The organism is Parapedobacter sp. GCM10030251, assembly GCF_042666505.1.
Lineage (GTDB): Bacteria > Bacteroidota > Bacteroidia > Sphingobacteriales > Sphingobacteriaceae > Parapedobacter.
The window spans coordinates 1-57671 of the sequence record NZ_JBHTDN010000010.1; the positions used below are offsets into that span (position 1 = coordinate 1).

A 57671-nucleotide genomic window follows, 5' to 3' on the forward strand; every position below is an offset into this window, starting at 1 on the left:
AATCAATGAAGATCGTATTTTATTCGGCAGGGCCTAAAAACCCTGCCGTGTTTTTGTGCATTCTTGTTGCCAATTTTGGAGCATTCTTATTTCCCAATTCTTGTGCAGTTACAATTGCCGACTACACTATGCGGTTGAAAGGCAGGCCCGGGAGGAAAAACTGGCTGCCGAACAGATCAAGGAACTGCGGCTGACCGAGTCGCTGCCGGTGATCAACGAATTGGGCAGATGGATCTTTGAAGAAATAAAATCCACCCTGCCCAAAAGCCAGATCGGCAAGGCCATGGCTTACGCCTACGCCCGATGGGACGGGCTCTCGGCTTATCTGTATGACGGAAACCTGCAGATTGACAATAACCTTGTCGAGAACGCCATCAGGCCATTGGCGCTGGGACGCAAAAACTACCTCTTCGCCGGCAGCCATGAAGCTGCACAGCGTGCCGCCATGATCTATTCATTCTTCGCCATCTGCAAAAAACACGAAGTCAACCCATTCCACTGGCTGAAATATACACTGGAAAACATCATGGCCATAAACCATAAAAACTTAAAAGACCTCTATCCGCAGAACTATAAGAATATGGTTCAGAAATCAAACATGTAGTTCGTAGGGCGGATACTTCAGAACAACAGCTTAAAAACTATCGTTTGATCGGCAAAGGCGTAGGGGTTCCATTGGCCAGATGTGGACGGAGATCTCAGCTTAAAGGGCTTTTTAAGCGCCGGATTAAAAAACCTGATATACAATCAACATAAGGTAGCATAATACCTAATTTCAACTACACGGTGCTTACTATTGGTTTGGGCAAAAGACGGATTTAACTGAATTCCCACATAAAACAGGGAATATAACTAATATACATACCTCCGGTACAGATAAGCCTTCAATATAATATATGTGGCACCCAGCAGTGCTAATATCGATATCGAAAAGAGGATTTGCACGGAGGTGTCAAGGCGAGCTACCTGGATTACGCCCCATCCGATCACCGCTTGTAATATCCCATAAGTAGCAGAAACCATTAATCGGTTTGCTCTTGCCTCGTTGGCTAGGTATTGATACAAGTGGCTTCGGTGCGCCTCGAAAATATTTTCGCGCTTCATGAGTCGATGGGCAATGGTAAGTACACTATCGACGCCGTATATCGCAAAGAACAGAATGTATATGGGATTACCGCTCGCAAAAATCAAACTTAACGTAGCAAACAGCAAAATAAAACACATACTCACACTTCCAACATCGCCGGCAAAGCACTTGGCCCGCTGCCGGAAATTGAAAAAAGCAAATACACCGTTGGCAATAGCCGTACAGTACAATAGCCGGTCATCGATAAAATCGTCTTCCCGATTTGCCAGCCACAAGGACAGTAAGACTGCAAAGCTATACATCGCCGTAATGCCATTGATGCCATCCATAAAATTATATGCATTGATGGTGCCGATGATAAGGATCAACGCAACGGGAAGCACATACCACGGCAATTCGAAGGCCCCTAACTCGTAAATCATCAGCAATACCGAAACGAGGTGCACGGTAATGCGTACCCTGTTAGACATGGTGAACACATCGTCCAGAAAACTGATGACCGTAATCGCGGTAAGCCCAGCAAAGAACCAAGGATAGGAAGCCCCCGACCAAATAAACCATATCAGCGCGCCCAGATAAAACACGACGCCACCACCCCGGATGGTAATTTTTGTGTGGCTGCTACGTTTGTTAGGTTTGTCGATGATGTTGAAACGATCGGCAATGCGGAAGTAGAGCGGCATCGCCAAAAAAAGCAACGCTATAATAATTAGATAAGACACCAACATTTAGCCCTCGATGATTTGTCCAGCGCAAATTTCGGTAAAAGGCGCCACTTGTGAAAGCCGCACGATCACTGCATTGGGATTGATAATCGTTCCCTTGCCTACCACTGCGCCGGCTCCTACGTATACTCCCGGATAGGTGGTAACAAAGTCCTCTACGATTCCATCGTGATCGATCGTGACATTGGCGTTGATGATTGCATGCTTCCCTACTTTGGCCTTGGATTGAATAACCGCTCCGGCTAGTACCACCGCGCCTTCGCCTATTTGTGCATCTGCCGCGACTGAAGCCTGCGGATGAATAAAAGTCCCGAATTTATGGGTTACTTTTTTCGCGATACGCTCGCGAATGTCAGGTTTCCCGATGCCGATCAGTAGCTTGGCTTCGGGATGTTTGTCGGGCGCATACGGTACCACTGGAATATCGCCAATCGATCTGGGTTCTTCTCCGTCGTTAAAAAATACTTGGATGGCTTGTTCACCAAATTGCTTGCGGAGGCCGTCTAACAATACACGTGCATGGCCGCCGGCACCGTAGATAAGATTGGGTTCGATTTTCATTAAAAACTTCTCAGCGTGGTTAACAACCCCTCTCGCGCGGAGACGGGCATTTTATTGATATCAAGTGCAGCCTTAATCTTCGAATTATCTACCACATAGCTTTCCGTCAATTTCTTGAGGCGCTCGCTGTTCAGTGGCAAACGTAACGTATCTCCAACCTTTGCTATCCCCTCTATGAGGCGGGGAGATACCCTCCACAACGCAGGCTTCTTGTCACGCGCCTCCCCAATCAGCTGAATTAATTCATTGGTGGATAACGAGTCATCATCAGCCAGGTTATATACACCACCCGGAATGCTTGGATCCTGAAGTATTTGTTTGATGACGTATTGTAGATTTGCAATCGAAAGAAATGACCGCCGGTTTTCAAAGGCAGCCAAAGGCCACGGAATACCTTTACTTACCACTTTATACAACAGATTAAGATTACCCTTATTACCGGGGCCGTGAATCATGCAGGGCCGCAAGACAAAAAGCCGTCTTTCGGCTGGTAACTCCGAATTCAACAGATATTCCTCTGCCTGACGTTTAGACTGTCCGTAAGGCGTTTGCGGATTGGGGTCAACATTTTCATCCAACATTCCTTCTACAGTATCGGCGGCCGATTTTACACTGCTGAAATAAATAAAGTCACGGGCGTTACTTTGCAGGAATTGATCAAAAAGCTGCTTCGTAAGTTCTGTGTTTATTTCGAAATACTCCTCGGCCGAGCTTGTATTTTTAGTGTCATGGGCTTTCCCCGCGAGATGAATAATTGCTTCGTACTGGGCCGGTAAGCGTTGTAACCATTCGTCTCGGAGAGATATCGAAAGAATATTATATTCTTTTTCAGAGATAGATGGTATCAGATTTTGTCCAACAAAACCAGAGGTTCCAGTAATACAAATTTTCACATCGAAGTATTTAGAAAAACAGTCTACATTGAAGACAAAGTTTCTTATATTCTGTGCTACAAACACTTTTTCCAAAACTCGTCTTCATAATCAAAAAAGAGATTTTTCAGCCAGCCTTCTATCGATAACTTATCATAGATATCATCATTCAAAGGCAAGTAAGGCGATTGAACAAAAGCTTCAGGAATAGAGGACGCGTTTCTATCTATTATCAAATAGTTGCTGGTATTATAAAATGGGAATTTGGCTATATCACTATTTGTCGTAATCAACTTTCTTTTCGCTCCTATAGCTTCAAACGTGCGAAGCGTTAGTCCTTTTTGATTCGGGTGGTTTATATCCAGTACTACTTTTGTTCTTTTGTAATAATCAATAATTTCACCAAGACTTAAGGAACGAAAGCTTAGCTTGTTGTAATCAAAATATTTAAACGTCTTATCAAAAAATTTTTTAAATAAATAAACCAACCTTCCGTGCATGTAATAATAACACAACATTTTGAGTTGCTTTGCCTTTGCCCATTCATTAATACGATTACTAATTATATAACGGTCAGAGTGCGCCGTTCCCAAAAATAAAATATCTATATCCTGCTTTGATTTGTCCGTACTTATTTCTCTGTATTTATCAAAAAAAAACAACGGTCTGAAATGAATATTGAAACGCTTCGCGTCTTCCGGGTCAAATGTTAACGCCCTATCGTAGTAATGTAAAAGCGAAGAACTGTGTCCCGTGTTCGTAAATGAATCCCAGTTATAAAAAATGCAAACACACTTCGGTTGCCTTTTCCTGAAGGCTTTTAAAAAGAATTCAGGCACGACCTCACCCCTGATGACTAACAAAAAATCGTAGGTCTCGTGTTGAATATTTTTAAGTATCTTTCGGTAATAGCGATTTATCTTTTGTTCGTATAACTCTTTGCGCAGTCTGATTATCCCTTTGGTGAATGTATTATCTTTTAGGCGTTCGTCATAAAAAGTTACATTGGCCCCCAAAGACTCGAGTTTTTTTTTAATTTGTTCTTCTAAGCCAAAAGTTCTAGCTAGAAAGAAGAGTATTTTTTTTCCCTTTAATTGATCGGTATTCATTATTTAAACAAACCTTTGGCTCGCATTTCATCAATGGATTTCTGATATCTGTCTTCTTGTACTTGTTGCGTATCTACCCATTTTGTGAAACGTTTTAACCCTTCCTCAAATGTCACTTCCGGTTCAAACCCCAAGAGACGCCTTATTTTGCTGAGATCAGCGTAATTGTGCCTTATATCCCCTAGTCTATATTGACCGGATATATTAATAGGAACTTTAATGTTATAGTTCTCTACTAATTTGCTTGCAACTGTAAGAACGTCGACGGGCACACCGGCTCCGACATTAAAAATTTCGTTGTTGGCTTCTTCTCTCTCTAGTCCCAAAATAGTGGCATTGACAACATCGTCGATGTAAACGAAGTCTCTACTTTCTTTTCCATCCTCAAATATATTGATACCATTGCCGTTTTTTATTTGTGTGGAAAAAATTGATAATATACCAGTATAAGGATTTTTCAGTGACTGCCCCGGACCATATACATTTTGATATCTAAAGGCTACAGCAGCAATACCAACAGACGGACACACTGTCATAACTAACTGTTCTTGTGTTTGTTTTGTAACTCCGTACACTGATGAAGGATGAATTTTTGAATTTTCGTCTGTCGCCGTTAACACTAAAGCCGAAGAATCCGGATAGGTTACTTCAAAGAGCCCTTTGTCCATGAGTTCAGGGCTGCGATGCCTGGGATATACCGGACCAAGCTCCTGACTGATGTATTTACCTTCTCCGTAAATAGATCGGGAAGATGCGACAATCACTTTCTTTACATCGTGGTTGGTATTGACCAGCAATTCCAACATTTTAGACGTACCACCAATATTAACATCGGTATACCTATCAATTTCATACATGGATTGTCCGGTTCCCGTTTCCGCGGCAAGGTGTACAATAGCATCTTGATCCAATAGCGCCTTTTTCCAATCTTCATAGTTAGTTACACTACCATTGATAAAGCTCGTCTTCTCCTTGATACTAATGAATAGGGGTGACGTTTCTGTTGGATTGTTCCCGTGTATTTGTGGAGAAAGGTTATCCAATATTGTGACCTTATATCCTTTATCGACAAGTCTCAACGCTAAATTTGATCCAATAAAACCGGCACCACCGGTGATAAGAATACGCATAAAATATGTTAATTATTTTTCTTTCTTAAACTCAATTTTGTCAATTGAAATTCCTTCAATATTAGATTTGTCTTTATGAACCGAGAAAAAGACTATATTGCCGTTTTTTAAGGTCACATTTCTCAAAGAATATGTTTGGTACTTTTCATTTGCTAATTCACTCAAATCTATTTCCACTATTGAGATATTCCGCTTTAATATAGGATCGTATAAGCCTATAGTTACTCTTCCTTCTTTGGGCTCTGGAATATTGCCATGACCTTTGATTGATGTCGACACCTCCCATTTTTCATTGGTTTGGCTATCGCTTATATTTTCTAACTTATATTGGATTGCCCAATCCGATTTCGACGCATCAATGTAACCGGCTAACTTGTCGCTCGCAGCACCATCAATTATTTTTTTTGTCCTTACGGCAGGCAAATAGTATGTAAATAAATCCTGTTGCACAACGAAGTAATCCGAATTGCTTTCACGATCCGATGTACGAATCGACTTCAAACTTGGTTTCAAATCGTTAAGTTTGATCATTGGGCCATTTACATCGATTTTCTGCTTAAGACGGTCTGACGACATTGTATTCAAATCATTTAAAGTTGCTAGAAACCGGTCTACTAAAGAATTATATCTAGCATGGAAATCGGAAGATGATCGACTATTATCCAAAGCAGGACTCTTGATATGGCTGAAAATTTTAATAAATTCAAATGAAATTTGTTCTTTTTTTACTCTTCTCAACAGTATTTCATTGTCAGATACTGCACTTATTGCTTGTTCAAACAACTTCGTTCCTTCATTTAATATCTCAGAGTTAATAATGTCCAAGTTTGCATTAAAAACGCTAAGCTTTCCCTTATAGCCATCAAAACTCCTTGTTACTAGATCGAAATACTTCCTAAGAGGTTTCCCTGCAGCTCCATAATATCCGTTAAAAAACACATCAAGTAGGTAATTGTATTCATAGTCTGGGTTCCACAAAAGCTTTCCGATAACCCAAGTATGCAGCTCCTTAAAATACCCCAGTTCTTCAGAGGTATAATATGGTGTGGCGATACTTTGGATAAAAACGCCTTCATATCCTAAATTTTTTAGGAATCGTAAATCATCTCGTAAATTACTAAGACTCGGATGAGGGAGTAACGGATACGAGAAATTAGCGCTATATCCCCAGTAAAAATTGTGCTTGGATATCTTTGACCAATTTTCGATATTCTTACGAGAAAAATTATTGGATGGGTTAAGAAGTGATTTTGCGTGATTTATTAATATAGGGGCAACTCTAACGATTACATTCTCCGCGGGCTTTATTGTTTTAGGAGGCACTTCCGTATAATCGTATGCCAAAGTTTCGAATTTTAAAGATGGGTATTCATCCTTAAAAGCGCTTGCGACCTCGTTCACGAACTGTATTAGTAGCGCGGAAGGGCTCCCCTCTTCCTTTAGTAAATTCGCGCATTCGACAGATGAGCACGAAATTCCTACATCATTTTGGGATATCGATATGATTTCGGGATTTTTTGTCTTTTGAATCAATAACCTGACATTGTTAATAAACTCCTTTCGCATTTCTTGATTCGAAAGGCAAAGCTGGGTTTCGTTTACTCCAGGCACCTTACCCGAATTTTTAAAGGGTTTACTCGTGGCCGGGTCAATGAACCATTCGGGATGTCTTTTGAAATATTTATCTGGTGGAAGAATTTGACTGAACGTATGCGCCCATCCAACTATTTCATGTTTCGCGCCCCAGCTTTCGTTAAGTCTCTGAAAGTCTCCATTCTCCCGAAGTACAGTGGAGTAAAATGCGTCTACGGTTGAGTGGAAGGACAAGTGATTCCTATACGAAAATGGAGGAGAGAAGGTGTAATCAACCGGGTCAATAACCACTTCTGTCTTTTCAGGAATTTCGTTATCAACTGAGGACCACCACCGGCAACCTAAATACTGCTCAAGAAACTCAACCGTTGAATACAACGTCCCTCTATCCCCACTGCCAAAAAGAAATATATTACCCTCGTCAAACTTAATGTTAACGGCATCTTCACTTAACCTAACATTATTCAAACTGAACGTCTTTTTTGCTTTTAGGGTATTTCCAATAGATATAAATGAACGATAGTTGGCAGATTCAGGCTTGTTTTTTTCATAAGTAATTCCGATATCTACTTTGGAAATTCTTGAAACAAAATGCTGCAATAAGCTTGCGGCATTTTGTTCAGCTTTCGTAGAATTTTGTGGTAAGATAATTATATAAGAAGTTTTTCCCGATTTTATAAGGTCGATTTTCTGGGCTTGACAAGCCCCAAAGCTAAAAAAGAAAAACACGAATATTAGGCTCCGAGATTTAATAGTATTTGCCATAAACCGCTAACGTTTCACCGATAAAATAGTCCAGCCATAACTCAACACCGGATATAATGCTAATCCTAAAACAAAAACCACGCCTCTTTCGGTAGTCAAACCATCAAAAATATCATTTACATTCGCTATCCGCTATTTTATTTTAACCCAACTACCGCTCTCTGAATCATAACGCTTAATAATTTTTGCTGGCACACCGGCTATGACACAATTATCTGGAAAATTACCTTTAACAACAGAATTTGCCCCTACGATACATTGGTTTCCCAAAACCGTTCCCGCTTGTATACATGCTCCTATTCCAACAAAACAGTTGCTACCAATTTTCGTAGATTCATATATTAACGGCTGATCTAAAATAGGTTTACCGATTTCGGTATAACAATGCTTAATATCGGTGATATATACATTTGCTAAGATAGTACTTCCCTCACCGATTTCTAGGTCGCCCATGGCTGTAATATGCACGTTTTGTGCAATTCCAACATTATCCTTAATAACTATTTTCCCATGGAAGTGAGTCTCTAGTCGTATATTAGGAAAAATCCGCACTTTCCTACCTATAAAGATATTAGAAGCTCCCTTTATGTAAACTGGCCTACCCAAATAAGAAGGTAATTTTAATTGACCAAAAAAGGGCTTATTAAAAATCGCCCGAATGATCCAAAACACTTTAAATATCATAGTTTCACTTCGTCATTTTCCTAGCCTTATACTTTCGAATTACAAATTTAAACTTAGAAAAGTACTTAAAAAAGTAATACTCCGCCCAAGATATATACTTTAATTTAAACATTTCGTAAATGTTGTACTGGACACCTCTTTCCATCTCAACAATGTTTGCAGACAACCCGGAGAAACCAAAATGAGGCTTTCCCTTACCTGTTACGACCAAGCTTTCTGGAATTAGATACATCCGCTTCTTTTTGCTGATCTTCATCCAAAAATTTGCATCCTCAGAGTATTTCATATTTTCGTTATAATATCCAACATCGGAAAGGATACTTCTCTTAAAGAGAGCCGTCGAAGTCTGCGCGGTAATTTTAAACAGCAGTTTTCTCAACGTAATTTCCACCAGCCCATCTTTAATAATATATGGCAAAGTGATTTTTTCTTCATTTCTTAAACTGCCAATAAAATCGATATCAGGGCGTGCCTCTAAAATGTTGAGCTGTTTCTCAATCTTGGTTTCATGCCACTCGTCATCTGAGTCCAACAAGGCCAAATATTCTCCCTGCGCACTTCTAAGTCCTACATTACGCGCCTTTGACACGCCGCCATTAGGTTGATTGATAATAGTAATCGGAATTCTAGTTTGGGCATTTGCAATCTTCGAAATAACGTCTATGCTTCTATCAGTAGATCCGTCGTTCACTACGATAATTTCTAAAGCTCCCTTATATGTTTGACTCAATACTGAATTCAAACTAGCCTCTATAGTCGATGCTGCATTATAAACAGGTATGATGATCGAAACCATGTCAAATATATTTTCGTCTGCTAACATCTAGCAAACTTCGTTTGCTCTGAAGCAAAGCTAGGTTCGTTCAGCCAAACGATTTCCAAATAAGAATAGTAGTAACATATTTTCTTATTTCCTTCAATTATGCTAGGCATCTAAATATAGTAATTTATGTAAATTGTATTAAATAATAAATAGTTCAAACACAATAAACAATGCCCCCATTACCAACGTATAAACCGTTGATACTTTATACCTACTATTAATATTGAATAATGGTTCTAAGAGATAAGGAATTACTATCCACGATAAAAGACCCCAACGATCAGAGAAGGGCATGTCGAATGCAAAAAAGAAAATTGAGCTGCTCAAGACAAAGTAATTTATCCATTTCCGATAGGTCACCAAATATTCTTTCTGATTAATTAACACCTTCTTATGAACAAAAAGTGCCGTTAAAAGAATAGCCGTATTAAAGATAAAAAAGTCTGGCCGAAAACCAGTGTCATATTTCATTTCCAAAACGAAATAAGCTGCACGTCTGTCCTCCAATACGAGCCCTGTAATGACGCTGGCCAAGGACTTTATCCCATGCCCCGATAAAGAGACCATGGCGGAAAAAAAATAAAGCATGATAGAAGGCCACAGTGATTTCATCCTTCTTGCGGTCAAATAAAAGACTATGGTGATTACCGAGGAAACATGGATCCCAATACTACATAAAAAGAGCAGAACCGTAGAGGTCCAATTTCTCCTCTCTAGGGAATTAAACGCGACAAGCAATAACATAGCTGAAATACCATGCCTTATCGCGTTGAATCCAAAATTTTTAAAAAAGAAAAATGTTGCAAACGTTAGCAAAAGCAATACTTGGTTCCTTCGACTAAATTCATTCTGTCTTATTACAATGCCTAAAATTATAACATATAGCAACGCCATTATCAACAAAAAACCACGAGTGCTTACAATCAAATGAATAATCTCGACTAACCATTTAAAAACAAATTCAACACCAAACTCGTATGTATCAACGTTCTCAAATATATAAATATAAGTTTTCGTATCTGTACCTACGTCATAACGTCTTAAACCAAAAATTAACCCAAAAGCCAATAATATAACCCAACAAATATAGTTTTGGTTCCTCGCAGATAGCCAACGATGAGTCTTATCCTGCTGGTTCGATAACACCAACGCAAAAACAAATAGTATAAAATACGCTATTACGAACTGAAAATCGAACCAAAACATATCAACCCACCTATAATTACTATCATTATTTAGTTATTTTGTAAACTAAATTCATCAGCCGCCTAGGAATAAACATTCTAACAAATTCTTTTGCTAACAATAATATTTTTCTGGTCAAGAATTCGACATTATTTATCGATTTGTGCTCACGTAGAATTGCCAATGATTCTAATGCTCCTTTATAAGAATTACTTGAACTATAGCCTATCGCTTCGATGATTGCGATTTTATCTTCCACTACTAGAAATTTAGCTCCCTTTTTCTGCAATGCCATAAAAAAATTCCTATCTGAGCAAATCTTGTAATTCAGTGAAAATGGAAATTCCTTAGCTCGATCAACTCTAACAAATACCGCTTGATGATTAAACGGCATGGGATTGCGAGCAGACGGGTAACGAGCTTTATAAACTTTAGTGAAGCCGTCAAACTTTGCAACGGCATCTCCGACAATCACATCGACATTCTCGAAATGTTCGTTTTCACAATCAAACAGAGACGAAATCACATACTCGTTATAAAACACATCTCCGGCATTCATAAAATTAATAAAATCCCCAGTAGCTTTAATGACACCCTGATTCATTGCATCATATATGCCGCCATCCTCCTCACTGACGATCATGTGGATGTGATCTTTGTACTCACTTATAATCGACAACGTACGATCAGTACTCTTTCCGTCTATTATAATATACTCAATAAACGAATAATTCTGAGCAATTACCGATTCGATTGTTCCTCTAATATGGTCTTCACAATTGAATGTGACAGTAACTATACTAATCTTAGGCTTCATGCTTTCTATGTCTTGATTAGACAATGCGACTCTTCTTAGCCAACAGCTAATCACCTTCGGCCAAAGACACTCAAAATTACATTTGTAATAGAGTGAACGTGTTGCCGAACAGTGAACTTTTTTGAAAATGACTCCGCATCGATTCTCATTTCCTGATATCTTGATGGATTGTTAATACAATAGATGATTTGATCTTCTAACGTCGTAGTATTATCATTGTACAAAAGACCATTCTTTCCGTTCGTAATAATTTCGGCAGTGCCAGCATTATCAAAACCTATGACAATTGCACCAAAAGTCATTGCCTCAATAGTTACTCGACCAAATGCTTCGTTCATGGAGCACATTAACAATATATCTATGCCGGAATAGATCTTAGATTTATCTTTCTCGAAGTTTTTGAAGAAAACGTATTCTGTTAAATTATATCTTTCGATATAGGTTAGTAATGCCTTGTAATACTCCTTTGAAGCAACTTCCCCCCAAAACTCTATGCTTAAATTGTATCCTCTATCTCTCAATTTCTTTAATGCCTCAAGCCCTCTTTTTTGATTCTTTGTTTCAGAAATAATACCAACCATGCCTAATCTATTGGGCAAGCTAGTCCTTTGATTTATATTGATTATTTTTCTAGACGACAACTCAGTTTCGTCGAATACAGGGTTATAAACTTGGATTGCATTTTTCAGGTTTAAGTATCTCTCAATAGATTTCGATATAGCAATCACCGAATCGCTTAGTTTTAAAAAATATCTCTTCACTTTCTTTCCACCAAGATGAACTAGCTTATAGTCATCGTAACCAAACTCTCGAACATGCCAGATATGTTTTATTCCTGTTATTTTTGCCACGAAAACACCCAATGTTTCTACCGAAGAGTTACTGTAGACCAGGTCAATTTTTTCCTGCTTTATATATTTCGCGATTTTCCGCAGAGAGGAAAGATTCTTCAATAATTTACCTGGGAAAGATATCAATAACTTGAAAGGACTTGTGGAATAAAACAAACTTGAGCAATGAATTCCCGACACTGGAATCTGTTCCTCAATAAGTTCTTTAAACAACCCTTCATCTTCCTTTTGGTTATAAATGTAGACCATCTTTATATCGATCAACTTTCGTATTCCCTTTAACAAAAGTAAAAGCGATTGATTGGCCCCATTCATCGCGTTGTAATGCGTAATAAATACAACCTGTGTCTTCCTATTATTTAGGTTTTCTGCTTTCAAACTATCGTGTTTAGGAATGAGCAAAGTTAACTCTATGGTACAACTCGAGCGTTTTTTCTGCCATTGATACCCATGTATGATCTTTAATCTTCTCAAAATTACCTCTCCCCACAAGCGTAACCTCTTCCGAACTTATATTCATAACCTTATCCATCATTTTCGTCAACTCGGGCACATCTCCAAAAAGAAATTCATGATCTATAAACTCGGGCATTGAACCAACATTCGACGCGAGGCATAATTTGCTATATGACATTCCCAAAAGTAATGCCCCGGAAGTTACGACTCGTTTGTAAGGGTAAATCATAACGTTTGACAAAGAAAAATAGGCTTCGATTTCTCCGTCTTCAATATACCTAGGCAAAAAAATAATATTATCGTTGAATGCTATCTTCTCATTGATTACTTTTAAATCCTTCTCAAACTTAACTCGGCCACATATTATCAATTGCGCTTTTGGCCGTTTCAAACTTATAAAAGCATCGATAATGTCCATGATGCCTTTATAAGGTCTTAGGTCACCAAGAAACATGAAAGAGAATTTGCTTTCATCGAAATTTCTGATATTCCTCCGGAATTCGTAGATGTTCCCCTTGAATTGTGGGTAAGTACCAACATAATTGGCGTGTGGGATAACAGCGATTTTTTCGTTAGGTATCTTATACCTAGTTTCTAGAATTCCCTTGGAAAAGAAGTTGTGAACACTAAACGCATCTTGCATTCTAATGAAACAACGGGTAAAAAAATTATCCAATGTTGAAAAGCCGCTTTCATGACTACCAAAATTATGAACCGTCCACACGTATTTCTTATTACCCTTTATCAGGAATATTCCTATTAAAAAAATAGACCATTTGAGCAAGCGTATCCACGCGTTTTTTGAGAACGTATAGTACTCAAACCAATGGAAATGAATTATATCTACTTGGAAGAGGTGTTTGGTTTTAAAGAATTGTAGGATGCCTGACTTAACAGGCAAAACTTCAACACCAAGCTCCCCTAACGAACCAATCAACTTTTCTTGATAAGGGTTATCCTTACCAACCGGAGCAAAAGCTACTTTCATATGCATTTACCTCTCTAAGGCCTCCGCTAAAAACTTCATAGACTCCTGTCTAAAGTCACTAATCTTTCTATTTATTTCTGCCCAGTCAACTTCATTTCTCAAAATCGAATCGGCATGCTCCTTATTAAATCTTGTCATCTTGTGGTGTTCAAGTCCCAATAATGACAACAGGCTGTCGATTCGTTCATTCATACCTTCCGCCGCCCCCGTGTTAGGTAGAATGATAAATTTTGTATTGTTAATTAAGCAGAATACCATTCCGTGAAATGAAGTGGTTATAACCAATTCCGAAGAACCTATATAGGACACCCACTCAGGAATTGTCGGAAACAAGCTTCCAGAGCTATCATTATTTGCTGTAGCGTGTAATGTGACGAAGCCTTCGAGAGATTTCGCATAGTTTATGAAAAGTTCTTTTTCCACTATTTCACTGTTTCCCAAGGTATAAATAAAGACTGTTTTTGGAGAATTAACATTTCTTACAAAGTCAATTCCTAACAATTCCTCCCATTCCGATTTAGTGAATAAAAATGTAGGATCTAAAACCCATTTTGCATTTCGATAACCTAGGGTGTTACAAATCTCGAGGCCGCTTTTCTCTCTTATACCAACAGCCGAAAACTTGTGTATATACTTTTTGAATAACTTCTCTGTCGTAGTGTCAAGCTTCCGTTTTCCGAAACTGGCGGCAAATGCCACACGCTTAATCCTCGAATCACCAAATCCTAGCAGAAATGCTTCAGCTGAGACCTGAAATGAATTATTCCAAACTTGATCACTTCCGGTAACATAAACATCAGCTATAGGCGGGCGGGCGATAAGATCGGATAAACTGTAGTATTCTTCTTGTCCGAAATTAATGAACTGCTTCTTGAACTGAGAAAACTGGCGTTTCAAATCTTGAACTTCGCCTAACACCTTTATTCTTTCGTATCTCTTCCGTCTATATGATGAAATCGGATTGAGCCTGAATAATCGCGTAAACAAGGACATTTTTACAGGAGGAGGGACTCGATGATAAGGTATCAAAAAAGGCGAATGTCCTATTTTGGTTAAATAACTTTGCATAGCAAACAACTGAAGTATTTGACCATAATTATTAGTCGATTCCCAAAAAGTCATTATACCTATTTTCATTTACTCTATCGAAATTTGTGATACAATAATGTCAATAAAGACAATATTCTTAGATGTAGTTTCATTTGTGCATCAAAGGAATGGGCATTACGAACTTTCCTCCATAAGCCAATGCTCTTTCTTCGAGTGACTGTTCGTTGTAACTGAACCAACGAAAATAATACTGTGGGGAAAGTTTTAACATGTTTTCTAAGATACGGCACCTTCTTGAAACTTATCTTTCTAAGTAATACCCTCAATTTTAAACCATCCCTTCTATGACTAAAACTAGATTTCTGCGATTTAGCTATTAGGCTTTTATCAACCTGCTTCACAGTCAGATCGCCATTTTCTATACCGTTTTTTACTATCAAATCAGCGATTGGAGATCTCGTGACAATAACGCTGTTACCTAATCCATCGCTTCGGTATTCATCTAGCCAAGCGTCTCCCAAAGAAATGTCCGCTAATTCGGTGAGCACGTCGGTACAATAATCACAAGCATTGGCTTTAAAAAGCCCTGTTCCCCACATATCACCAAGTGTCCTCATCTTCACCTGATGAAATACATTATTCTTATCTAACGCACCGAAACTGTAGTCAGAGGCCGTGCTGTTCTCGTCTTTCAACCTGTATTCAGGGTTTCGGTAGCCAGTGGAAATTCCAGCTCTTTGAGCAAGATAATCGGTGAAAAATCGACTTTTTAATCCTCCGCAAACAATACCAACTAAAAAGGGTATTTTTTCCTTCAATTTAGGATGATAATGTTGCTTTAGACGTATCGCTTTTATGAAACAGGCGACACCGGACACAGCTACTCTCCCGTTTATACTTTCAAGTTCGTCAAAGAGTGATGCTAAGGTTACGGGTATGTACCTAGTCTTGGAAATAACTGTAATGTCCTCGATTTTTGACAAAAGCTGATATCGGTAAGTTCCCTCCGCTTCACTGACAACAAATAAGCGGTCAACAATATTTTCTTCTAATAACCTTTTAAAAATGTATGTAGCTAATCCCCCTGACGATGAAGTAATTCTAAATTCATTTGAGAATCCGACGTAGGTACCCAGGAAATGACCAATGCTATCATCGGCTTGGGAAGCGTCGGGAAGAAATATTCTAGCAAGCTCGTCTTCATCTTTTACCGTTTCCTCTGGCATAATGTTAAAAGGACAAACGCGAAATAGATCATTATCATTCTCTATGTCAGCAGTTTGAATTGGCTCCAAAAACCCGTCGTCGTTCCAATTCATTTTAAGTTTGCCTTTGCTCTCCGAGACGCACACTCCACACCCGGTACAAAGACCTTGGTTGACTATGGATTTTATGAATCGGCAGTCCTTCATCTTCTAAATAATCTATTTCTAATTTTCACTAAAAATTCCCTCTCTTCTCTGTCAAGCCCAAAAACAAAAACCAAAAATAGAGTTATTAGTACGATTATAAGACTTTCAATCGTAAATACGAAAAAATTCTTGTCTAAAGAAATGTATTTGGAGGATAGGAAAAGGATGGCAGATACAATCGCTGAGACGCAAATTATCTTTAATACAACTTGTTTATAAAAAGATACAACCGAAAAATCGATACCCATCCTTAAAAAATATAATCTTAAATTTATAGTGACGAGTGAAATTCCTATTGAAAGATAGAAGACATGATTAGGATCACTCGTAATAGACAGCAACAAGTATGATAGTGGCAAATTCATAAAAACCAAAAGCCCAACTATGAGTTGATACGATTTAATTTTTCCTGTCGCTTGAATGCCCATTTTTACCGGACTGGACACTACGTCAATCAGAATGTTAACTAAACACAATCTCACAAATGAAGAAACATACGGAGGGGTTTTATTTAACCATAACTTTAGAATATAATCAATATTATAAATAATAGGGTAAGTTATTAAGAATAGTAGAAAAAAAGAGGCTTTAGAACTTCGGAAGATGAGTTGTATCATCTTACTTTCCTCTCTATTTGCATAGCTTTTGACAATCTGTGGATTGACCGCGATTTGAAAACTGTTGACAAAACTGGTTACAGCATTTTGCACCTGTAGCATCACACCGTAAGCTGCGTTAACTATTGTTCCGAAAAATAAATTAAGAACGATATTAACTCCTTGACCACTGGCTACCACGGCAATATTGCCAAATAGATTCCAGCCAGAATAAGAAATAAGAGTATAGAAATAGCTTTTGTCATAGTAAATTCTAAATTTACTTTCCTCATATTTAACGAGACAATAAATGCGATATAGGCTAGCAATTAAAATCGTGATAAGAAAAATCAAAACTGCGTAAAGCACCAGCTTATCAAAAGCAATAATTACCAACAAATATATTGCGACCAGCTTTAACATCACCTCTACGATACTTATTACAGCATATATATTCATCTGCTCCCGAGCAATAATAAGAGCAGTAAACGGGACCTGTATTACACCTATCAAAAAAGTTAATACTGAAAGTTGGTATACCCAAATTGCAGCGTTCATCCGCTCTGGAGGAATGTCCAGTTTGTCATTTACAAACCATAACCCAATTGTTTCCGCCAATAATAGAATCAGTAATGCAATGCCAATGTGAATCAAGAATGTTGCATTAAATGTATTCCTCAGCTTATCCTTGTCATTCCGCCCTATATCAAATGCCAAAAATCGTTGCGTTGCGGATGACATTGCGGAATTAAAGAAGCCGAATAATAATACAACTCCACCGACAATGCTATATACTCCATAATCCTCTATACCCAGTACATTCAGTACGACCCTAGACGTATATAGCGAAACGCCCATCGTAATAAACATCCTGAAATAGAGGAATATGGAATTCTTTGCAATACGTCTATTCGATGATTCACTCAAAATCGATAAAAATAAAATTTAAGTATTTAAAATGGCTTTATGAGACCTTAACTTAAGTACCAGCTATATAGCTTTTCTATACCGCTATTCAAGTCCATTTTATGTTGCCAACCTAAATAATTTAGTTTTATTGGACTTGTCAACTTTCTCATCGTACCATCTGCCATCGTTTGATTAAAATAAAACGACCCCTTAAAATCGATGATCTCTTTAATTAGAAAAGCCAAATCCCTAATACTAATATCCTCCCCCGTCCCTATATTCAGATGGGTATTCCGTATCTCTTTAGCGTCTCTTGGAATACAATCATCAAAATCCCGATGTTCCATAATGAATACGCAGGCATCCGCCATATCCTCACTCCACAAAAACTCCCGCATGGGCTTACCACTGCCCCAAATTTCGATTTGAACTGTACGGTCCTCCAATCGGGAGACACCGTACTTGGCCAATATGTGTAAAATCTCCGCCTCCGTTGCTTGTCCATCAATTCCTTCAATGGGACGTTTATCGAGATCTTTATGGATAGCTTCCCAATCTTTATTTTCCAAGGCTTTTCCCAAATGAATCTTGCGGACCAGAGCGGGTAATACATGAGACTTCTCTAAATCAAAATTGTCATTCGGACCATATAAATTAGTCGGCATCACCGAAATGAAATTGGTGCCATACTGGATATTGTAGCTTTCGCAAAGTTTAATACCGGCAATCTTGGCGATGGCATAGGGTTCGTTTGTATACTCCAGTGGTCCAGTCAGCAATGAATCCTCAGACATTGGCTGTGGCGCTTCCTTTGGATAAATGCAGGTGCTGCCCAAGAACAGCAACTTTTTGACTCCGTGTTTATAACTCTGATGGATCACATTATTCTGGATCATCAGATTTTCATAAATAAAATCAGCGCGGTAAGTGTTATTGGCTACAATCCCCCCAACTTTGGCAGCTGCCAGAAATACGTATTCAGGTTTCTCGGTAGCGAAAAAATCATCTACGGCAACTGCATTAGTCAAGTCAAGTAGCGAATGGCTCCGGGTTAATAAGTTGGTGTAGCCCCTTTCTTGAAGGTTTTTCAGGATAGCGCTGCCAACCAATCCTCGGTGCCCCGCAACATATAATTTGGAACCTTTATCCATTATTCAAAATAATTCAGTGTCTGATAACCGCCTTCTTTCAGATATTGTTCTTTTTTCATCAGCTTAATATCGCCCTCCATCATATCTTTCACGAGATCTTCTAAAGTAAATTCGGGCTCCCATCCCAATTTGGTCTTTGCTTTGTTTGGGTCACCGATTAGCAAGTCCACTTCCGTAGGTCGGAAATACCGCGGATCTACGGCGACTACTTCTTTACCTATCTCCGCCTGGTAATCAGGATTGCTACCAGATTTAATATAACCCTTTTCTTCAACACCTTCACCCTTGAATTCAAGTTCTATACCGGCTTCAGCAAAAGCCATCGTGACAAAGTCACGGACCCTCGTTGTCTTTCCCGTAGCGATAACCCAGTCTTCGGCTTCTTCCGCTTGCAGGATCATCCACATCATTCGTACGTAGTCTTTTGCATGTCCCCAATCTCGCTGGGCATTGAGATTGCCTAAGTAAAGTTTATCCTGCAAACCTAATGCAATACGAGCTGCCGCACGGGTAATCTTTCGAGTCACGAACGTTTCGCCTCGTATTGGCGATTCATGGTTGAACAGGATTCCATTGCTGGCAAATATATTGTAAGCCTCCCGGTAGTTCACCGTGATCCAGTAGGCGTAGAGTTTAGCAACGGCATATGGGCTGCGTGGATAGAAAGGTGTGGTTTCGGACTGAGGAACTGCTTGCACGAGACCATAAAGCTCGGATGTGGAAGCCTGATATATACGGGTTTTTTTTTCCAGCCCAAGAAAACGGATTGCTTCAAGCAAACGGAGTGTACCGATACCGTCTGCATTGGCCGTATATTCCGGTGTGTCAAAACTGACTTTGACATGGCTCATTGCGGCCAAGTTATAGATTTCGTCGGGCTGGATTTTTTGAATGAGGCGAATGAGGTTGGTACTGTCTGTCATGTCGCCGTAATGCAAGATGAACTTGGGATGCGCAACATGTGGATCTTCATACAGGTGGTCGATACGGTCGGTATTGAACAAAGATGTACGGCGTTTAAGGCCATGTACAGTATATCCTTTCTTCAGAAGAAATTCGCTGAGATATGCGCCGTCCTGACCGGTAACGCCTGTGATGAATGCTGTCTTCATATAGTATTATCTAATTTTTTGTTAACTGAGCAACAAAAGTACTCATTTCTACATAGGTCTGCAAATCTGCAACAAGTATTCGCCATAACCACTTTTTCTTTGCGGCTCGGCTGAAACCGTTAATTGACCTGCGTCAATAAATCCCATACGATATGCAATCTCCTCGATGGCTCCTATTTTGAGCCCTTGCCGTTCCTCTATGACCTGAACGAATTGCCCAGCTTGCATTAAAGAATCGAAAGTGCCGTATCCAACCATGCCGTGCCCCGATTAAATATGCTGACTCTCAGTTTGTCTTGACGCAGGTATTCCTTATTGATATCGGTGATTTCCTACTCGTTGCGCCATGAGGATTGAATGCTTTTGGCAATCGATACCACGCTGTTGTCATAAAAGTAAAGTCCCGGTACCACGTAATTAGACTTTGGTTCCGCTGGCTTTTCCTCAATAGATATAACCTTGTTTTGACCGTCAAACTCAACCACCCCATATCGCTCAGGGTCATGTACCTGATAGGCGAATACCACGTCGCCTTCAACCTCAGTCGTTGCCTGCAGTATTTTGGACATGCCCGAACCATAAAAAATGTTGTCTCCCAAAATAAGCGCCACTTTATCTTCGCCAATGAACTCTTCGCCAATAACAAACGCTTGGGCGAGCCCATTGGATTCCGCCTGAATTGCATAGCTGAACTTGCACCCCAGTTGTGAACCATCATCCAATAGCTTTTCAAACTGTGGAAGATTACGAGGTGTGGAAATAATCAATATTTGATAAATCCCAGCCAACATCAACACCGACAGGGGGTAATAGATCATTGGCTTATCATATACGGGCATAAGTTGCTTGCTTACTGCCAAAGTGAGTGGGTGTAAACGCGTGCCCGAACCGCCTGCTAAAATAATTCCTTTCATCTATTAGCTATAATTTGTTTAGGCATTCCTCCAAACTCTTCCTCCACGTAGGTATATGAAAGCCAAATGTATCTTTAATTTTCTTTTTGTCCAACAGCGAGTACTTCGGCCGTTTTGCAGGCATAGGATACGCCTCGGTAGAAATACCGTTTACTTTGCAGCTAAATCCCGTAATCTCCCGTATCCCAATTGCAAAATCATACCATGAAATTCGTCCTTCATTCGAATAGTGATAGATGCCATTCGTCCACTTACCTGAATGGATAATCGTTAAAATGGCTTTAGCCAAATCTTTGGCATATGTAGGGCTTCCGATTTGATCGTTTACCACAGCGATCTCCTCTCGTTCGTCCATTAGCCGGAGCATGGTTTTTACAAAGTTCTTTCCGTAGGCGGAATACACCCAAGCGGTACGGATAATAATAGCGTCCGCACCGGAACGGATGATGGCTTCCTCGCCTAAGTGCTTGGTTTGCCCATATACGTTAATCGGGCTTTTCGGAGCATCTTCCGGTAAAGGCGTGTCACTTTCGCCGTCAAACACATAGTCGGTAGAGACGTGTAGCAACTTAGCTTGGTTGCTTTCGCACCAATGGGCCATTTGTGCAACGCTAAGGTGATTAACCTTGTCTGCTAATTCCCTTTCTTCTTCGGCGACGTCGACAGCCGTATAGGCAGCCGCATTAATAATAATATCTGGGCGGATATCGTCTAGACGCGTGAAAGTACCAGCCACGGCGTCAAGGGGGAATTCAGTCCTGTCTGTAAAGATGAAGTTGGATTGCGGATAGGAACGGCCTAGATCTTTCAGCTCAGATCCCAATTGTCCGTTTGCGCCTGTTATCAGAATCTTCATGCCATTGGGTTATATACGGCATCAAACAAAGGTAGCTCCGCATCTTTTTCGGAGATAATCAACTCGTCAGGCTGCAAACCCCAGTCTATGCCAAGAGCCGGATCATCGAACCGTACACCAGCTTCAGATTCTTTATTGTAGTAATTGTCACACTTATAAAAAAATACAGCCATTTCAGACAATACCACAAAACCGTGTAGGAATCCTCTTGGAATGTATAGCTGCCGGTTGTTTTCCGAGGATAGCTTGACGGCTACATGTTGGCCGAAGGTGGTTGAGTCCGGCCGGGCATCTATTGCAACGTCGAGCACTTCGCCTTGTAGCACCCTGACCAGTTTGGCTTGAACATGGTTTCCCCGTTGTGCGTGTAATCCGCGCAATACACCCCGGGTCGAAAAGGATTGATTGTCTTGTACAAAGGGCTTGGTAGCACCGGTAGCTTCGCGAAACCTCGCTTCGTTGAAACTTTCAAAGAAATAACCCCTACTGTCTTTGAAGACCGTCGGCTCAATGATGTAACACCCCTTCAGAGCGGTTTCTTTGGCGTCCATTAACAATTATATTGTTTTTCGTAGTACTGTTGATAATCCCCGGAGGTAACATGATCCAGCCATTCTTGATTAGTCAGATACCAATCAATGGTTTTGCTTAAGCCCTGCTCAAAAGAGACGGATGGTTCCCTGCCCAGGTCTTTGTTGATCTTGCTCGCATCAATGGCATAACGCAGGTCATGCCCAGAGCGGTCTTTGACAAAAGTAATCAGCTGCGCAGAGGGGCCATTGGCCCGTCCGAGTCTTTCGTCCATCTGCCGACACAGTTCGACAAATCCACGCACAACATGTGACCCGATAAAACCGGCATTGCCGGTGATTAAAATCGTTTTCATTTCTTCTATTTTTAAAGTCGTCCGTCGACCATAGCCCGATCCAGACAGGCTTTGGTATCAAAGATGACTCCGCTATTGCGCTTTACTTTTCGATAGTCGAGATCCAAAAATTCCTTATGGGCTACAGCTACGACCACGGCGTCATAAGCCGACGCTTCTGCGATGGTGTCGAGAATTTCTAGCCCATACGTTTCCCTAACTTCTTTGGCGTTGGCCCAAGGATCATAGATATCCACATCTAGTCCGAATTGCCGCAACTCGTGGTAAATATCGACTACTCGGGTATTACGCACATCGGGACAGTTTTCTTTGAAGGTGATGCCCAAGATGAGGGCCTTTGCGCCTTTGACAGGAATGTCTTTCTGAAGCATGAGTTTGACGACCTTATTGGCCACGAAAGTACCCATCTGTTCGTTGACCCGGCGACCTGACAAGATTACGTTTGGGGTGTAGCCCAGTTGCTCTGCCTTGTGGGCAAGGTAATACGGGTCCACGCCGATGCAGTGGCCACCTACCAGGCCGGGTTTATAGGGGAGGAAATTCCATTTGGTGCCTGCGGCTTCCAATACATCAATGGTATCTATGCCGACGCGGTCAAAAATGAGGGACAGTTCATTAACGAATGAGATATTGACATCGCGCTGAGCATTTTCAATGGCTTTGGCTGCCTCCGCTACTTTGATGCTGGGAGCCTTATGCGTGCCTGCCTTGATGATGGATGCATACAGGGCGTCAACGCGGTCGGCTGTTTCCGGCGTGGATCCGCTGGTGACTTTTTTAATATGGGTCAATTTACGGATCTTGTCTCCCGGGCTGATCCGTTCCGGGGAATAACCTACAAAAAAATCTTGATTGAATTTCAACCCCGAAATCCTTTCCAATATGGGAATACAATCTTCCTCAGTACAACCAGGATAAACGGTCGACTCATAAATGACGATGTCTCCAACACTTAACACTTGGCCAATCATTTCAGATGCCCTGGTCAGTGATCCCAAATCCGGTGCTTTGAACTGATCTATTGGAGTGGGTACCGTGACAATATAGGTATTGTAGGCACGAAGGTCATCGAAATCGCTCGAGAAAGAAAGGCCAATGTTAACCGAAGTTTCGCACGGGTGGGTAGAGCTGATTTGTCGTTGATTAACCAGTGCCGATGCGTCATCATTGGAAGACACAGCATAGTTCTTTCTCGACATGACGCTTCGCAGTTCTTCCATATTAGCTTCGCGCGTATGATCTTCTCCCCGCGTTAACTCTGTGATCCTCCGTTTATCGATATCAAATCCCAACACCTCATATCGTTTGCCAAATTCGATAGCTAGAGGCAGCCCGACATACCCCAACCCAATTACAGCGACTCGGATATTCGGAACAACTGAGGGCAGCGTATCCATACTCATATATATACCGCTACTTTTTCGGACATGGAATAAATTTACAATCAGATTGCCATTCTCATTCCTCTTTCATGACATCTTGGTAATATTTCGATAATACTAGCATTATTATCGCTAATAAACCGAATATCATTCCACCTATTACCATTCCCATAGCCTTACCGACACGATCTACTTTAAGTGGATACACCGGCTGATCAACCAACTGGATGAGCGGTTGTTCCCGCAATAAACTCATTTTAGTAAGTTCAAGGTTTTGCAAGAGCTGGCCAAGCATCTCTTTGTTGGCTTCAGCCGAAAACTGAGCCTCTTGAGCGGGAGCAATGCGTTTTACCTGCCGCGTAGGGTTGAGATTGGGCGTAGCATCTGACGCTTTCGCTGCTGAATAGATCGCTCCCGCCATTACCGCGCGAACGGAATCAACCTTTGCCTGTAATATGGAAATATTTGCTGCAGACTTCTTGGTTTTCGTTTGGACGTAAAAGTCGTTGACACGACGAACCAAGTTCTCATTAAACGCCTTGGAAAATACCTCATCGGGCGAGGTGACACTTACCTGAATAATGGAAAGCTTATCATTAAGTTTATTTACCTTCAGAATGTTCTCATTGATCACCTTTGCGAACGCCGTAATAATACTATCCCGTACTCGAAGTTGTTGCGAAGTCAACTCGGATGAATCCTGCCTAAAATCAAGTGAAATCAGCTCCGGATCATCCTCCCAACCTGACTTTAGCTTATTATAATCAATATATCGCTCAATGAGCAGTTCACTTGAATCGGAGTGCACATTCGAGAGGAGGGTTTGCGCAAGCATGGTACGCGATTTATACAATTCTAAAATATTATCACCTTGAAAGAGACCATTTCCTCCCCCCAAATCGATACCGACCATAGCAGCCATGCCCGCATATTGCGAAAGGTTGGTTTTGCTATCACCGCCTTCGAGTACGAATGTTGTTATGGCTGTATACGCCGGCTTTTTCCAGAATGCGTATCCCAACCCAAATAATCCACCTAATATACCAGCGATGAAAATAATCCGCCATTTAGATAGTAGATAGCGAACCCAGCCCTGAAAACCTAAGATTAATTCTTTTACTGAGATTTCATCCTCTTTCATGGGATGTACCGGTTGATTTCTCATAACCCTTACCTCAATAAAGTTACAATCACAGCAGCCATGGACGTAACCACACTCCCCATACTCACCCAAGCCTGTACGCCAAGCTTCTCCCGTTCTGGCTTAGTAGGAACAATAATCTCACTGCCTGGAAGTACATCGGGATATCCCATACTACTGCTACCTTCAACCGATCCATTAGCATGCTGCACGAAGGTTTTTTTCTTATGGGCTTTCGCCGTGAAGCCGCCAGCCTGACGGATGTAATACTTTAACGATTTCCCTTCTTGATAGACAATTCGGTTGGGATTGAGCACCTGTCCCCGGACCATTACCGTGCGTAGCTGCCGTGGCACGATGATAACGTCTTCGTTTTCCAAGGGGATGTCATATTTCGTATTGCCATCCAAAATTTTATCCAACTTGATACCCACATAGTTGCTAAAAAAAAGACTCGTATCCGCATCGCCCCTCCGTGTGTTCTCGAGTGCTAACTCGCGAATCTCGGCCTGCTCTTTCTCAAGCTCCGCCAACTCAAGACGGTCTTGATTTATCAATGCACTATGTCCTCGAGCTACCATAGCATCCGAGGCTTTACGTTGCAACGACGCTCCTGGTAGATAAGCAAATTCCGTGACACCACCCGCACGACGGATCAGGTCGGAGATGGTTTCATCTTTCTTCAACAGTGTATATTCCCCAGGAAATTGCACTTCCCCCTCAATACGTACCTGACGCTGTACCTGATATCCCGTACTGGTATGCACACTTACTATGTCAAAAGGTTGTAGTACAAAATCCGATCGCAACGCTTCCTCGCGGTTGTCGAAACGGACATGGACCAATTCGGAAAGCACCGAATCTCGTTCATTGGTGTTCCGCCGTATCCGCCGTGCCACGTCTACCTTTTCAATGTTGGCTGCCTCGGCGAGCCCACCACTCATCTGAATCAGGTTACCCAATGTCATTTGCTCGACATAAGGAAACTGACCGGGACGACGGACCTGCCCGCTGATGGATACGATGTACTCTTCGCGTAAATCGAAAATCGAGGAGATCATTACACGATCCTCGCGCTGAAGTACGTGATTGGCTTGCTCATTACCTCCCATCAATTCGTTTAAATTGACGGTAATCAACTCTTGCGTGTTATCCGGCTTCAGTCGATTGATGTAAGCACGGGCCATAAAGGCATCTTCCTTAAGCCCGTCGGCCCGTTGAATGAGCTGCCTGAGCGTAAGCCCCTCGGTGAGCGCATACTTCCCTGGACGGAATACTGCACCTTCGATTTCCACCCGGTTGGCGTACCGATCAAGTACTTCTTCGATAATATACTGGTCACCATTCTTCGGAACATAGGTGCCGTAATCTTCCGCGTAGATGTCGGCTACGCTGCGCTCACGGTCGGTAATCTGCAGTACCTTGACCTTCGCCTTATACGCTTCCGGCGCAAAATCGCCGGCAAATCGCAGTACGTCTGCTAAGGTTTCACTGGCCAACGGCTCAAAGATACCCGGGTTATTGACCAATCCTTCAACCTCAACTTGGCGTTCAAATACAGGGATATGGATAACGTCGCCGTCCTCTAACCGGACGTTACCGGGCTGAACACCTTTGGTAAGGAAATCGTAGGCATCAATCGTCTGGATGACCTGATTATTGCGGATAAGCTGGATATTACGATACGTACCTTTCTCGGAGGGTCCGCCCGAAGCGTACAGTGCATGGAACACGTTGGCCAGCGACGGCAATGTGTAGGTGCCGGGTCGGGTAACGTAGCCCGTAAGTGTGACCTTGATGCTACGAATATTACCCAACGTGAGCGATAGCCGTGTGCCACCGGAACGTAATTGGGGATACGTGGACTGCATTTGCTGCTTCATTTTGCCAGCAGCCTCTTCAATGGTCAGGCCTGCAACCGAAATCAAACCAATGTAGTTGACATTGACGGTGCCTTCTGGTGACACCGGCAGGCGATAGCTGACTTCATTGTCGCCCGTGAGGTCCAATAACAATTCGTCGCCCGTACCGATTACGTAATTTTTTGGTGTAGGAATATTGAGATTGGGTTCAAACCGGATATCCGTATTGCGGAAGAGCCTGGCCCCAAAAACACGGCTGGCACGGCTGGTGTCTGGCAGGTTGGTCTGCAGCGTATCGGAAAAAAAAGAAGTATCACTGCTCGTCAATTGCCGGCCAGTCTGCATCCGAGAAGTACTGGAATCAATCTTTGAATTACCTTTGGTAGTCCCCTGCTGACGTATGGTGGCCATCCGGCTGCGCAGCTTTTGCTGTTCCGCAGCAGACATGCCACGTTGGCCGAGCGTTTGCAAAAGTTGATCATCCGTCATACCCCGCCTGTCGGCTTCGGCAATCAGCTTGATCACTTGATCATCAGACAATTGCTCTACCTGGATTTTGGAGACATCCGGCATTTGTGCATAGGCCGTAACCAACCAGAAAAAGCCTGTCAACAACAAAAGATATCGCTTCATCGAATTATTCCCTTTTTTTCTCATGTAACGTTCAAACGAGGCAAAAGTACATATAATTTAGCTTTTTGGCTGGAAGCCCAGCGAAAACTGCGCCAAGTTAACAGAGTTTCTAGAATTTATCCGTGTATATCAGCGCTCATATAATGTGAGTCCTTCTTGAATATTCGTTTCACTCAGCGTAAACACCACTTTCCGACCAATTACACCTTCTATTTTGGGCGCCAGCTGTTCCAGATATTCGGCATTGAGCGCGGGGCCTACGATGGTTACTTCTACGGTGCCGCTGTCCCGCCCCTCCGCATAATCGCCTGTAACAACCACCTGCTCCACCTCACCCATACGACTCAGTACAGTTTCAACAATGCGATCCAATCCCAAATATTTGCGCACAATATCTTGCAACGAGCCAAACAACGGATGTTTCACATTGGCACGGTAGGAAACGCGGTTCTGCTGAGCTTCTTTCTCCAGATATCCGGCTTCTGATAGATTGTTAAGTTCCTTACGGATGGAATTGGTGGATTCGTTGAATTCCTCCGCCAGACCACGCATATGGCCACGGTTGCCCGCGTTGATGAAAAATTTCACCAGCAAACGTAAGCGGGTTTTAGAGGTAATCAGTGAATCGAGCATGCCTTCCTAACGAGCAACAAAAGTACTCTTTTTTAGCGAAGGAGCCAAGCGCAATTATTTGGAGCCGAAATAGTTTTTTTCGCGGGATGGTATTTCAAGAAAGACGCCGAATTTCTGGGTGGTATCTGAATTTTGGTTTGTCGGCGGATTTAATTCCGAATATGAGAAAGCTTCTGTCATCCACGTCACAGCCCTTTGCTGGGGAATTTTCCTGTTACTGCACCTTGCTTTCTATTTGCGGGCGCGAGAACAAACAATTCGTGGATTACACAAACACGATTTGTTCGAATAACGATCTAGTGTCTGACGAGAGAACAAAGGCGCAATTCGTAGAAAATCCGTATCTTTGTTTTTCGTACAAATCACCATAACGAGGGATGTTATCCAAAAAGACCAAATACGCCATCAAAGCGCTGATCGTTTTGGGCCGGAATTACGGCAAGGAACCGATGCAGATTCTACGCATTGCTGAGGAGGAACGTATCCCCAAGAAATTCCTCGAACAGATCCTGCTGGAAATGCGCAACGCCGGAATTTTGTATAGCAAAAAGGGCGCTGGCGGGGGCTATAGCCTCAACAAGGCGCCGGAAGACATCCGCCTATCGCAGGTGATGCGCCTCATAGACGGCCCCATTGCGTTGCTGCCTTGCGTAAGCCTGAACTTCTACCGGGGCTGTGACGAATGCAAATCGGAAGAGATCTGCGGGATCCGGGATACGTTTGTCGATGTGCGCAATGCCATGCTTCAAATCCTCAACGATACCAGCATAGCCGACATCATCAACAAAGAAAAACGGTTGGAGCTGGAACTCTAACCGCAAGGCGCGTTTCCAAACATTTTGAGCCGATCCGGCGTTTCTCCCTTAATGAGACCCGTTTGGAAATGGGCGATCGGTGTGGCCGTAAGCCTACTCGTCATCCTTTTTTTGGCTAACTGGTACGTGAACTACCGGTTGAAACCTCGGCTGGAAGCCCAGCTAAAAGAGCGCATCCACGATGGAACGGATGGCCGCTACCGCTTAACGTACGAAGAATTGAACCTATCGTTATTCCGGGGAAGCGCCACAGCGACCGGCCTACGGCTTGTCCCGGATACAACCGCTAAATCCCGGCGACCCGCGGCGGGGACGACCTACCAGGCGCGCGTGGGCCGACTCCGGATTAGCGGTTTCGGGGTGCTCCGGTGGCTCCTATTCAAAAAATTGTATATCGGCACGATTGCCCTTGACACGCCATCGGTAACGTTGCTGCGCCATCCGCAAAGCGATACTATGGCGGTGGATACCGCTGCCGCATCGCCGTTAGCGAAGCTGACCGAAGTGGTATCCCACATACGTGTGAACCGCATCCGCCTCCGGGAAGGACAACTGCAAGTGGAAGAGCAGGGCAATGCGGCTCGCTTGCAGGTGCAGGGCATCCAGACAACCCTCCGCGATCTCCGCATTGATTCGGCTTCATTGCGCGATACCACCCGCCTATACGGTGCAGAATCGATCGAGTTGCAGGCACGTGGACTGGTCTATCTGCGGCCGGACAGCCTTTATTTGTTGCAAACCGGACCGCTGCATTTCCAAACGGATGCGCGGGAATTAACGGTCGATAGTCTTCGCTACGGAATAACCGTGAGCAAAGCCGAATTTTATCGCAGGGTGCGACGGGCGGAAGACATTCCGGATATCGAGATTTCACGCATGCAGTTGGCCGGAATTGAAAAGGCGAGCTGGGTAAATAGGCAATTGCTCGCGGCCGCATCGCTACACATTGACAGCGGGCATATTGCCATTTATAAGGATAAAACACAGCCGAATCCACCCGAAAATAAAATCGGCAAGTCTCCGCATCAGCAGCTGCTTAAGCTGGAACAACGTTTGGCTATCGACTCGGTATCGATCCGGGGTGTGGACGTCCGTTTTACCGAGGTCAGCGATAAAACCGGCAAAGCGGGTACCGTGACCTTTGACCAGACCGACGGCGTTTTCCGGAACGTGAGCAACGACTCCGCGGCATTGGCGCGCGACCGTTACATGCGGCTGCATGCACGTTCTCGCGTCATGGGTACCGGGGATTTAACGGTCGACTTCCGTTTTGACCTCTTGGATAGCTTGGGCGCGCATACGTATTCGGCGAAACTGGGTGGGATGGATGGGACCGTCTTTAACCGGATGATCACGCCGCAGCTGAACCTGGAAATTGAACGTGTGGATATCAAGGGAATGCGTTTTGACATGAAGGCGGACGACCGCGGTACGGGTGGGACATTGCAACTGGATTACGAAAAGCTGAAGGTGATTTTTCTCAAGGAAGGTAACGATGGGGGAATGGCGGAGAAACGGGTATTTTCGTTTCTGGCAAACCGGTTTCTGCTGAATGACAGCAATCCGGATGCGAATGGCGTACGGCATACGGGGAATATATACATCGAACGGCCAAGTGATTTTTCGTTCTTCAAAATGATCTGGCGCAGTATCCGCGAAGGGACCAAAGAATGTATCGGACTCCCGGCCCCGTAGTGGTCTTGTTAGATTCCTGCTGAATGGAATTGCAGTTCGTATAGCCGCCGGTAGTAGCCGTCTATGCGCAGCAGCTCCTGATGAGATCCCATTTCCTTCATTTCCCCTTTATCCAGCACGATGATTTTATCGGCCTTCTGGATCGTGGACAACCGATGAGCAATCACGATCGAGGTTCGCCCTTTCATCAGCGTATCGATGGCGTGCTGGATAAGTCCCTCCGTTTCGGTATCTACCGAGGAGGTCGCTTCGTCCAGTACGAGTATTTTGGGGTCGTGCACCAGTGCCCGGATGAAAGAAATCAATTGCGCTTGTCCAGAGGAAAGGGTGGCACCCCGTTCCTGGACCTTATAATCATACCCACCCGGCAACCGCATGATAAATTCATGGGCACCTACCTGCTTCGCTGCTTCGACAATCTGCTCGCGCGTAATCGTGGGATCGTTCAGGCTGATGTTATTGGCTACGGAGTCGGAAAACAAAAAAACATCCTGCAATACCGTCGCAATGGTACGACGCAGGTAGTTGAGCTCATACTTGCGTATGTCCACGCCGTCCAGCAGAATAGCTCCCTTATTCACTTCGTAAAAGCGGCTCAGGATATTGATGGTAGACGACTTGCCCGCGCCGGTAGCTCCTACCAGGGCCAAGGTCTCACCGGGTCTTACATGAAAATTAATATCTTTCAGCACCCAGTTGTCTTCGTCGTAAGCGAACCATACCTTATCAAATACAATGTCGCCCTGGACAACACCGGGGGTTTCCGTGCCGGTATTGGGGGTTTGTTCATGGGTATCCAACACCGCAAATATCCGCTCGGCACTTACCATCCCCATTTGTAAGGTATTAAATTTGTCCACCAGCTCGCGGATGGGGCGGAAGATCATGTTGATGTACATGATAAAAGCGACAATGACGCCCGGCGACAGTGTTCCGGCCAGCACTTGCTTTGAACCATACCATACCAGCAGCCCCAGGGCAATGGCCATAATGACTTCGATAACCGGAAAGAAAATGGAGAAATACCAGTTGGCCCGGATGTGGGCGTTTCTATGTTCGGCATTGGCGGCCTTGAACTTGCGCATTTCCTGGTCCTCGCGGGCGAAGTATTGAATGACGCTGATTCCGGAGATATGTTCCTGCAGAAAGGTATTGAGATTGGAAACCCATTTCCGCACATCCTGAAAGGCTGATTTCATCGCCTCCTTGAATACGTAGGTAGCACCGATCATCAAGGGCATCGGGATGAGCACGATCAGCGTGAGTTTCCAATCGGTATAAAACATAACGCCGAGAATGACCACCAACTGGAGAATGTCTCCGATAATCTGGATGAGTCCCTCCGAAAAAATGTTTGCGATGGTTTCCAGATCGGAAATCGTACGGGTAATCAACCGACCAATTGGCGTGCGGTCGAAATACTTCAGGCGCAAGCCGGTAATGTGATTGAACACGTCGATGCGCAAATCACGGATCACGGATTGTCCGAGCGTACTGGTCATCAACGTGTGGAAATAACGGACGACCGTCTGGGCAACAAGCAAACCCAGCATGACCATCAGCATCAGTTGCAGTCCGTCGGTGTCATTTTGAAGGATGAACCGGTCCAAGGTATACTCAATGACCATCGGCAGCGCGGGCGCGACCCCCGCCATGACGATCGTTAGCACGACGGATACGACAAATATTCGGCGATAAGGCTTTACATACCGCATCATCCTGCGGAGCAGGTGCGCGTCATACGTCTTGCCGGATATTTGGGGTTCGCTCATGGGTAGCTGCAAAAGTACGATATTTGCCGGGCAAATCGAACCGAAATCGTGGATCAAAGATACGGATAGGTTACTTCCGTCAGGTACAATCCTTCCGCTGGCACGGAAACGCCCGCTACTGAGCGGTTCTTGCTTTGAATGACCGTATGCATGTATTCGGGTGCATGCTCGCTTCGGCCGATTTCCAGCAAGGTTCCGACAATGGCTCGGACCATGTTACGGAGAAACCGATTGGCGGAGATATAAAACACGAGTTGATTTTGTTGATTGCCATCCGCCCAACGCCACTCGGCGCGCGTAATGTGACAGTTATGGGTATGCACCTGTGTATGGGACTTGCTGAAGCAGGCAAAGTCTTCGTATTGCAATAGTATCTCTGCCGCCGCATTCATGGCCACCACATCGGGGATATCGCGCAGCAACCACGAACGCCCTTGTAAAAACGGGTCTTTATGGAAGTGCAGATGGTATTCGTAGGAGCGCTTGGTCGCATCAAACCGGGCATGGGCCTGCGGCGCTACAGCAAGAAGCCTTTTAGCCGCAATATCCGTAGGGAGCAACGCGTTGAGCTGATACAGAAACTTGGGAACCTCTTCCGGAACCAGCGCCTTATCGGTGTCAAAATGGGCATACAATTGCGTGGCATGGACGCCGGTGTCCGTACGTCCGCAGCCTATTGTACTGATACCTTGACGTAGCAGGATACCCAGGACGCGGTCAACCTCCTGCTGGACCGTCCGCGCATTGGGTTGGACCTGCCACCCGTGGTAAGCACGGCCGTCGAAAGCGATTTCTAGGAAATACCTGTTGGTGGTGTTCACGGAGACAAAGGTAAAGAATATGCTGTAGTTATGTACGACGGAACTGTAACGCTCCCTTCGGTCCGCGTCACTAGGTTCCTTTCGTACATAACTACAGCTTTTTTTTCTTGTCCGGCAATGGTGTGGGGTCTGGGTGAAAAAACGGGGCGTGTGGGCGGAGTAAACGCAAATTTGCGAATCGGTGATTTAGCAAATCATCAAATTAACGTATCTTTGCGCACTATGATATATCTTACACGGCGCGAACGATTTAACGCGGCGCATAAACTATACCGCGAGGGCTGGACGTCCGCGCAAAACGAGGCGGTTTTCGGCAAATGTTCCAATCCGAATTGGCATGGCCATAATTACGAACTTTTTGTCACCGTAAAAGGCGAAGTCAATCCGGAAACGGGGTTTGTCATCGATCTGAAAGAATTGAAAAACATCATCAATACGTATGTGATCGACAAGCTTGATCACCGGAATGTCAATCTGGATGTTGATTTCATGCAAGGGAAAATGGCTTCTACAGAAGTACTGGCCATCGAGATTTTCCATCAACTGAAACCTCATGTCGAAGCGCATGGTGCGACATTGCATTCGGTACGGTTGGTCGAAACCGAAAACAATTCGGTAGAATATTTCGGCGACTGATAACGCCGATCACTAATGGACACATTATGGAAACGAACTTTCCACTTAACGAGGAAGAACTTGACGGATACGTCAAAATAGATCGCTACAATCCGGAAAAAGTAGCCCGCATCGCCAGTCACTATACAGAGATCCTTGAGCTGTTAGGAGAAGACCCCTCCCGCCATGGGCTCCTGAAAACTCCCGAACGGGTGGCGAAGGCCTTGCAGTACCTTACCCATGGCTATGACCTGAATGCGGCGGAAATACTGCGCGGCGCGATGTTCGAAGAGGAATACAGCCAGATGGTTGTGGTCAAAGACATCGAGGTGTACTCGATGTGTGAGCACCACATGCTGCCATTTTTCGGCAAAGCTCACGTAGCGTATATTCCGAACGGCCGTATCGTGGGCCTCAGCAAAATTCCGCGGGTGGTGGACGTATTCGCCCGCCGGCTGCAGGTGCAGGAGCGGCTTACCAATGAAATCCGTGATTGCATACAGAGTACGTTGAATCCCGCCGGCGTAGCTGTGGTGATTGAATGCAAACATCTATGCATGTGCATGCGCGGCATACAGAAGCAAAATTCCGTAACGACCACGTCGGCATTTACCGGGGAATTTGCCCACGAACGCACACGCAGCGAGTTCCTGAGGCTTATAACGGCATCTTTGGATTAACAGCATCTAACAGCAACGCCCCACAAACGTGGTCGGTCAGGTTGGTTAGGTCGGCCAGGTCGGTCAAAACAGTCGCAGGCCGATCCGGATAGCACCCTTGCCGTTTAATTCCGGATTGCTGCTAAAAGCGTGCGTGTACATCACACGCAGCCGCTGCCATTCCAGCCCCGCGTTGGCTTCCGCGTAATGGGTCATTTCAGACGTACGCAGGTAATGAACCCCAAGGATTTCGTGTAACTTGAGTTTGCGAAGCAGCGGCACCTTGCTGGTAAGCAGGGTGGATAGGTTATATTCGGCATGCCCTTCCACGAAGTTTCCGGCGGTGCTGTGCAGGTAGTAGTCCAACAGCAGGAAGGTGCTCAGGTGTTGGTCGCCCACCAACGTCTTGGCTCCCCGAAAATGCCGGTAATCAATGAAATATAAGGGCTTGTTACGTAGAAATGTGCCGCCCTGGATGTCGAACGAAAGGCGGCCAAACAGCCCCAGTCCAATCCCGGTTTTGTGCAACCTCGCTATCAACACATCGTAGTCCGCATCGCCTCCAAAGATACCCGGAATGGCCTTTGTATAGTGAAGCGATAGCGTAGGCCACTTGGAAGGAAGGTACTCACGCCGATGGGGATAGGTTTCATAGACGGTACCGAAATCATACAAAAAGCCTACACTTAGTTTGAACGCCTGGTTTTCTTCAAACAGAGGGGTATCGTTTTGCGGCGTAAAGGGGTTGTTCGACGTAAGGTACTGCTTATTTCGCTCCCAAAAGGTATAGTTTGTGCCATTGGGCAACCACAGGCGGTTTTCCCATTCCGCCGACGCAGTCAATTTCACATTCGCAGGCAAGGTATATTGCCAGTTGGCCGTCGCAAACGTACGTTCGTAGAGTTTTAGGTAGTTTCGTCCGAAGAAGGTGGTGCTTATCGTATTGAAAAGCGGCAGCAGCGACCCGCGGTTGTTCAGGTCCTGGATGTTACTCCCGCCGGACACGTGGAGCATGCTCTTCCCGACCGGAAAGGTGGCACCGAGGTATCCGTTGAACCGGTGGTTGGCAAAGCCATAGCGCGCGTTGCCGTAAACCGTCAGATCCCGGTCGAGCAGGGTGTCCACGCGTTTTACGTATCGTGCGCCATAATTGATTGCCAAACCTTCTACACTGTTGAACAATACGGAGGTTGCCAGGCCATCCACCGAAAAGCGCCAACGCTGTGCCCGGTTCCGGTACGTATACCCGCCCAACAGAAAACCCTGAGGTCTGAAGCGGTTAGATCTGCGATCCGCCGAATCCAGGTACGCCCTGGACTCCCGACGCCGTTGGAGGCTATCTTTGTGGATATAGTCCATCCGTTCTGCTTCGGTAAGCGGCAGCGGGCGGTGTTCGGCCCAATAGGCCGAGTCCCGACGGTTGACCCCCTCCTCAATCCGCAATACTTCGTTGAATGTTTTCTTCTCCAACCGGGGATTTAAGGCGTAGTCGCTGTACACAGCCGCGAAGTAACCGCCTATCCGGAAGTTGAACAGTCCGCCCACAAAGTCGAAGCGAAGGCTCGACGGCTGCCACTGCCCACTTTCCAGCGGAATGTATTCCTGACGGATACGCAGCGTATCCAGGATGTTGATGCCCATTTCCTTGGTAAGCTCCAGGTTTAGGCCGTAGATGCGCCATAGCCCTTCGATGATATACAAATCGCCTTGGTAGAGCGGTTCGGCCTTCCGGCGGGGTATCACCTCGATCTTATGGATGGTAAAGCCCCCTTCTTCGGTCGTACCCAAGAGACGGTACCGGTAATAGCTCAGCGCGTTGTCGGCTATCGGCGATACGAAGGGACGGGCACTGAGCCCGTCAACGATAGGCTGGTGGTTTTCGTAAAAATTAAGTTTCAGGTCGGCTGCCCGGTTGAAGCTAAATGCCCGGTTATTGCCCGAAAATTTCGAGCTGATCATCTCTTCACGAAAATCGTCGGGTGGACGCACCGTAATCCGCGATTCGGATTCCGAAAGGTAAACAATGCCGGTACGGTTGGAATCCAACCCGATTTCCCTGCCGATTTCGTCGAGATCGATGCCCAGAAACTTTTTGGGCGCCCGCAGCAATCGCTGCATGCCCTTGATGTATACGCGAGCGGTATACGGGGCCGCTTCGGTCAGGTATTGCTTACGCCGCCGGATCGCTTGCCGGATGATCGCATATGCGGGATCCTCGCCAGTGCCGATGACCACTTCATCGAGCAAATACGCCTCAGTCTCCAGCGTAATGGAAACCTCAATGTCCCGATTCAGAGCGACATCCTGGACGCTTTGCCGGTAACCGACGGCCCTGACGAGCAATTCGTGGTTTCCGGCCGGCAGCCTTAGCTTGAACCTACCCTCGCTATTGGCGGCGGTGCCCACACCGCTTTCCCGTTTATAGATACTTGCGAACGGGACGGCTTGACCACGCTGGTCGACAACCTGGCCGGTCAGCTGGTACGACTGGGCATGGGCCGACAGCGAAAAGACAAACAGCAAAAGCGTGACTATGCATCTGGGCATCTTCAAACATACAAAAGGTTGCGTATTCGCAGATGTTAAAAAATGTAACTAAGCGCAATGCCTAATTAATCTTCAAGAAGGTCGGGCCGCCGCTCCTTGGTACGGGCGATGGCCTGTTCATCCCGCCAGGCGTGGATGGCTGCCTCGTTGCCGCTTAGCAACACATCGGGCACCTTATGCCCCCGCCAGTCGGCCGGCCGGGTATATACCGGCGCATCCAGCAAACCGCCCTGAAACGAGTCGGATAAGGCCGAAGTCTCATCAGACAGCACCCCCGGAACCAGCCGGACCACCGCATCCACCAATACGGCGGCGGGCAACTCGCCGCCCGAGAGCACGTAATCGCCAATGGAAAGTTCCCTTGTGACAAAGAGATCCCGGATGCGTTGATCTATTCCCTTGTAATGCCCGCAAAGAACGATGAGGTTTTGTTTGGTTGAAAGGTGATTGGCGATGGTTTGATTGAGTGTCTCCCCGTCGGGAGTCATGAAAATGATTTCGTCGTACTCCCTTGTTGCCTGGAGTTGTTCGATACAAGCCGCAAACGGTTCGATCTGCATCACCATGCCGCTCCCGCCACCGTAGGGATAATCGTCTACGCTTTTGTGCTTGTTGTTGGCATAGTCGCGCAGATTGTGCACGACGATCTCGCAGATTCCCTTTTTTTGGGCACGTTGCAAGATCGAATGCGCAAACGGACTTTCCAACAGGCCCGGAAGCACTGTGATGATATCAAACCGCATTTTTTACCTCCTACCAGAAGATCGTATAGACGGCGACAAGCAGCCCAACGATGATAATCGTACCAGCCAGGAAACCGGGATGTACTTTAAACATACTGCGGTCTACTTCCAGACCCTTGGGTACCACGCCGCGCTTGTTCTCGATGATACTGATGATAAACATCCCTAAAATACAGAAAAGGAACACAATCCCCATACGGTCGATGAAGGGAATTTCGTAAATGCCTGCTGCATTAGGTACCGCAAATCCGATGGAATATAAACCGGACAGGTCGGTCCATTCCGGCAAAAACTTCAGGATTACCGACAGGGCAAAACCGCCAACCGTTGCAAACAATGCCGCATTGGAGGTCGATTTCTTCCAGAAGAATCCCAGGATGAACATGGCAAAGATACCGGGCGATACAAACCCTGTATACTCCTGTATATACTGGAAGCCGCCCTTTTCGATACCGAGATGCGGTGCAATGACCACGGCCATGATCATGGTAACCACGATCGTCACCTTACCGATGTTAACCAGTTGACGCTCGGTAGCTTCCTTATTGAATATTTTCTTGTAGATATCCAGCGAAAAAATGGTTGCGATGCTGTTGGATTTCCCCGCCAGGGAAGCAACCACCGCCGCCGTCAACGCTGCAAAAGCCAATCCTTTTAGCCCTGCGGGAAGCAAGTTAAGCAGCACGGGATAGGCCTTATCGGGACGAACGGTATCGCCCTCCAGCATTTCGGTTTGAAAGAACCCTTCCTGATATAACACATACGCGGCGATACCGGGCAGTACCACGATAACCGGCATGAGCATTTTCAAGAACGACGCAAAAAGGATCCCATTCCGGGCGGTTTTGAGATCGGCCCCAAGCGCCCGTTGCGTGATGTACTGATTGCAACCCCAGTAGTTAAGGTTGACAATCCACATCCCCCCAATGAGGATGGACAGCCCGGGCAAACTGATGTAATGTTCTTGCGTTTTATCAAAAATCATATCGAAATGCGAGGGGGCCTTTTCGTGCAATAAACCCAATCCGTTAAGTACACCTGACGATCCGTAATGATCCGCTACCATATTCAGCGCCAGGTAGGTGGTGGCCAAGCCCCCGAGAATCAGTACCAACACCTGGATGACATCGGTATACCCGATCACCTTCATGCCGCCCAATGCGATGAAAATGGCGAAGATCGCAATCCCGTACATACACACCGTGAAATTGATGCTCGAGATGGCCGAAACTGCCAATGCGCCCAGGTAGAGGATGGAGGTAAGGTTGACCACGACATAAAGCAGGAGCCAGAATACGGCCATGATGGTACTCACCGTTCCGTTGTAACGCTGGTTCAGGAACTGGGGCATCGTATAAATCTTATTTTTCAGATACACCGGAATAAAGAATACCGCTACAATAATCAGTGTGGCCGCTGCCAGCCACTCATAGGCTGCGATGGCCAGACCCAACTTGAATCCGTCCCCGCTCATTCCGATAAACTGTTCCGCCGAAATATTGGACGCGATGAGCGATGCACCGATGGCCCACCATGTTAATGAGCCTTCAGCCAGAAAATAATCCTTGGTATTTAATTCCTTGGTTTTCTTTCGATAGTAAATCCAAAGGCCATAGCCTGAAATAATAATGAAGTAACAGAGGAAAACGATATAATCCGATGGTGCCAAGGTTTTCATTTGCCTTTTGTTGAGATAAGTTTATAAAGTTGGCTAAAGTAAATATTAATCGGAACAATCGCAATGTGGTCGGCCGAAATAAACGCAACAACCTTTTTTTGAGCACCTTAAAATAGTGTTTCGGACACACTAAGCATCTATGTAAACTGACTGATGAAATGCTGGATGACCCACGGATGTACCAAGAGGGTTAGCACGATTCCGAAGACCGCTCCATAAAAATGCGCGTCGTGGTTGATGCTGTCCCGGGCATTTTTCGACGCCCACACACAATATCCCAGATAAAGAATGGCGAACAGCCAGGCCGGCATGGGAATGATTAAGAAAATGCCCAGCATGGTCATCGGTTGGAAAAGGATAAAGCTGAACAAAACGGCACTGATCGCTCCCGACGCACCCAGACTATAATAATGGGGATTATTGCGCTCCTTGAATACCGTACGGACGTCGCTCAATATCAAGCCCAGCACATAGAGTAGCGCAAACTGCAGGTGTCCCCATGCACTCAGGCTTGCGAAGATGGATTCCAACGCGAAACCAAAAAAATAGAAGGTGAACATATTGAATAACAGGTGCATCCAATCTCTGTGTATCAGTCCGCTGGTGATCAGTGTATACAACCGTTGCCCCCGGCTGACCCGGTAAGGATGCAACATGAATTTCTCGAAAAGGTGGGGATTCGAAAATGTATAAATGCTGGTGACGATGGTGAAAGCAAAAATAAGGCTCGCCACCGGCGTATTGATCAAATATTCTCTTATTTCCATAATCTTGCGCCGAAAGTAAGAAAAAATATCCGCCGTCAAACTTAGATGACGTTGCTTTTTTATACAAACGACAATCTCGTAAAAAAAAGCAACGTGATCGGTCTCTCCGCTGCGTTTGAGAGACAACTTAGCCAGCGGAAAACAAATTCAGCTGACGGCCGCGCTGCGGGGCAAAGAGGTCCAGCCGCAAATCGGGCATCGGAACCGGTGGCATGTATCGTCTGACGGCGACCTTGAACAGTTGCCGGATGCTGGCGGCCAACTCACCTTCTCCGCGCATCCTGACGCCCCAGCGACTGTCATTCAGTTTTCCGCCGTGGCAGGCTTCAATGCTGTGCAGCACTTTCTCGGCCCTATCGGGATAGGCTTTATGCACCCAATCGGTAAATAGCTCCCCGATAGCACCATTTAAACGGACAATCGTATATCCTGCTCCCCTTGCACCGCATTGGGCAGCCGCCTTAATGACCTCCGGCATCTCGTCGCTGTTAAGGCCCGGCACGATGGGGGCACACATCACCATGGTGGGTATGTTCCTTTCACTGAGCGTTTGTATTACTTTCAACCTTCCCTTGGCAGTTATGGTCCGCGGCTCCATTTTCTGGCGAAGTTCTTCATTCAGTGAGTTCAGCGATATAGCGACTTGTACGAGGTCCATTTTCGCCATCTCGGTAAGGATGTCAAGGTCACGTAGGATCAGACCATTTTTGCTGATGATGGATACCGGATGCCGGTATGCCAGCATCACCTCCAAAACTGAACGTGTGATTTTAAGCTTCCTTTCAATGGGTTGGTAACAGTCGGTATTCCCCGATAGCATGATGACTTGCGGCTGGTAACCTTTGGCATTGAATTGCCGCTCCAATACCTCGGCTGCGTTCCGCTTAACGATGATCTTCCGCTCAAAATCGAGCCCTGCACTATACCCCCAATATTCGTGTGCATTGCGGGCATAGCAATAAATACAGCCATGCTCACACCCCTGGTATGGATTGAGCGAATACCCCATGGGTAAGTCCGGACTGTCATTCTTGCTGATAACCTTCTTGGGATGTTCTTCAATGAGCTGCGTATCCGAATTTTCCAGGTATTCTTCATCAAGCCCTTCGATATGCTCGGCTACATACCGTTGGGCGGCAAACTTGTTATGCGTATTGACCTGAGCGCCCCGTCCCTTGAAATAATCGGAATTCTGTATGGTGTCCATACAGCAAAAATACTAATAACTTTAGTTTTTTGCTGTATTATTTTAAAAGCATTCATGCTTCCTCTTTCATCAGAGGTGCCCTGATAAAACCTGCATGAGCTACTGCTCAAAAAAAACAAAAAATTTAATCGATCATGAACACATAAAGTTCTTTTGGGCCGTGTGCCCCCAGCACTAAGGTTTTCTCGATATCGGCTGTGCGGCTGGGCCCCGTGATGACGCTGATTAACGAGGGCAACGCGGCGCCGTACTTCTGCTGCATGAGCGACAATCCATCTTTGATGTCCATGACCAGCTGCGACGTGTAGGCAATTACCACATGGATATTGGGGTAGATGCCCAATCGCCTGCCGCCGGCATTGCCGTTACTCACCAGCACACTGCCTGAACGTGCGATCAATGCTTCACAGGTGGTAATCCCTGCTTCGGCCTCTGCAAAGTCCTTCTCCGTGCGAAAAAACGGAAATTCATACCGGTCCAGGAGCTGTTGTACCGGCGGCTCCCAAGCGTACATCTTCCTAAGCTTTTCCGTCTCAGCAAGTGACAAGAGGTTTTCGATGAGACTTACCTCGTCCTCGCAGTACACAAATTTCCCGGCTACGGCTGTCAGCCGCTCAGCGAAGAGAATATCCAGCGGATGAGTTTCCTGGACATGCAGAGCCGTTTCTTCGAAATTCGGGTATGGGTGCTCCCGCTTCTGGAGCAGTGCATGCCGTATTTTCTTCAGCATCTGCTCCTTCGAAGTGGTATTCTTTATGTTTTTTTGCATCCGGCAGGGTTCTACTGCGTATCCTCTTCCGACGGTTTATTGTCAAAAGTGCCCGAGTTATCTCCTACGCCATCGTGTACCAAACCCTCTGCCGCCTTACGCTGATCGCCTTCGGTTTCACCGTTCACGAACTCGTCGTAGGTGGTACGATGATCAAACGGCCGCTTGCCCAGAATGTCTTCCAGATCCGCCTGGAAAAGGATTTCTTTTTCGAGCAGCTTCTCGGCCAGAGCAACAAGGCCATCCTGCTTGTCAAGCAGCAACTTCTTGGTTTTTTCGTAAATGTCGGCGATTAACCTGCGGACTTCCTCATCGATCAACTCGGCTGTTTTCTCCGAATACGGACGCTGGAATTGGTTTTCCTGGCTGTCGTTGAAGGAGATATTCCCCACTTTCTGGTTCATACCGTATACAGCCACCATCGCATAGGCCAGTTTCGTGATGCGTTCCAAGTCATTTTGGGCGCCCGTTGAAATCTTTCCGAAGGTGATATCTTCCGCCACACGTCCGCCCATGGTCATGCACATTCCGTCGATCAACTGCTCAGTCGTGTATAAAAATTGCTCTTTGGGCAGGTATTGCGCATATCCCAGTGCGGCCACCCCGCGGGGTACGATGGATACCTTCACCAGCGGATCTGCGTGTTCGAGGAACCAGCCAGCGATTGCATGCCCCGCTTCGTGGAAAGCAACGATACGTTTTTCTTCGGGCGATATGATTTTATTTTTCTTTTCCAGCCCACCGATTACCCGATCGATTGCATCCTGGAAGTCCTGCATATCAATGGAAGTCTTGTTACGTCTTGCCGCAATCAGGGCAGCTTCGTTACACACGTTCGCAATCTCGGCGCCGGCGAAACCTGGCGTTTGTGCCGACAGCTTCTTAGCATCGACCTCTGCCGCCAATTTCAACGGCTTGAGGTGCACTTTAAAAATCTGCTCACGTCCCACCAAATCGGGTTTATCAATGGAAATCTGGCGGTCGAACCGTCCCGGACGAAGGAGTGCCGAATCGAGTACATCGGGCCGGTTGGTTGCGGCCATGATGATAATGCCGGAGTCCGTGCCGAAGCCATCCATTTCGACCAGTAACTGATTGAGCGTGTTCTCGCGTTCGTCGTTCCCGCCCATGACGCTGTTTTTCCCTCGCGCGCGACCGATCGCATCGATTTCATCGATAAAGATGATACAGGGCGCTTTATCTTTCGCTTGGCGGAAAAGGTCCCGCACACGCGAAGCCCCTACCCCCACGAACATCTCCACGAAATCGGATCCCGACAGCGAGAAAAAAGGCACTTGTGCTTCGCCTGCGACCGCTTTGGCCAGCAGGGTTTTCCCGGTTCCGGGAGATCCGACCAGTAATGCCCCTTTGGGTATCTTACCGCCCAAGTTGGTGTACTTCTTTGGGTTTTTCAGGAAATCCACGATTTCCATCACTTCCTGCTTTGCTTCTTCAAGGCCGGCAACATCACTGAAGGTGATGGCCACTTGCGATTCTTTATCGAATAGGGTTGCCTTGGATTTTCCGATGTTGAAAATCTGCCCGCCGGGACCGGCACCGCCGCCCCCCATGCGCCGCATGATAAAAATCCAGAAAACGATAATCAGCACCAATGGCAACATGATGGAGAAAATCCAACCGGTCCATGCATTGGTACGATCTTCCAATCGCAGCGAAACCTGCTCATTCGGATCGAGGCCTTGTTGTGCTTCACTTAGCTTACGTTCCAAGGCATCGTAAGAGCCATCCGTAAAGAAATATTGGGGGCCGGTCGACGGCGTAAGCATCAGCCCATTCGAACTGGGCTGTACATTTTTATATTTCGGATCGGATAGCCGCTCTTTTTTTATAAAAACTTCGACAAAATACAGATCATTGCGCTTATAGGCGACCAAGCGATCCACATCGCCGGGTTTCAGCATTTTTTCTTCAAACTCCTGATAGGTGATCTGTTCCGCTTTGTCGTCGCTGAACATATATTGCAGGGCAAAAAAGCCGAAAATCATCGCCACCCACAACCACATGATGTTGAATCGTGGCGGTTTTGGCGTCACCTTTTTGCTGGGTATTCTTTTTATTTTATCGGGTCCGTTAGGCATACCTGTTCTTCTCTTTTGTTTAGTCTCACTTTTATTACGCACTCTGATAATACTCTAATTCGGCATCGCCCCAAAGTTCCTCGATGCCATAAAATTTGCGTTTGTCTGTTTTGAAAATGTGTACAACCACGTCTACGAAGTCAAGCAAAATCCATTCGCCATGCTCAAGTCCCTCTTTTCGCCAAGGCTCCTGGTGTAAGGCTTTGAATACTTCCTCTTCGACGCTTCTGGCCAGCGCATTGACCTGTGTGGCAGAATCTGCGTGGCAAATTACAAAATAATCCGAAACCGAGCTACGGATGTTTCTCAAATCAAGCCGCACAATCTCATTCCCTTTCTTCTCCTGCATACCGTGGATAATGACCTCCGATAAGCGGGCTGACATGGCTGATTTTTTGTTTTTTATCATTAAAAATAATTATAGCTTTGGGCAATATTACCCCTTTAACTTTATTTGTATTGCAAAGTAACACATTTTCGGGATTATTTGACTGTCGAAATGTTATTACGTTACAGCGGGTATCTTCTACCAATGAATTCCTCAAGGAAGAACTGTCAAAATCCACGCCACTTCCTGAAGGCACTGTAATAATGGCAGTTGACCAATATGCTGGCAGGGGACAAAAGGGAACCGTGTGGCAAAGCGAACCGGGCAAAAATCTAACAGTCAGCCTACTGCTCATGCCTTCTTTCTCGGATCCCAAAGATCAATTCCGCCTCACGGTGGCCATCAGCATTGCCTTGGTTCAATGGCTGGAAACCTTGCTTCAGACCCCCGTAAGGATAAAATGGCCCAATGATATGTATGTGGGCAACCAGAAAATCGGGGGCATTCTGATTGAAAATATCCTTAAGGGAAAAGTCTGGAAATCGGCCATTATTGGCATCGGTATCAACGTAAACCAAACCGCCTTTGATCCCGCTATTGATCCACACACAACTTCCGTCAAACAAATTTTACAAAAGGATTTCGATCTTACTGAATTGTTGACTGATCTTTGCGTCCTTATTGAGCAGGAATATGAGGGGCTAAAAAAGGCAGCCTACAAATCCCAGTTCGCATTCTACACGCAACACCTGTATCGCCTCGGCGAATCGCATCCGTTTCTGGTGGATGGCGTACGCGTACAAGGCGTGTTGAGCGGGGTAACCGAAACGGGGCGGTTACAGGTCGACTTTAACGGTCACATAGTCGACTTCGACATCAAGGAAATCGCCTTTGTCGTTTGATCAGAATTGCTTACCTTTGCAGGCCAAACACCTGGAAACTCATAGGATTAAACCTCTGTAGGAAAGTAAGGTCTTATTCCTATATTTTACATGTAACATGAATGATTATGACGAAGAATTTTTTATTGGCGGCAATCGTAGTTTTACTTGCAGCCACCGGTGTTTCGGCGCAGATTGAGCGGCCCGTTAAATGGCAGTTCGGCGCGAAGAAAATCAGCAAAGACGAGGCCGTTATTTTTATGAAAGCTACCATCGATAACGGATGGCATATCTACTCGCAGCATGTGGAAGAGGGTGGCCCCATCAAAACCAGCTTCGCCTTTACACCTTCCGGCGATTTTACGTTGACGGGCAAAACCGCCGAGCCCAAACCGAAGGTTAAATACGAGGAAGTATTTAAGATGGATGTGGGTTACTTTGACAAAGAAGTGGTGTTCCAACAAAAAGTTAAGCTGAAAAAGGGACAAACCACTGTCAAAGGATCTGTTGAGTATATGGCGTGCGATGCCGAACGCTGTCTACCCCCGGACGAAGTTTCTTTTACCGTGGCCGTGAAATAAATCTCTGCCCGGGAAAAGGATCCCAAAAGGCAGTCTGCTGCCTTTTTTTATTAGTATGTTTGCAACCCGTTTTTAATGCATATTAGATTCATGAAGCGTCTTGTTCTTGCGTTATCGTTTCTGTTAGGCACAGTCATCTTAACCATGCCCCATGGCTTTGCCCATGATACGTTACTCAATTTCGACGACGTTGTATTTACCGATGGACAGGATACCTTGACCGAAACCACTGACGATACGTTGATGGAAGTGCCCCAGGATGTCGTATTCACCGATGGGCAAGACACTTCTGCTACCGCGTCAAGCGTCGCGGCACCCGCTGAATCGACATCAGGTGTGACGGATACGCCCAAATCATTGTGGGGCATCTTCGTGGCCGGCTTTTTGGGTGGTTTTCTAGCGATTTTGATGCCTTGTATTTACCCGATGATTCCCCTCACTGTCAGCTTTTTCACAAAGCGGGCAGAAACCCGCGGCAAGGGCATACAGGGGGCGTTGCTGTATGGGCTGTCCATCATTGTCATTTACGTAGCATTGGGATTGCTGGTCACGATCATCTTCGGCGCCAGTGCACTGAATGAACTCGCCACGAACGGCCTATTTAATCTATTTATTTTTGCGGTGCTGCTGGTCTTCGGCATTTCCTTTTTAGGCGCATTTGAGATCACTTTGCCCAGCTCGTTTGTCAACAAAGTCGACTCAAAATCGGATGCCAAGGGATTAATGGGCATCTTTTTCATGGCCGCTACGCTGGCAGTGGTATCCTTTTCTTGCACCGGCCCCATCATTGGCAGCGTTATCGTATTGGTCAACCAAACGGGCAATTACCTCGGACCGGTCATTGGCATGTTCGGTTTTTCGCTGGCACTTGCATTGGTCTTTACGGTTTTTGCCATCTTTCCCAGCTGGCTCACGTCCATACCGAAATCAGGGGGATGGCTCAACTCCGTCAAAGTTGTGCTTGGATTCCTGGAGATTGCACTGGCGCTGAAGTTCCTGTCGACCGCAGACCTCGTTTACCATTGGGGAATCCTCGATCGGGAGGTATTCCTCGCGATATGGATTGTCATTGCCGCTTTCATTGGCCTGTATTTGTTGGGCAAAATCAAATTGTCGCACGACGCCGACCTGCCTCACGTTTCCATCATCCGCATCTTTTTGGCGGGCGGCTTTTTTGCTTTTGCCCTTTATATGGTACCGGGCCTGTGGGGAGCACCGCTTAAAGTGATCAGTGGTTTGGTTCCCCCCATGCATACGCAGGACTTCCGCGTGGCCCCGTTTGATCAGCGGGCGTCGGGGCCTTCGGTATCGGCAAGTTCATCCATACAGAAGAAAAAATATGCCGACTTCCTGCATGTCCCCAATGACATCGACGGTTTCCTGGATTATGAGGAAGCGCTTCAATACGCCAGGTCGGTCAATAAACCGTTGTTTCTCGATTTCACGGGACACGGCTGTGTCAACTGCCGGGAAATGGAAAACAACGTATGGGTCGATCCTCCGATAGACAACCTGCTGCGCAATGAGTACGTTGTCGTATCGTTGTACACGGACGAACGACGCGAATTACCAAAAGAAGAGCAATTTTACTCGAAGGTACTTAAAAGGCAGGTCAATACCATTGGCAAAAAGTTCATGCACCTGCAGGCACTACGCTTCAATTCGATTTCACAGCCCTACTATGTGCTGTATTCGCCGGATGAAGAACTGCTGGTATCGCCTCCTATCGGCGCTGAATTTAATAAACAGAAATTCCTCGCATATTTGGAACAAGGATTAAAAACTTTTAACGAAAAGCAAGCACAATAACCTACAATGAGCAACATTAAAAACATCGCTGTGTTTACATCCGGTGGGGATGCACCGGGCATGAATGCGGCCATCCGCGCCGTAGTCCGCACGGGATTGTATTACAACCTGAATGTATTTGGGATCGGTCGGGGCTATGACGGAATGGTCCATGGCGACATCTTCGCCATGGATGCCAAATCTGTCGCCAACATCATCCAACGTGGCGGTACCATTCTCAAAACTGCACGCAGTGAAGAATTCCGCACCGTGGAAGGCCGTCGCCTCGCTTTTGAAAATTTACGGGAAAAAGGCATAGACGGATTGGTGGCCATCGGGGGAGATGGTACGTTCACCGGAGCCGCTAAATTCATCGAGGAGTATAACATCCCTGTCATCGGCCTTCCCGGCACCATCGACAACGACCTGGCCGGCACGGACTTTACCATCGGTTATGATACCGCCATTAATACTGTCATTGAGGCCGTTGACAAAATCCGCGACACGGCTGAATCGCACGATCGTGTGTTTGTCGTAGAAGTAATGGGGCGCGATTCGGGGCTTATTGCTTTGCGGTCAGGCATCTCCGTAGGCGCCGAATGTGTACTCATTCCAGAGATCAAGGTAGATTACGAAGCCATGATGGACCGCCTGGACCGGACCCGGAAAAACAAGGCGTCACGGGTCATTATTGTAGCCGAAGGCGATGATGCCGGCGGGGCTTTTGCTGTCGCCGACCGCATCAAAGAACGGTTTCCGCATTACGATATGCGGGTTTCGATCCTAGGCCATATCCAACGGGGAGGCAGCCCCTCCTGTATGGATCGCGTATTGGCCAGCCGGTTGGGTGTAGCGGCCGTGGAGGCACTAATGGAAGGTCGTCGCGGCGAAATGGCCGGATTAATTCATGGCCAGGTGGCATTCACTCCTTTTGAAAAAGCCATTAAGCACATCGGAGCGGTGAATGACAACCTACTCCGCATTGTGGAGATCTTATCGTCTTAATATTCCAAAGCGCGCCGGAATGGCGGCAAGGACCAGCTGAGTTGCCGGTTAATCCAGCAGCTCAGCTAATTTGTTATGCAGGTCTTCTCCACGCAGATTCTTGGCGATGATGCGTCCTTCCGGATCCAACAGGAAATTCGCGGGTATGCCCTGGAGTGCATATTGTTGCACCACGTCCGTTTGCCACCATTTCAGCTCAGACACATGTGGCCAATCCTGTAATCCGTCTGCGTGGATCGCCTTTATCCAGTCTTCTTTTTCCCCCGGACGATCAAGCGATACCCCGAAAACGGTAAAGTTCTTATCCTTAAACGCCCGATAGGCGGCGACAACATTTGGATTTTCCTGACGGCAGGGTTTGCACCAGCTTGCCCAGAAATCGATCAGCACGTATTTTCCCCGCAAGGAAGACAGTGCTATGGGGTTGCCTGCGGTATCAGGCTGGCTGAATTCCGGGGCCACTGCACCGATATCCAACCGTTTGATTATTGCCAGCTGTTCGGAAATCGCCTTCCCCTTTTCAGAGTTCTTCAACGCAGCAGATAGTCCGTTAAATGCAGGCTCGATTACCTCTGCAACCGACTCAGATTCGACATAGGGCCCCAGCACGTCCAAGCTGACCACACTGGCCGGATAGTCCTTGATGTACTTGAAATCGATGGCCTTTTGCTCCTCCTGAAGGGCCATTGCCTCAGCTTGAAGCCCTTGCATGAAGACGGGATCCTGCTTTTGTTCGTCTGATGAAGCGGTATATCGCGCCATTAGCCCACCCATTTTGGTTTGTATGGGATCCAACCACTTTTGGTACGTGGCGAAATCCTTGTTGATGGCACCGCCATCTATTGACGCATTTACCAATGAATCCGCTGCGGTAATCTTGATCGCTCCCCTTTCGAGATAGATGGCTACCCGGTCCGGATCCTCCATCTGACGGATATCGCCTCCCTCATGTGCCAGAAGTACGAGCGCTTGCGAAGGTTCCGTCACGCTGCCGTGGAATTTGAATGCACCATCCATCACGTCGGCAGAATCGAGTTCCGCTCCGGTGGCTGTGCGGTAGCTTAGGTAAGCCTTGGCCGGGGCATTCAACTTCCCGACCTTAGCGGTTATCGTGAAATCTTCCTGGGCAAGAGTCATCATGGGCAATGCAACGATTGCCATCAAAGCGATTTTACGCATATTTTTTTTCTGTGTGCGATAGTACATGCTACAAAGATCGGAATTTTTACGCAAACGATGGCAACGGGTCACAAATACTGTCGCGCCTTGATTTCCAAATATTTGTTTATCGTATTGACCGTCAAGTCTTCCGGTGCCGTCAACACGGCTTGTATGCCATGAAGGTTCAATTCGCGGACGATTTGTTTCTTTTCGTAGGAAAACTTAGCGGCAATCGTATGCAGATAGATTTCTTCTACGTCCGCAGCGGGTCTGCCCGTTAGTTTTGCCAGTTCCGTATTTTCGAAGAAAACTACGACCAGCGCGTGAAATTTGGCTATGCGTTTCAGGATGGGAAGCTGGCGTTGCATACCGGACATACTCTCAAAATTGGTAAAGAACACCAGTAAACTCCGCTGCTTAGCGGTTTGGCGGATGGTGGTGTATAGCAGTTCCAAATTGGTCTCCAGGTAGCGCGTTTTTTCTTTATAGAGGACCTCCATAATGCGGCTAAGCTGTCCAGTCTTCCGGTCAGCCGGTATCACAGCTCCCTTTCGATCGGAAACGGTAATCAATCCGGCTTTGTCGTCTTTGAGCATCACCACTTTGGCAAGTGCCAGGCTAGCGTTGATGGCATAATCAAGCAGACTGAGCCCGTTGAATGGCATGCGCATGCCCCGTGACTTGTCAATAATGCAATAGATGGATTGCGACCGCTCGTCGGTATACGCATTGACCATTAATTGGCCCTGCCGGGCCGTTGCCTTCCAATTGAGTGTACGATAATCGTCGCCCGGAACGTAGTGTTTGATCTGATCAAACTCCATGCTATGTCCCAAACGGCGTATCCGTTTGGCTCCAAAGTCGGTAAGCCGTTGCGATATGGCCATCAGCTCGTAGGTTCGGAGGCGTATGAACGAGGGGTAAACCGGTAAGGTTTCTGTCTCGCCCATGGTGAACCGCCGTTGTACCAACGCAAGGGGGGTTTGTGCATACAACTGGATTTTTCCGAAGGCGTATTCGCCTCGTTTGACCGGACGCAATTGATAGGTAAGGGTCTTGCGACCACCGATCGGCAATTTGATTTCGAACCATACGTCCCTCCGTTGGAACTGTATCGGCACTTCATCGATTACACCTATCTGAACCGGAAATCGATACCGATTTTCTATATGGATATCAATGGGGTTGTCATCCCCGTTGCTCAGTCGCTCAGGGACATGCCGATAGGCGTGAAGCCCTTCACGCCGGCGGTAAAGAAGAAGAATATCGATACCCAAAAGCACCACCAGCACATAGAGACCCACGGTAGGCAGCACATCGATGACCGGAAAAAAGAAAGCGAGCAGGTATAGCGCTGACAGCGCACCCAACGCCATAAACAGGCGTCCGGTGAGGAAGAGGTTCAAGTAAAAGTTTTGAAAAAACCGCTTCACTGGCTATGTGCAAATTTCCGCTTACCACCTGCCGCTGGCACCGCCGCCGCCGAAACCACCGCCGCCGAAACCGCCGAAACCACCGCCGCCGCCTCCAAAACCGCCGCCAAAGCCACCGCCTCCACTACCGCCACGACCCATGCCGCTTAGCAGTGTCCACCACAGCAGATCGGAAGCTCCACGGCCGCCCAATACCCGGCCGCCACCACGGCCACCACCGCCGCGACTGAACAATGCAATGACAACCACGATGATGATCACGATCAGGAAAATGGAGCCAATACCGCCACCTTGCCCTTGCTTTCGGGGTGGAGCGTCATACTCACCCTTCGTATAGGAAATAAGTGCATCGGTTGCTCTATCGATACCCGTAAAATAGTCTCCTTGACGGAAAGCGGGCTTGATTTCGTTTTCTATGATCCGGTAGGCAATTGCATCCGGCACGGCACCTTCCACTCCGTATCCGGTTTGGATGGTAACCGCGCGGTCTCCCAAGGCAACCAGCAGCAGAATCCCGTTGTCGTGTTCCTTACCGCCAATGCCCCAACGCTGGGCTAACCGTACGCCGTAATCTGCAATGTCGTATTGCCCGGTCGACTGCATGACAACCACCGCAATTTGGGTTGACGTACTGTCGTCAAAAGCAACCAGCTTGCGTTCCAATTGCTGTACCTGGGATGCTGAGAGTGTCTGCGTATAATCATTCACCAAGGTGTTAGGCGTGGCTGGGAAATCCTGCGCCCACACTACACCTAAGGACCATAACGCCGAGACGATTGTTAAAAACAGCTTATTCTTTACCATCACCAAAGGCTATATCGTTAGGCAATTCATTGACGTCATCCGCTTCGCGGGGAAAAAAACGCTGCAATTGCTCTCCGGCGTGTATGATTCCCTCGATAAGTCCCTGAACAAAATCACCCGCTTTAAAGTGGCGTAGCATGAGTTCTTTCGTTTCTTCCCAAAAATTGGCGGATACCCGTGTGTGGATCCCTTGGTCACCCAAAATCGCAAATTGATGGTCTTCGGTAGCAAGGTAAATTAATACGCCGTTGTGCTGTGCAGTTTTGTCCATACCCAACCGCTTAAAATACACCATTGCCCGATCCAGTGGCTCTCCCTGGCAATGAGGTTCGACGGCTAATCGGATTTCGCCCGAAGTCCGTGCCTCTGCCAATTGGATGGCGAGAACAATTTTCTCCTGCTCTTCTTCGGTGAATACTTGCATAATTCCTTAAAACTGCACTTCAGGTGCTTGATTTGCACCGGCTTCTGCGGTAAAATAGCCTTTTTGCTTAAATCCGAAAATACCCGCAGTTAGGTTGTTTGGAAAGCGTCTTACCGATGAGTTATATTCTTGTGTGGCTTCGTTAAACGCGCGGCGTTCGGTACTGATCCGGTTCTCGGTGCCTTCCAACTGTGCCTGCAATTCCAGAAAGTTCTGGTTAGCCTTTAATTCCGGATAGCGTTCTACGGTGACCAGCAAACGTCCCAAGGATTGCGAAAGGGCATCCTGCGACTGCTGGAATTGCTGAATCGCCTCCGGTGTTAGATTTTCCGGATCGACCGTAACCGAGGAAGCTTTGGCCCGGGCTTCGATGACCTGCGTAAGTGTTTCCTGCTCAAAGTTGGCAGCACCCTTTACCGTGTTGACCAGGTTTGGGATGAGATCGGCACGGCGCTGATACGCATTTTCGACCTGCGCCCATTTACCTTTCACGTTTTCCTCCAAGTTAACGAGGGTGTTGTAACCGCATGAGCTGAATGACAAGGCGGCAAACAAGCCCACCATTGCAACCAATAATCGTCTCTTCATGTTGACTGAATTTAAATGCATTATTGCCACTAATTTACTACTTTGATGACAAAATTCATACCTTTGTTACACTTCGGGATAAAAACCCGACATCCTTGCATGCAAAAGGAAATAGAGTTAAGCATTCTTCCGGAAAAAGTATCCGACGAGGCGCACATTCTCGAGAAGGGCGCCGCACAACTGAATATCGTCTTAACACGCATCAAAGGCCTAAAAATACGGAAACGTTCGATCGATGCACGGGGGCGACAGGTGATATTCCGCATTCGCGTGATTTTCTACATCGATGAAACACCGGTTCCCGACATTTTGCATTTCAAGTATGCCAATGTAGCAGATGCCCGTCCGGTTATTATCATCGGCGCTGGTCCGGCGGGGCTGTTTGCCGCTTTACGTTGTTTGGAAAAGGGACTGCGCCCGGTCTTGGTCGAGCGGGGCAAAAATGTACAGGAGCGCCGTCGGGATCTCGCTGCCTTGAATAAAGCGGGCGTGGTAAACGTCGACTCCAATTACTGCTTCGGCGAAGGTGGCGCGGGCACGTATTCCGATGGAAAACTGTATACACGGTCCAATAAACGGGGGGATGTTCAACGTGTGCTGCAGATTTTGGTGGCTCACGGAGCTACGGAGGATATCCTGGTGGATGCCCGCCCGCATATCGGCACCAACAAACTGCCGCACATCATTCAAGCCATACGCCATACGATTTTGGAACATGGCGGTGAAATCCATTTCAACAGCCGGGTGGTGGACGTTGAAGAACACTTCGGGCAGGTAAAGGGTGTACGATTGGCTTCCGGTGACCAGCTTGCCGCTGAACAGGTAATTATAGCCACAGGCCATTCCGCGCGCGATATCTTCGAATTGTTCCATCGTAAGCGTTGGCTGGTCGAACCCAAGCCCTTCGCTCTGGGAGTCCGCATTGAGCACCCTCAGGAAATCATCGATCAGGCGCAATACCACTGTCCCGTGCGGAGCGAGCATCTACCCCCCGCATACTACAGTTTAGTGGAACAAGTAGACGACCGGGGGGTCTTCTCTTTTTGCATGTGTCCCGGTGGCGTGATCGCTCCCTGCGCTACAGATAAGGGAGAAGTGGTGGTCAACGGTTGGTCGCCCTCTAAGCGGAACAACCCATATGCCAATTCGGGTACGGTGGTACAAGTCAATCTCGAAGACATTCCGCAAGCGGTGCGCTACCCCTTTGCGCTCCTGGACTTCCAGCATGAGGTCGAAGAGCGTGCCTACGTTGTAGGTGGCGGCAACCTGGTAGCTCCAGCCCAGCGGATGATCGATTTTGTACAGGGTAAACTCTCCAATACCCTGCCGGCTAACTCGTATAAACCCGGAACGAAAAGTGCGCTGCTTTCTGAGGTGCTGCCCGCCTTCGTGCATGAGGCGCTGCGGAAGGCGCTGCCCTTGTTCGGCAAGAAAATGAAAGGTTACTATACCAACGAAGCCATCCTGGTCGGCGTGGAATCCCGCACGTCGTCACCGGTACGCATACCAAGGGATAAGGACACGCTGCAGCATCCGCAGATCAAAGGGTTATATCCCTGTGGCGAAGGCGCAGGATATGCCGGGGGGATTGTATCGGCAGCTATTGACGGTATGAACTGCGCGGATGCGATAAAGGCATAAAAAAATTTGGAAAATAGATGTCCGCGATACTACATTTGTAAATACCGATCAGCGAAAGTAGCTCAGTTGGTAGAGCATCAGCTTCCCAAGCTGAGGGTCGCGAGTTCGAACCTCGTCTTTCGCTCCATTTACGCCCGAAGCGGCAGTACGCATCGGGCGTAATGGAATAAGCTGGAAGTTCTCATTTTTATCTCAAGAATGCCAGCAATTCTCCTTTGGGAAGTTCCTTCGAAGCATAATGGAGGCTTAAATCCTGATGGGCATGCTTCCTTTCCAACTGCGTCAACTCCGTTACAGCGATCGTCATGCCGACATTGGTCCCGTCCCCATCCGCGAAATCCCATTTCCTAAGGGTGTTTCCGCGCTCGTCCTTCACGGCAATACTCCTACCTGTGCCAATCCCGTTTCCGTGACAGTGCGTATAATTAATGCGCAGTTTGTCGTTTGCTTCGGCCTTTTCCAATTGCAATTTCCGTAAACTTAGCGGTTGGTTTACGTACTGTTTCAGGATGAGCCTGTTGTTAAGGTAGATTTCGTAACTGTCCAGACCCAGGTTAGCGGTGAAACCAAACGCCATAAAGCTCAGTGCAACAAGCACACATAGCTGCATGAATGCTTGTTTGAATGTTTTGTGTTGCATAACTCATTTTTTTGAACAATAGTACGCGAAAAGGAAAAGAGGCAGAAAAATAGTAGACCAACGTTCAAAAGAGTAGACCAAGTAGGCCAACATCAGGCACCGGAAATCGCCCGCTCCATTTGGGCTTTATAATTTCTACCAATAGGTACCTGATGCTCGCCGATGACGATCCGACTTTTCACTATCCGTATGATTTTTTCCCGGGCAACGACAAAGGATTTATGAACACGGACAAACTGCGGCTCCGGAAACAGCTGTTGCATGGATTTGATAGAGCCTTTGGTAACAATTTTGCCCGTTTCGGCATGGATGATTGCATAATCCTTCAGTCCTTGGATATAGGTAACATCGGTAAAAAACAGTTTGATTTTCTGCACGCCGCTTTTTACAAAAATAAATTTCGGTTCTACCGTATTAATTTCAATGTCTGCATGCGCTCCTTTCAGCGAAAGGAAATCCCCGACCTTTTCGAGTGAGATTTTGAAACGGGAGAAGGATATAGGCTTCAACAAGAAATCAATCACCCCTAATTCAAACCCTTCAAATGCGTAATCCCGGAAAGCCGTTGTAAACACCGTGATCGGTGGATTGGGTAACATCCGCAATAGATCAATTCCATTCATTTCTGGCATTTCAATATCCAGAAACAGCGCGTCAACCGTATTTTCCATCAGAAATACACGCGCATCAAACGCATTGCCAAAGCTCTTTAGCAGGTTCACATTCGGCAGTTTTTCAATGTAGCCGATCAGCACCTCTCTGGCGAGCGGCTCGTCCTCAACAACAACGCAGTTTAGCATAACAGATCTATTTTCAATAACACTTCATACCGACTTGGCTGTTCAGTGATCTGGAGCAGGTATTTAGCTGGATACAAGAGTTCCAATCTTTTCTTGAGGTTCAGCAATCCGATCCCTTGATTTTTGTCTTTTTCCTCGAACCGGGGCTTGTTGTTTGCTATCCGTACCTCAAGCGTTTGACTGATTTGGATATGAATATGCAAGTATGCCCCAAAAGCGGCTTTACCGATACCATGTTTAAATGCATTCTCCACAAGGGGTAATATCAAAAACGGTGGTATTTGACATTGATCCGCCGAGCCGGCGACCGTCATTCGGATGTCCGCCGGTTTACTCTGCCTGATTTTCTCCAACTCGAGGTAATTGCTCAAGTAATTGATTTCGCGGGCCAGTGATACGTAGGGACCATCACTCTCGTATAGCATATACTCCATCAACTCAGAGAGCTTTAATACGACACTTGGCGCTTCATCGGATTTTTTCAGCGTCAACGCATATAAATTGTTCAGTGCATTGAACAGAAAATGCGGATTGACCTGTGAGCGGAGGTAATTAACCTCCGCCTGCAACTGGCCTACCTGCGCTTCCTGCAACATTTCCCGTTGCTCGTACCAATCGATGCTGAACTTCAGAGCCACGGTTAATAGCAGATACAGTGAGGTATGCGTAAAATTATAGATAAGTGAAGCAGACAGGTGCACGTTCCGGCTCGGACCCAAGACGTAACCGAACAGGTAATAGTCATATAGGCTTTGTATAACTAGGTAGCCGATAACCAGCAAAAACACCAGCCCAAAATATCCGCCATACCTGCGACGCAAGAGATAACGTGGGATCAGCCGATGGATGTTGAGCCATGCCAGGCCCATCAGCAGAATCACCCTGACCGCGGAACAAATGAAAAAATTCGGTAGTCCGGCTTTTTCGATCAGGTAGGTCCGGTCGTATAAAAAAATCAGGGTGACTAACCCCCAATAGGCTATGGAGATCCAGGGGCGTCTTGCCATTAACCCATTCCTTACTTCCAAACTAGCCATACCCTGCATGTTACTAATTAATACAATTGTCGGAAGGAGCGCGAAATTAGTAGAGCAACTGCAAAAAAAGTAGATGAATCTACAAAATATAATTGGAGTTTCGGATTTCCCCGCGTCCGTTGATTGGCAGCGAAGGACTTCTTAGGGTGCCATCAGTAACGGGAATGGAAATCCGCGTATGTATTTTCAA

The 57671-nt window shown here is 46.1% G+C and carries 51 protein-coding genes, 1 tRNA gene and 2 pseudogenes; 11 read left to right on the forward strand and 43 right to left on the reverse strand.

Annotated features, from left to right (window positions below):
• Positions 1-127: 127 nt before the first annotated feature.
• Positions 128-604: pseudogene (locus ACFQRK_RS20055) on the forward strand (transposase); the annotation flags it as partial.
• Positions 605-852: 248 nt separating this feature from the next.
• On the opposite strand, the gene ACFQRK_RS20060 reads toward ACFQRK_RS20055, so the two are convergent.
• From ACFQRK_RS20060 to ACFQRK_RS20180, 25 genes and pseudogenes are all read right to left on the reverse strand, one after another.
• Positions 853-1809 carry a glycosyltransferase family 4 protein gene (locus ACFQRK_RS20060; protein ID WP_379009887.1) on the reverse strand — a complete coding sequence of 319 codons (957 nt, stop codon included), beginning with the start codon at positions 1807-1809 and terminating at the stop codon, positions 853-855.
• Positions 1810-1815: 6 nt separating this feature from the next.
• Positions 1816-2373 carry a transferase gene (locus ACFQRK_RS20065; RefSeq protein WP_379009888.1) on the reverse strand — a complete coding sequence of 186 codons (558 nt, stop codon included), beginning with the start codon at positions 2371-2373 and terminating at the stop codon, positions 1816-1818.
• Positions 2373-3332 carry an NAD-dependent epimerase/dehydratase family protein gene (locus tag ACFQRK_RS20070; protein WP_379010040.1) on the reverse strand — a complete coding sequence of 320 codons (960 nt, stop codon included), beginning with the start codon at positions 3330-3332 and terminating at the stop codon, positions 2373-2375. Before ACFQRK_RS20070 ends, ACFQRK_RS20065 begins: the two co-directional genes overlap by 1 nt.
• Entirely contained in the window at positions 3323-4354 is a 1032-nt protein-coding gene (locus tag ACFQRK_RS20075) for a hypothetical protein (protein ID WP_379009890.1), read from the reverse strand. Before ACFQRK_RS20075 ends, ACFQRK_RS20070 begins: the two co-directional genes overlap by 10 nt.
• The gene (locus ACFQRK_RS20080) at positions 4354-5484 is read right to left on the reverse strand and encodes an NAD-dependent epimerase/dehydratase family protein (protein ID WP_379009891.1); all 1131 of its coding nucleotides are present in this window, start codon (positions 5482-5484) and stop codon (positions 4354-4356) included. The genes ACFQRK_RS20075 and ACFQRK_RS20080 overlap by 1 nt, the downstream gene beginning before the upstream one ends.
• A gap of 12 nt (positions 5485-5496) precedes the next feature.
• Positions 5497-7842 (reverse strand): DUF4838 domain-containing protein, encoded by a 2346-nt coding sequence (locus ACFQRK_RS20085; protein WP_379009893.1) that lies wholly within the window; start codon positions 7840-7842, stop codon positions 5497-5499.
• Positions 7843-7974: 132 nt separating this feature from the next.
• Positions 7975-8526: a DapH/DapD/GlmU-related protein gene (locus tag ACFQRK_RS20090; protein WP_379009895.1), complete on the reverse strand. Its 552-nt coding sequence runs from the start codon at positions 8524-8526 to the stop codon at positions 7975-7977.
• Positions 8527-8530: 4 nt separating this feature from the next.
• Positions 8531-9349 (reverse strand): glycosyltransferase family 2 protein, encoded by an 819-nt coding sequence (locus tag ACFQRK_RS20095; protein ID WP_379009896.1) that lies wholly within the window; start codon positions 9347-9349, stop codon positions 8531-8533.
• A gap of 138 nt (positions 9350-9487) precedes the next feature.
• Positions 9488-10555, reverse strand: coding sequence for an EpsG family protein (locus ACFQRK_RS20100; protein ID WP_379009898.1), 1068 nt, complete (start codon positions 10553-10555; stop codon positions 9488-9490).
• Between the two features lie 25 nt (positions 10556-10580).
• The gene (locus ACFQRK_RS20105; RefSeq protein WP_379009899.1) at positions 10581-11351 is read right to left on the reverse strand and encodes a glycosyltransferase family 2 protein; all 771 of its coding nucleotides are present in this window, start codon (positions 11349-11351) and stop codon (positions 10581-10583) included.
• 50 nt (positions 11352-11401) lie between these two features.
• A complete protein-coding gene (locus ACFQRK_RS20110) occupies positions 11402-12580 on the reverse strand; it encodes a glycosyltransferase (RefSeq protein WP_379009900.1) in 1179 nt (392 codons plus the stop codon).
• A 10-nt stretch (positions 12581-12590) separates the two neighbouring features.
• A complete protein-coding gene (locus tag ACFQRK_RS20115) occupies positions 12591-13646 on the reverse strand; it encodes a glycosyltransferase (protein WP_379009901.1) in 1056 nt (351 codons plus the stop codon).
• Positions 13647-13652: 6 nt separating this feature from the next.
• Positions 13653-14783: a polysaccharide pyruvyl transferase family protein gene (locus ACFQRK_RS20120; RefSeq protein ID WP_379009902.1), complete on the reverse strand. Its 1131-nt coding sequence runs from the start codon at positions 14781-14783 to the stop codon at positions 13653-13655.
• A 5-nt stretch (positions 14784-14788) separates the two neighbouring features.
• Positions 14789-16015 carry a Coenzyme F420 hydrogenase/dehydrogenase, beta subunit C-terminal domain gene (locus ACFQRK_RS20125; protein WP_379009904.1) on the reverse strand — a complete coding sequence of 409 codons (1227 nt, stop codon included), beginning with the start codon at positions 16013-16015 and terminating at the stop codon, positions 14789-14791.
• Between the two features lie 89 nt (positions 16016-16104).
• Positions 16105-17631, reverse strand: coding sequence for an MATE family efflux transporter (locus tag ACFQRK_RS20130; RefSeq protein ID WP_379009905.1), 1527 nt, complete (start codon positions 17629-17631; stop codon positions 16105-16107).
• Between the two features lie 47 nt (positions 17632-17678).
• Positions 17679-18764: a GDP-L-fucose synthase family protein gene (locus tag ACFQRK_RS20135; protein ID WP_379009906.1), complete on the reverse strand. Its 1086-nt coding sequence runs from the start codon at positions 18762-18764 to the stop codon at positions 17679-17681.
• A complete protein-coding gene (gmd, locus tag ACFQRK_RS20140) occupies positions 18764-19876 on the reverse strand; it encodes a GDP-mannose 4,6-dehydratase (protein WP_379009907.1) in 1113 nt (370 codons plus the stop codon). The genes ACFQRK_RS20135 and gmd overlap by 1 nt, the downstream gene beginning before the upstream one ends.
• 48 nt (positions 19877-19924) lie before the next feature.
• Positions 19925-20790, reverse strand: a pseudogene (gene rfbA / locus ACFQRK_RS20145) (glucose-1-phosphate thymidylyltransferase RfbA).
• Positions 20791-20797: 7 nt separating this feature from the next.
• Positions 20798-21646 carry a dTDP-4-dehydrorhamnose reductase gene (rfbD, locus tag ACFQRK_RS20150; protein WP_379009908.1) on the reverse strand — a complete coding sequence of 283 codons (849 nt, stop codon included), beginning with the start codon at positions 21644-21646 and terminating at the stop codon, positions 20798-20800.
• A complete protein-coding gene (gene rfbC / locus ACFQRK_RS20155) occupies positions 21643-22197 on the reverse strand; it encodes a dTDP-4-dehydrorhamnose 3,5-epimerase (RefSeq protein WP_379009910.1) in 555 nt (184 codons plus the stop codon). Before rfbC ends, rfbD begins: the two co-directional genes overlap by 4 nt.
• Complete coding sequence (locus ACFQRK_RS20160) at positions 22197-22532, reverse strand: hypothetical protein (RefSeq protein ID WP_379009911.1); 336 nt, start codon at positions 22530-22532, stop codon at positions 22197-22199. The genes rfbC and ACFQRK_RS20160 overlap by 1 nt, the downstream gene beginning before the upstream one ends.
• An 11-nt stretch (positions 22533-22543) precedes the next feature.
• Entirely contained in the window at positions 22544-23929 is a 1386-nt protein-coding gene (locus ACFQRK_RS20165) for a nucleotide sugar dehydrogenase (protein WP_379009912.1), read from the reverse strand.
• A gap of 61 nt (positions 23930-23990) precedes the next feature.
• A complete protein-coding gene (locus ACFQRK_RS20170; RefSeq protein WP_379009914.1) occupies positions 23991-25055 on the reverse strand; it encodes a lipopolysaccharide biosynthesis protein in 1065 nt (354 codons plus the stop codon).
• A 29-nt stretch (positions 25056-25084) separates the two neighbouring features.
• Positions 25085-27550, reverse strand: a complete 2466-nt coding sequence (locus tag ACFQRK_RS20175) for an SLBB domain-containing protein (RefSeq protein WP_379009916.1) — start codon at positions 27548-27550, stop codon at positions 25085-25087.
• A gap of 129 nt (positions 27551-27679) precedes the next feature.
• The gene (locus ACFQRK_RS20180; RefSeq protein ID WP_379009918.1) at positions 27680-28138 is read right to left on the reverse strand and encodes an ArsR family transcriptional regulator; all 459 of its coding nucleotides are present in this window, start codon (positions 28136-28138) and stop codon (positions 27680-27682) included.
• 422 nt (positions 28139-28560) lie between these two features.
• Here ACFQRK_RS20180 and ACFQRK_RS20185 point away from each other — a divergent pair, with 422 nt between their 5' ends.
• Both ACFQRK_RS20185 and ACFQRK_RS20190 read left to right on the forward strand, forming a co-directional pair.
• Complete coding sequence (locus ACFQRK_RS20185; protein ID WP_379009919.1) at positions 28561-28998, forward strand: RrF2 family transcriptional regulator; 438 nt, start codon at positions 28561-28563, stop codon at positions 28996-28998.
• Positions 28999-29049: 51 nt separating this feature from the next.
• Positions 29050-30693, forward strand: a complete 1644-nt coding sequence (locus tag ACFQRK_RS20190; protein WP_379009920.1) for a hypothetical protein — start codon at positions 29050-29052, stop codon at positions 30691-30693.
• An 8-nt stretch (positions 30694-30701) separates the two neighbouring features.
• Here ACFQRK_RS20190 and ACFQRK_RS20195 read toward each other — a convergent pair whose 3' ends face one another.
• Positions 30702-32465, reverse strand: a complete 1764-nt coding sequence (locus ACFQRK_RS20195; protein WP_379009921.1) for an ABC transporter ATP-binding protein — start codon at positions 32463-32465, stop codon at positions 30702-30704.
• Positions 32466-32518: 53 nt separating this feature from the next.
• Positions 32519-33286, reverse strand: a complete 768-nt coding sequence (truA, locus tag ACFQRK_RS20200) for a tRNA pseudouridine(38-40) synthase TruA (protein WP_379009922.1) — start codon at positions 33284-33286, stop codon at positions 32519-32521.
• 222 nt (positions 33287-33508) lie between these two features.
• Here truA and ACFQRK_RS20205 point away from each other — a divergent pair, with 222 nt between their 5' ends.
• Both ACFQRK_RS20205 and folE read left to right on the forward strand, forming a co-directional pair.
• Positions 33509-33922: a 6-pyruvoyl tetrahydropterin synthase family protein gene (locus ACFQRK_RS20205; protein WP_379009924.1), complete on the forward strand. Its 414-nt coding sequence runs from the start codon at positions 33509-33511 to the stop codon at positions 33920-33922.
• A gap of 26 nt (positions 33923-33948) precedes the next feature.
• Positions 33949-34581 (forward strand): GTP cyclohydrolase I FolE, encoded by a 633-nt coding sequence (gene folE, locus ACFQRK_RS20210; protein ID WP_379009925.1) that lies wholly within the window; start codon positions 33949-33951, stop codon positions 34579-34581.
• Positions 34582-34644: 63 nt separating this feature from the next.
• Here the strand turns inward: folE and ACFQRK_RS20215 are convergent, their stop codons facing one another.
• The 8 genes from ACFQRK_RS20215 to rsfS form a co-directional block, all read right to left on the reverse strand.
• Positions 34645-37107 (reverse strand): DUF5686 and carboxypeptidase regulatory-like domain-containing protein, encoded by a 2463-nt coding sequence (locus ACFQRK_RS20215; RefSeq protein ID WP_379009927.1) that lies wholly within the window; start codon positions 37105-37107, stop codon positions 34645-34647.
• A 65-nt stretch (positions 37108-37172) separates the two neighbouring features.
• Positions 37173-37850, reverse strand: a complete 678-nt coding sequence (trmD, locus tag ACFQRK_RS20220; protein ID WP_379009928.1) for a tRNA (guanosine(37)-N1)-methyltransferase TrmD — start codon at positions 37848-37850, stop codon at positions 37173-37175.
• Between the two features lie 10 nt (positions 37851-37860).
• On the reverse strand, positions 37861-39528 hold the full coding sequence (locus ACFQRK_RS20225) for a sodium/sugar symporter (RefSeq protein WP_379009929.1): 1668 nt from the start codon (positions 39526-39528) through the stop codon (positions 37861-37863).
• 137 nt (positions 39529-39665) lie between these two features.
• A complete protein-coding gene (locus tag ACFQRK_RS20230) occupies positions 39666-40295 on the reverse strand; it encodes a rhomboid family intramembrane serine protease (protein ID WP_379009931.1) in 630 nt (209 codons plus the stop codon).
• 127 nt (positions 40296-40422) lie between these two features.
• Positions 40423-41502: a PA0069 family radical SAM protein gene (locus ACFQRK_RS20235; RefSeq protein WP_379009932.1), complete on the reverse strand. Its 1080-nt coding sequence runs from the start codon at positions 41500-41502 to the stop codon at positions 40423-40425.
• A 124-nt stretch (positions 41503-41626) separates the two neighbouring features.
• Positions 41627-42271 carry a lactate utilization protein C gene (locus tag ACFQRK_RS20240; RefSeq protein WP_379009933.1) on the reverse strand — a complete coding sequence of 215 codons (645 nt, stop codon included), beginning with the start codon at positions 42269-42271 and terminating at the stop codon, positions 41627-41629.
• Positions 42272-42282: 11 nt separating this feature from the next.
• Positions 42283-44370, reverse strand: coding sequence for an ATP-dependent zinc metalloprotease FtsH (ftsH, locus tag ACFQRK_RS20245; RefSeq protein WP_379009935.1), 2088 nt, complete (start codon positions 44368-44370; stop codon positions 42283-42285).
• Between the two features lie 34 nt (positions 44371-44404).
• A complete protein-coding gene (rsfS, locus tag ACFQRK_RS20250; protein ID WP_379009936.1) occupies positions 44405-44779 on the reverse strand; it encodes a ribosome silencing factor in 375 nt (124 codons plus the stop codon).
• Between the two features lie 50 nt (positions 44780-44829).
• Here rsfS and ACFQRK_RS20255 point away from each other — a divergent pair, with 50 nt between their 5' ends.
• The 4 genes from ACFQRK_RS20255 (at position 44830) to pfkA (ending at position 48953) form a co-directional block, all read left to right on the forward strand.
• The gene (locus ACFQRK_RS20255) at positions 44830-45600 is read left to right on the forward strand and encodes a biotin--[acetyl-CoA-carboxylase] ligase (protein ID WP_379009937.1); all 771 of its coding nucleotides are present in this window, start codon (positions 44830-44832) and stop codon (positions 45598-45600) included.
• A gap of 107 nt (positions 45601-45707) precedes the next feature.
• Positions 45708-46160 carry a protein-disulfide reductase DsbD N-terminal domain-containing protein gene (locus ACFQRK_RS20260; protein ID WP_379009938.1) on the forward strand — a complete coding sequence of 151 codons (453 nt, stop codon included), beginning with the start codon at positions 45708-45710 and terminating at the stop codon, positions 46158-46160.
• 90 nt (positions 46161-46250) lie between these two features.
• Entirely contained in the window at positions 46251-47969 is a 1719-nt protein-coding gene (locus tag ACFQRK_RS20265) for a protein-disulfide reductase DsbD family protein (RefSeq protein ID WP_379009940.1), read from the forward strand.
• Positions 47970-47975: 6 nt separating this feature from the next.
• Complete coding sequence (gene pfkA / locus ACFQRK_RS20270; RefSeq protein WP_379009941.1) at positions 47976-48953, forward strand: 6-phosphofructokinase; 978 nt, start codon at positions 47976-47978, stop codon at positions 48951-48953.
• A 48-nt stretch (positions 48954-49001) separates the two neighbouring features.
• Here pfkA and ACFQRK_RS20275 read toward each other — a convergent pair whose 3' ends face one another.
• The 5 genes from ACFQRK_RS20275 to ACFQRK_RS20295 all read right to left on the reverse strand — a co-directional run bounded on the left by ACFQRK_RS20275 (position 49002) and on the right by ACFQRK_RS20295 (position 53363).
• Entirely contained in the window at positions 49002-50114 is a 1113-nt protein-coding gene (locus ACFQRK_RS20275) for a redoxin domain-containing protein (RefSeq protein ID WP_379009943.1), read from the reverse strand.
• An 86-nt stretch (positions 50115-50200) separates the two neighbouring features.
• Complete coding sequence (locus ACFQRK_RS20280; RefSeq protein WP_379009945.1) at positions 50201-51547, reverse strand: DUF58 domain-containing protein; 1347 nt, start codon at positions 51545-51547, stop codon at positions 50201-50203.
• A 21-nt stretch (positions 51548-51568) separates the two neighbouring features.
• Positions 51569-52351, reverse strand: a complete 783-nt coding sequence (locus ACFQRK_RS20285) for a TPM domain-containing protein (protein WP_379009947.1) — start codon at positions 52349-52351, stop codon at positions 51569-51571.
• Positions 52338-52775: a TPM domain-containing protein gene (locus ACFQRK_RS20290; RefSeq protein ID WP_379009949.1), complete on the reverse strand. Its 438-nt coding sequence runs from the start codon at positions 52773-52775 to the stop codon at positions 52338-52340. Before ACFQRK_RS20290 ends, ACFQRK_RS20285 begins: the two co-directional genes overlap by 14 nt.
• 6 nt (positions 52776-52781) lie before the next feature.
• Entirely contained in the window at positions 52782-53363 is a 582-nt protein-coding gene (locus tag ACFQRK_RS20295; protein WP_379009950.1) for a LemA family protein, read from the reverse strand.
• Between the two features lie 99 nt (positions 53364-53462).
• Between ACFQRK_RS20295 and ACFQRK_RS20300 the strand changes: the two genes are divergently transcribed.
• Positions 53463-55004 carry an NAD(P)/FAD-dependent oxidoreductase gene (locus ACFQRK_RS20300; protein ID WP_379009952.1) on the forward strand — a complete coding sequence of 514 codons (1542 nt, stop codon included), beginning with the start codon at positions 53463-53465 and terminating at the stop codon, positions 55002-55004.
• Between the two features lie 51 nt (positions 55005-55055).
• A tRNA-Gly gene (locus ACFQRK_RS20305) sits at positions 55056-55131 on the forward strand.
• 60 nt (positions 55132-55191) lie between these two features.
• Here the strand turns inward: ACFQRK_RS20305 and ACFQRK_RS20310 are convergent.
• From ACFQRK_RS20310 to ACFQRK_RS20320, 3 genes are all read right to left on the reverse strand, one after another.
• The gene (locus tag ACFQRK_RS20310; protein WP_379009954.1) at positions 55192-55644 is read right to left on the reverse strand and encodes a hypothetical protein; all 453 of its coding nucleotides are present in this window, start codon (positions 55642-55644) and stop codon (positions 55192-55194) included.
• 92 nt (positions 55645-55736) lie between these two features.
• Positions 55737-56444 carry a LytR/AlgR family response regulator transcription factor gene (locus tag ACFQRK_RS20315; protein WP_379009955.1) on the reverse strand — a complete coding sequence of 236 codons (708 nt, stop codon included), beginning with the start codon at positions 56442-56444 and terminating at the stop codon, positions 55737-55739.
• Complete coding sequence (locus ACFQRK_RS20320; RefSeq protein ID WP_379009956.1) at positions 56438-57481, reverse strand: sensor histidine kinase; 1044 nt, start codon at positions 57479-57481, stop codon at positions 56438-56440. Before ACFQRK_RS20320 ends, ACFQRK_RS20315 begins: the two co-directional genes overlap by 7 nt.
• Positions 57482-57671: the final 190 nt, after the last annotated feature.

What these genes read in the sequence shown, in the direction of transcription:
- ACFQRK_RS20065 (WP_379009888.1), bottom strand. Translation starts at nt 2,373, where the DNA reads ATGAAAATCGAACCCAATCTTATCTACGGTGCCGGCGGCCATGCACGT.
- ACFQRK_RS20075 (WP_379009890.1), bottom strand. Translation starts at nt 4,354, where the DNA reads ATGAATACCGATCAATTAAAGGGAAAAAAAATACTCTTCTTTCTAGCT.
- ACFQRK_RS20080 (WP_379009891.1), bottom strand. Translation starts at nt 5,484, where the DNA reads ATGCGTATTCTTATCACCGGTGGTGCCGGTTTTATTGGATCAAATTTA.
- ACFQRK_RS20085 (WP_379009893.1), bottom strand. Translation starts at nt 7,842, where the DNA reads ATGGCAAATACTATTAAATCTCGGAGCCTAATATTCGTGTTTTTCTTT.
- ACFQRK_RS20090 (WP_379009895.1), bottom strand. Translation starts at nt 8,526, where the DNA reads ATGATATTTAAAGTGTTTTGGATCATTCGGGCGATTTTTAATAAGCCC.
- ACFQRK_RS20095 (WP_379009896.1), bottom strand. Translation starts at nt 9,349, where the DNA reads ATGTTAGCAGACGAAAATATATTTGACATGGTTTCGATCATCATACCT.
- ACFQRK_RS20100 (WP_379009898.1), bottom strand. Translation starts at nt 10,555, where the DNA reads ATGTTTTGGTTCGATTTTCAGTTCGTAATAGCGTATTTTATACTATTT.
- ACFQRK_RS20105 (WP_379009899.1), bottom strand. Translation starts at nt 11,351, where the DNA reads ATGAAGCCTAAGATTAGTATAGTTACTGTCACATTCAATTGTGAAGAC.
- ACFQRK_RS20115 (WP_379009901.1), bottom strand. Translation starts at nt 13,646, where the DNA reads ATGAAAGTAGCTTTTGCTCCGGTTGGTAAGGATAACCCTTATCAAGAA.
- ACFQRK_RS20120 (WP_379009902.1), bottom strand. Translation starts at nt 14,783, where the DNA reads ATGAAAATAGGTATAATGACTTTTTGGGAATCGACTAATAATTATGGT.
- ACFQRK_RS20125 (WP_379009904.1), bottom strand. Translation starts at nt 16,015, where the DNA reads ATGAATTGGAACGACGACGGGTTTTTGGAGCCAATTCAAACTGCTGAC.
- ACFQRK_RS20135 (WP_379009906.1), bottom strand. Translation starts at nt 18,764, where the DNA reads ATGGATAAAGGTTCCAAATTATATGTTGCGGGGCACCGAGGATTGGTT.
- gmd (WP_379009907.1), bottom strand. Translation starts at nt 19,876, where the DNA reads ATGAAGACAGCATTCATCACAGGCGTTACCGGTCAGGACGGCGCATAT.
- rfbD (WP_379009908.1), bottom strand. Translation starts at nt 21,646, where the DNA reads ATGAAGATTCTGATAACAGGCGCAAACGGACAATTGGGATCTGAGCTG.
- rfbC (WP_379009910.1), bottom strand. Translation starts at nt 22,197, where the DNA reads ATGGACGCCAAAGAAACCGCTCTGAAGGGGTGTTACATCATTGAGCCG.
- ACFQRK_RS20160 (WP_379009911.1), bottom strand. Translation starts at nt 22,532, where the DNA reads ATGAAAACGATTTTAATCACCGGCAATGCCGGTTTTATCGGGTCACAT.
- ACFQRK_RS20165 (WP_379009912.1), bottom strand. Translation starts at nt 23,929, where the DNA reads ATGGATACGCTGCCCTCAGTTGTTCCGAATATCCGAGTCGCTGTAATT.
- ACFQRK_RS20170 (WP_379009914.1), bottom strand. Translation starts at nt 25,055, where the DNA reads ATGAAAGAGGATGAAATCTCAGTAAAAGAATTAATCTTAGGTTTTCAG.
- ACFQRK_RS20175 (WP_379009916.1), bottom strand. Translation starts at nt 27,550, where the DNA reads ATGAAGCGATATCTTTTGTTGTTGACAGGCTTTTTCTGGTTGGTTACG.
- ACFQRK_RS20185 (WP_379009919.1), top strand. Translation starts at nt 28,561, where the DNA reads ATGTTATCCAAAAAGACCAAATACGCCATCAAAGCGCTGATCGTTTTG.
- ACFQRK_RS20190 (WP_379009920.1), top strand. Translation starts at nt 29,050, where the DNA reads ATGAGACCCGTTTGGAAATGGGCGATCGGTGTGGCCGTAAGCCTACTC.
- ACFQRK_RS20195 (WP_379009921.1), bottom strand. Translation starts at nt 32,465, where the DNA reads ATGAGCGAACCCCAAATATCCGGCAAGACGTATGACGCGCACCTGCTC.
- ACFQRK_RS20205 (WP_379009924.1), top strand. Translation starts at nt 33,509, where the DNA reads ATGATATATCTTACACGGCGCGAACGATTTAACGCGGCGCATAAACTA.
- folE (WP_379009925.1), top strand. Translation starts at nt 33,949, where the DNA reads ATGGAAACGAACTTTCCACTTAACGAGGAAGAACTTGACGGATACGTC.
- ACFQRK_RS20215 (WP_379009927.1), bottom strand. Translation starts at nt 37,107, where the DNA reads ATGCCCAGATGCATAGTCACGCTTTTGCTGTTTGTCTTTTCGCTGTCG.
- trmD (WP_379009928.1), bottom strand. Translation starts at nt 37,850, where the DNA reads ATGCGGTTTGATATCATCACAGTGCTTCCGGGCCTGTTGGAAAGTCCG.
- ACFQRK_RS20225 (WP_379009929.1), bottom strand. Translation starts at nt 39,528, where the DNA reads ATGAAAACCTTGGCACCATCGGATTATATCGTTTTCCTCTGTTACTTC.
- ACFQRK_RS20230 (WP_379009931.1), bottom strand. Translation starts at nt 40,295, where the DNA reads ATGGAAATAAGAGAATATTTGATCAATACGCCGGTGGCGAGCCTTATT.
- ACFQRK_RS20235 (WP_379009932.1), bottom strand. Translation starts at nt 41,502, where the DNA reads ATGGACACCATACAGAATTCCGATTATTTCAAGGGACGGGGCGCTCAG.
- ACFQRK_RS20240 (WP_379009933.1), bottom strand. Translation starts at nt 42,271, where the DNA reads ATGCAAAAAAACATAAAGAATACCACTTCGAAGGAGCAGATGCTGAAG.
- ftsH (WP_379009935.1), bottom strand. Translation starts at nt 44,370, where the DNA reads ATGCCTAACGGACCCGATAAAATAAAAAGAATACCCAGCAAAAAGGTG.
- rsfS (WP_379009936.1), bottom strand. Translation starts at nt 44,779, where the DNA reads ATGATAAAAAACAAAAAATCAGCCATGTCAGCCCGCTTATCGGAGGTC.
- ACFQRK_RS20260 (WP_379009938.1), top strand. Translation starts at nt 45,708, where the DNA reads ATGACGAAGAATTTTTTATTGGCGGCAATCGTAGTTTTACTTGCAGCC.
- ACFQRK_RS20265 (WP_379009940.1), top strand. Translation starts at nt 46,251, where the DNA reads ATGAAGCGTCTTGTTCTTGCGTTATCGTTTCTGTTAGGCACAGTCATC.
- pfkA (WP_379009941.1), top strand. Translation starts at nt 47,976, where the DNA reads ATGAGCAACATTAAAAACATCGCTGTGTTTACATCCGGTGGGGATGCA.
- ACFQRK_RS20275 (WP_379009943.1), bottom strand. Translation starts at nt 50,114, where the DNA reads ATGGCAATCGTTGCATTGCCCATGATGACTCTTGCCCAGGAAGATTTC.
- ACFQRK_RS20285 (WP_379009947.1), bottom strand. Translation starts at nt 52,351, where the DNA reads ATGGTAAAGAATAAGCTGTTTTTAACAATCGTCTCGGCGTTATGGTCC.
- ACFQRK_RS20290 (WP_379009949.1), bottom strand. Translation starts at nt 52,775, where the DNA reads ATGCAAGTATTCACCGAAGAAGAGCAGGAGAAAATTGTTCTCGCCATC.
- ACFQRK_RS20295 (WP_379009950.1), bottom strand. Translation starts at nt 53,363, where the DNA reads ATGAAGAGACGATTATTGGTTGCAATGGTGGGCTTGTTTGCCGCCTTG.
- ACFQRK_RS20300 (WP_379009952.1), top strand. Translation starts at nt 53,463, where the DNA reads ATGCAAAAGGAAATAGAGTTAAGCATTCTTCCGGAAAAAGTATCCGAC.
- ACFQRK_RS20310 (WP_379009954.1), bottom strand. Translation starts at nt 55,644, where the DNA reads ATGCAACACAAAACATTCAAACAAGCATTCATGCAGCTATGTGTGCTT.
- ACFQRK_RS20315 (WP_379009955.1), bottom strand. Translation starts at nt 56,444, where the DNA reads ATGCTAAACTGCGTTGTTGTTGAGGACGAGCCGCTCGCCAGAGAGGTG.
- ACFQRK_RS20320 (WP_379009956.1), bottom strand. Translation starts at nt 57,481, where the DNA reads ATGGCTAGTTTGGAAGTAAGGAATGGGTTAATGGCAAGACGCCCCTGG.